The sequence below is a fragment of the Shewanella sp. SW1 genome, assembly GCF_025653545.1.
Classification (GTDB): domain Bacteria; phylum Pseudomonadota; class Gammaproteobacteria; order Enterobacterales; family Shewanellaceae; genus Shewanella; species Shewanella oncorhynchi.
The window spans coordinates 57,672-115,342 of sequence record NZ_JAKKSG010000016.1 but is presented as its reverse complement, the minus strand read 5'-3'; the positions used below and the strand labels follow the sequence as shown (position 1 = coordinate 115,342).

51 protein-coding genes and 2 pseudogenes (2 of these 53 cut by a window edge) are annotated in these 57,671 nt (G+C 46.1%); 24 read left to right on the top strand and 29 right to left on the bottom strand.

Annotated elements, in window-relative coordinates; translation table 11 throughout:
- The 4 genes from L5M71_RS15360 to L5M71_RS15345 all read left to right on the top strand — a co-directional run.
- Positions 1 to 550, top strand: the 3' portion of a protein-coding gene (locus tag L5M71_RS15360; RefSeq protein ID WP_263208561.1) for a glycosyltransferase family protein. 542 nt of this gene lie to the left of the window's left edge; 550 of the gene's 1,092 nt are visible here — the last part of the coding sequence; its start codon lies beyond the left edge, outside the window; it ends in the stop codon at positions 548 to 550.
- A complete protein-coding gene (locus tag L5M71_RS15355; protein WP_263208560.1) occupies positions 541 to 1,626 on the top strand; it encodes a glycosyltransferase in 1,086 nt (361 codons plus the stop codon). Before L5M71_RS15360 ends, L5M71_RS15355 begins: the two co-directional genes overlap by 10 nt.
- A gap of 24 nt (positions 1,627 to 1,650) precedes the next feature.
- Entirely contained in the window at positions 1,651 to 2,736 is a 1,086-nt protein-coding gene (locus L5M71_RS15350; RefSeq protein WP_411569115.1) for a CDP-glycerol glycerophosphotransferase family protein, read from the top strand.
- A 177-nt stretch (positions 2,737 to 2,913) separates the two neighbouring features.
- Complete coding sequence (locus tag L5M71_RS15345; RefSeq protein WP_263176818.1) at positions 2,914 to 3,873, top strand: glycosyltransferase family 2 protein; 960 nt, start codon at positions 2,914 to 2,916, stop codon at positions 3,871 to 3,873.
- Positions 3,874 to 4,299: 426 nt separating this feature from the next.
- Here the strand turns inward: L5M71_RS15345 and L5M71_RS15340 are convergent, their stop codons facing one another.
- Positions 4,300 to 5,373 carry a glycosyltransferase gene (locus L5M71_RS15340; protein WP_263176817.1) on the bottom strand — a complete coding sequence of 358 codons (1,074 nt, stop codon included), beginning with the start codon at positions 5,371 to 5,373 and terminating at the stop codon, positions 4,300 to 4,302.
- 282 nt (positions 5,374 to 5,655) lie between these two features.
- On the opposite strand from L5M71_RS15340, the gene coaD reads away from it, so the two are divergent.
- Together coaD and L5M71_RS15330 are read left to right on the top strand one after the other, a co-directional pair.
- Entirely contained in the window at positions 5,656 to 6,147 is a 492-nt protein-coding gene (gene coaD, locus L5M71_RS15335; protein ID WP_263208556.1) for a pantetheine-phosphate adenylyltransferase, read from the top strand.
- A gap of 90 nt (positions 6,148 to 6,237) precedes the next feature.
- A complete protein-coding gene (locus tag L5M71_RS15330) occupies positions 6,238 to 7,740 on the top strand; it encodes a capsule assembly Wzi family protein (RefSeq protein WP_263208553.1) in 1,503 nt (500 codons plus the stop codon).
- 642 nt (positions 7,741 to 8,382) lie between these two features.
- Here the strand turns inward: L5M71_RS15330 and L5M71_RS15325 are convergent.
- On the bottom strand, positions 8,383 to 9,546 hold the full coding sequence (locus L5M71_RS15325; RefSeq protein WP_263208551.1) for a nucleotide sugar dehydrogenase: 1,164 nt from the start codon (positions 9,544 to 9,546) through the stop codon (positions 8,383 to 8,385).
- A gap of 236 nt (positions 9,547 to 9,782) precedes the next feature.
- On the opposite strand from L5M71_RS15325, the pseudogene L5M71_RS15320 reads away from it, so the two are divergent.
- Both L5M71_RS15320 and L5M71_RS15315 read left to right on the top strand, forming a co-directional pair.
- Positions 9,783 to 10,009, top strand: a pseudogene (locus L5M71_RS15320) (dolichol-phosphate mannosyltransferase); the annotation flags it as partial.
- 231 nt (positions 10,010 to 10,240) lie between these two features.
- A complete protein-coding gene (locus L5M71_RS15315; protein ID WP_263208549.1) occupies positions 10,241 to 10,441 on the top strand; it encodes a hypothetical protein in 201 nt (66 codons plus the stop codon).
- Positions 10,442 to 10,503: 62 nt separating this feature from the next.
- Here the strand turns inward: L5M71_RS15315 and mutM are convergent, their stop codons facing one another.
- The 8 genes from mutM to L5M71_RS15275 all read right to left on the bottom strand — a co-directional run bounded on the left by mutM (position 10,504) and on the right by L5M71_RS15275 (position 17,565).
- A complete protein-coding gene (mutM, locus tag L5M71_RS15310; protein ID WP_011787487.1) occupies positions 10,504 to 11,319 on the bottom strand; it encodes a bifunctional DNA-formamidopyrimidine glycosylase/DNA-(apurinic or apyrimidinic site) lyase in 816 nt (271 codons plus the stop codon).
- A gap of 35 nt (positions 11,320 to 11,354) precedes the next feature.
- Positions 11,355 to 11,810, bottom strand: a complete 456-nt coding sequence (locus tag L5M71_RS15305; RefSeq protein WP_011787488.1) for a hypothetical protein — start codon at positions 11,808 to 11,810, stop codon at positions 11,355 to 11,357.
- Positions 11,811 to 11,900: 90 nt separating this feature from the next.
- The gene (moaA, locus tag L5M71_RS15300) at positions 11,901 to 12,884 is read right to left on the bottom strand and encodes a GTP 3',8-cyclase MoaA (RefSeq protein WP_011787489.1); all 984 of its coding nucleotides are present in this window, start codon (positions 12,882 to 12,884) and stop codon (positions 11,901 to 11,903) included.
- Positions 12,885 to 12,900: 16 nt separating this feature from the next.
- Positions 12,901 to 14,712, bottom strand: a complete 1,812-nt coding sequence (locus L5M71_RS15295; RefSeq protein WP_263208547.1) for a bifunctional molybdopterin-guanine dinucleotide biosynthesis adaptor protein MobB/molybdopterin molybdotransferase MoeA — start codon at positions 14,710 to 14,712, stop codon at positions 12,901 to 12,903.
- 36 nt (positions 14,713 to 14,748) lie between these two features.
- Entirely contained in the window at positions 14,749 to 15,339 is a 591-nt protein-coding gene (gene mobA, locus L5M71_RS15290) for a molybdenum cofactor guanylyltransferase MobA (protein ID WP_113940167.1), read from the bottom strand.
- Positions 15,323 to 16,033, bottom strand: coding sequence for an ATP-binding cassette domain-containing protein (locus tag L5M71_RS15285; RefSeq protein ID WP_113940168.1), 711 nt, complete (start codon positions 16,031 to 16,033; stop codon positions 15,323 to 15,325). Before L5M71_RS15285 ends, mobA begins: the two co-directional genes overlap by 17 nt.
- Before the next feature lie 3 nt (positions 16,034 to 16,036).
- Complete coding sequence (locus L5M71_RS15280) at positions 16,037 to 16,744, bottom strand: ABC transporter permease (RefSeq protein ID WP_105250740.1); 708 nt, start codon at positions 16,742 to 16,744, stop codon at positions 16,037 to 16,039.
- Entirely contained in the window at positions 16,741 to 17,565 is an 825-nt protein-coding gene (locus L5M71_RS15275) for a substrate-binding domain-containing protein (RefSeq protein WP_219254433.1), read from the bottom strand. The genes L5M71_RS15280 and L5M71_RS15275 overlap by 4 nt, the downstream gene beginning before the upstream one ends.
- 284 nt (positions 17,566 to 17,849) lie before the next feature.
- Here L5M71_RS15275 and L5M71_RS15270 point away from each other — a divergent pair, with 284 nt between their 5' ends.
- Both L5M71_RS15270 and L5M71_RS15265 read left to right on the top strand, forming a co-directional pair.
- Positions 17,850 to 19,232, top strand: coding sequence for a sigma-54-dependent transcriptional regulator (locus L5M71_RS15270; RefSeq protein WP_263208544.1), 1,383 nt, complete (start codon positions 17,850 to 17,852; stop codon positions 19,230 to 19,232).
- A 1-nt stretch (position 19,233) separates the two neighbouring features.
- Positions 19,234 to 21,387: a cache domain-containing protein gene (locus L5M71_RS15265; protein ID WP_263208542.1), complete on the top strand. Its 2,154-nt coding sequence runs from the start codon at positions 19,234 to 19,236 to the stop codon at positions 21,385 to 21,387.
- A gap of 338 nt (positions 21,388 to 21,725) precedes the next feature.
- Here L5M71_RS15265 and L5M71_RS15260 read toward each other — a convergent pair.
- Both L5M71_RS15260 and L5M71_RS15255 read right to left on the bottom strand, forming a co-directional pair.
- Positions 21,726 to 22,183, bottom strand: a pseudogene (locus L5M71_RS15260) (GNAT family N-acetyltransferase).
- Positions 22,184 to 22,283: 100 nt separating this feature from the next.
- Positions 22,284 to 22,943, bottom strand: coding sequence for a 7-cyano-7-deazaguanine/7-aminomethyl-7-deazaguanine transporter (locus L5M71_RS15255; protein ID WP_263208540.1), 660 nt, complete (start codon positions 22,941 to 22,943; stop codon positions 22,284 to 22,286).
- A gap of 205 nt (positions 22,944 to 23,148) precedes the next feature.
- Here L5M71_RS15255 and L5M71_RS15250 point away from each other — a divergent pair, with 205 nt between their 5' ends.
- Positions 23,149 to 23,889, top strand: a complete 741-nt coding sequence (locus L5M71_RS15250; protein WP_263208536.1) for a substrate-binding periplasmic protein — start codon at positions 23,149 to 23,151, stop codon at positions 23,887 to 23,889.
- 21 nt (positions 23,890 to 23,910) lie between these two features.
- Here L5M71_RS15250 and L5M71_RS15245 read toward each other — a convergent pair whose 3' ends face one another.
- Positions 23,911 to 25,269 carry an isochorismate synthase MenF gene (locus L5M71_RS15245; RefSeq protein ID WP_263148633.1) on the bottom strand — a complete coding sequence of 453 codons (1,359 nt, stop codon included), beginning with the start codon at positions 25,267 to 25,269 and terminating at the stop codon, positions 23,911 to 23,913.
- A 420-nt stretch (positions 25,270 to 25,689) separates the two neighbouring features.
- Here L5M71_RS15245 and L5M71_RS15240 point away from each other — a divergent pair, with 420 nt between their 5' ends.
- From L5M71_RS15240 to L5M71_RS15205, 8 genes are all read left to right on the top strand, one after another.
- Positions 25,690 to 27,849 carry a TonB-dependent receptor plug domain-containing protein gene (locus tag L5M71_RS15240; RefSeq protein WP_263208534.1) on the top strand — a complete coding sequence of 720 codons (2,160 nt, stop codon included), beginning with the start codon at positions 25,690 to 25,692 and terminating at the stop codon, positions 27,847 to 27,849.
- A 1-nt stretch (position 27,850) separates the two neighbouring features.
- A complete protein-coding gene (locus L5M71_RS15235; protein WP_113940175.1) occupies positions 27,851 to 29,221 on the top strand; it encodes an ATP-binding cassette domain-containing protein in 1,371 nt (456 codons plus the stop codon).
- Positions 29,211 to 29,891 (top strand): energy-coupling factor transporter transmembrane component T, encoded by a 681-nt coding sequence (locus L5M71_RS15230; protein ID WP_263208532.1) that lies wholly within the window; start codon positions 29,211 to 29,213, stop codon positions 29,889 to 29,891. Before L5M71_RS15235 ends, L5M71_RS15230 begins: the two co-directional genes overlap by 11 nt.
- A complete protein-coding gene (locus L5M71_RS15225; protein ID WP_012588933.1) occupies positions 29,884 to 30,426 on the top strand; it encodes a hypothetical protein in 543 nt (180 codons plus the stop codon). Before L5M71_RS15230 ends, L5M71_RS15225 begins: the two co-directional genes overlap by 8 nt.
- Positions 30,427 to 30,455: 29 nt before the next feature.
- Positions 30,456 to 31,193: a DNA-binding protein gene (locus tag L5M71_RS15220; protein WP_113940177.1), complete on the top strand. Its 738-nt coding sequence runs from the start codon at positions 30,456 to 30,458 to the stop codon at positions 31,191 to 31,193.
- 38 nt (positions 31,194 to 31,231) lie between these two features.
- On the top strand, positions 31,232 to 31,462 hold the full coding sequence (locus L5M71_RS15215; protein ID WP_113940178.1) for a hypothetical protein: 231 nt from the start codon (positions 31,232 to 31,234) through the stop codon (positions 31,460 to 31,462).
- A 243-nt stretch (positions 31,463 to 31,705) separates the two neighbouring features.
- Positions 31,706 to 32,896 carry an HD-GYP domain-containing protein gene (locus L5M71_RS15210; RefSeq protein WP_263208530.1) on the top strand — a complete coding sequence of 397 codons (1,191 nt, stop codon included), beginning with the start codon at positions 31,706 to 31,708 and terminating at the stop codon, positions 32,894 to 32,896.
- Between the two features lie 113 nt (positions 32,897 to 33,009).
- Complete coding sequence (locus L5M71_RS15205; protein ID WP_263208527.1) at positions 33,010 to 33,633, top strand: paraquat-inducible protein A; 624 nt, start codon at positions 33,010 to 33,012, stop codon at positions 33,631 to 33,633.
- Between the two features lie 73 nt (positions 33,634 to 33,706).
- Here the strand turns inward: L5M71_RS15205 and L5M71_RS15200 are convergent, their stop codons facing one another.
- From L5M71_RS15200 to L5M71_RS15185, 4 genes are read right to left on the bottom strand one after another with little or no spacing between them, the layout of a single operon-like run.
- Positions 33,707 to 34,012, bottom strand: coding sequence for a DUF3240 family protein (locus L5M71_RS15200; protein ID WP_006079422.1), 306 nt, complete (start codon positions 34,010 to 34,012; stop codon positions 33,707 to 33,709).
- The gene (locus L5M71_RS15195) at positions 34,009 to 37,062 is read right to left on the bottom strand and encodes an efflux RND transporter permease subunit (RefSeq protein WP_263208525.1); all 3,054 of its coding nucleotides are present in this window, start codon (positions 37,060 to 37,062) and stop codon (positions 34,009 to 34,011) included. Before L5M71_RS15195 ends, L5M71_RS15200 begins: the two co-directional genes overlap by 4 nt.
- 1 nt (position 37,063) lies before the next feature.
- Positions 37,064 to 38,092, bottom strand: a complete 1,029-nt coding sequence (locus tag L5M71_RS15190) for a membrane fusion-like protein (protein ID WP_263208523.1) — start codon at positions 38,090 to 38,092, stop codon at positions 37,064 to 37,066.
- Positions 38,089 to 39,312: a metal transporter gene (locus L5M71_RS15185; protein WP_263208521.1), complete on the bottom strand. Its 1,224-nt coding sequence runs from the start codon at positions 39,310 to 39,312 to the stop codon at positions 38,089 to 38,091. Before L5M71_RS15185 ends, L5M71_RS15190 begins: the two co-directional genes overlap by 4 nt.
- Before the next feature lie 145 nt (positions 39,313 to 39,457).
- Between L5M71_RS15185 and L5M71_RS15180 the strand changes: the two genes are divergently transcribed.
- Positions 39,458 to 40,003 (top strand): helix-turn-helix transcriptional regulator, encoded by a 546-nt coding sequence (locus tag L5M71_RS15180; RefSeq protein WP_105250726.1) that lies wholly within the window; start codon positions 39,458 to 39,460, stop codon positions 40,001 to 40,003.
- 113 nt (positions 40,004 to 40,116) lie between these two features.
- Positions 40,117 to 40,263, top strand: a complete 147-nt coding sequence (locus L5M71_RS15175) for a hypothetical protein (protein ID WP_105253023.1) — start codon at positions 40,117 to 40,119, stop codon at positions 40,261 to 40,263.
- 23 nt (positions 40,264 to 40,286) lie between these two features.
- Here the strand turns inward: L5M71_RS15175 and L5M71_RS15170 are convergent, their stop codons facing one another.
- Positions 40,287 to 41,237 (bottom strand): YeiH family protein, encoded by a 951-nt coding sequence (locus tag L5M71_RS15170; protein WP_106648891.1) that lies wholly within the window; start codon positions 41,235 to 41,237, stop codon positions 40,287 to 40,289.
- Positions 41,238 to 41,523: 286 nt separating this feature from the next.
- Complete coding sequence (locus tag L5M71_RS15165) at positions 41,524 to 42,087, bottom strand: malate synthase (protein ID WP_011845404.1); 564 nt, start codon at positions 42,085 to 42,087, stop codon at positions 41,524 to 41,526.
- A 254-nt stretch (positions 42,088 to 42,341) separates the two neighbouring features.
- Between L5M71_RS15165 and L5M71_RS15160 the strand changes: the two genes are divergently transcribed.
- Complete coding sequence (locus L5M71_RS15160; protein ID WP_168826158.1) at positions 42,342 to 43,874, top strand: DUF3612 domain-containing protein; 1,533 nt, start codon at positions 42,342 to 42,344, stop codon at positions 43,872 to 43,874.
- On the opposite strand, the gene L5M71_RS15155 is transcribed toward L5M71_RS15160, so the two are convergent.
- Positions 43,851 to 44,006, bottom strand: a complete 156-nt coding sequence (locus L5M71_RS15155; RefSeq protein WP_263208519.1) for a hypothetical protein — start codon at positions 44,004 to 44,006, stop codon at positions 43,851 to 43,853. The two genes, L5M71_RS15160 and L5M71_RS15155, sit on opposite strands and share 24 nt — an antisense overlap.
- Before the next feature lie 276 nt (positions 44,007 to 44,282).
- Between L5M71_RS15155 and L5M71_RS15150 the strand changes: the two genes are divergently transcribed.
- Both L5M71_RS15150 and L5M71_RS15145 read left to right on the top strand, forming a co-directional pair.
- Positions 44,283 to 44,783: a DUF4365 domain-containing protein gene (locus tag L5M71_RS15150; RefSeq protein WP_263208517.1), complete on the top strand. Its 501-nt coding sequence runs from the start codon at positions 44,283 to 44,285 to the stop codon at positions 44,781 to 44,783.
- A 197-nt stretch (positions 44,784 to 44,980) separates the two neighbouring features.
- Positions 44,981 to 45,772, top strand: coding sequence for a hypothetical protein (locus L5M71_RS15145; RefSeq protein ID WP_263208515.1), 792 nt, complete (start codon positions 44,981 to 44,983; stop codon positions 45,770 to 45,772).
- 455 nt (positions 45,773 to 46,227) lie between these two features.
- On the opposite strand, the gene L5M71_RS15140 is transcribed toward L5M71_RS15145, so the two are convergent.
- The 9 genes from L5M71_RS15140 to proB all read right to left on the bottom strand — a co-directional run.
- Positions 46,228 to 46,554 (bottom strand): DUF3325 domain-containing protein, encoded by a 327-nt coding sequence (locus L5M71_RS15140; RefSeq protein ID WP_212599464.1) that lies wholly within the window; start codon positions 46,552 to 46,554, stop codon positions 46,228 to 46,230.
- Positions 46,551 to 48,140: a PepSY-associated TM helix domain-containing protein gene (locus tag L5M71_RS15135; RefSeq protein WP_263208512.1), complete on the bottom strand. Its 1,590-nt coding sequence runs from the start codon at positions 48,138 to 48,140 to the stop codon at positions 46,551 to 46,553. The genes L5M71_RS15140 and L5M71_RS15135 overlap by 4 nt, the downstream gene beginning before the upstream one ends.
- Entirely contained in the window at positions 48,137 to 48,505 is a 369-nt protein-coding gene (locus L5M71_RS15130) for a hypothetical protein (protein WP_263208509.1), read from the bottom strand. The genes L5M71_RS15135 and L5M71_RS15130 overlap by 4 nt, the downstream gene beginning before the upstream one ends.
- Complete coding sequence (locus L5M71_RS15125) at positions 48,498 to 51,665, bottom strand: efflux RND transporter permease subunit (RefSeq protein WP_263208507.1); 3,168 nt, start codon at positions 51,663 to 51,665, stop codon at positions 48,498 to 48,500. The genes L5M71_RS15130 and L5M71_RS15125 overlap by 8 nt, the downstream gene beginning before the upstream one ends.
- A gap of 4 nt (positions 51,666 to 51,669) precedes the next feature.
- Positions 51,670 to 52,719: an efflux RND transporter periplasmic adaptor subunit gene (locus tag L5M71_RS15120; RefSeq protein WP_263208505.1), complete on the bottom strand. Its 1,050-nt coding sequence runs from the start codon at positions 52,717 to 52,719 to the stop codon at positions 51,670 to 51,672.
- A 27-nt stretch (positions 52,720 to 52,746) separates the two neighbouring features.
- Positions 52,747 to 53,388 (bottom strand): DUF4198 domain-containing protein, encoded by a 642-nt coding sequence (locus L5M71_RS15115; protein ID WP_263208503.1) that lies wholly within the window; start codon positions 53,386 to 53,388, stop codon positions 52,747 to 52,749.
- Between the two features lie 39 nt (positions 53,389 to 53,427).
- Positions 53,428 to 55,614, bottom strand: coding sequence for a TonB-dependent siderophore receptor (locus L5M71_RS15110; protein ID WP_263208501.1), 2,187 nt, complete (start codon positions 55,612 to 55,614; stop codon positions 53,428 to 53,430).
- A gap of 402 nt (positions 55,615 to 56,016) precedes the next feature.
- Entirely contained in the window at positions 56,017 to 57,264 is a 1,248-nt protein-coding gene (locus L5M71_RS15105) for a glutamate-5-semialdehyde dehydrogenase (RefSeq protein WP_263208498.1), read from the bottom strand.
- 48 nt (positions 57,265 to 57,312) lie between these two features.
- Positions 57,313 to 57,671 carry the final stretch of a glutamate 5-kinase gene (proB, locus tag L5M71_RS15100; RefSeq protein WP_105250714.1) on the bottom strand. It continues 742 nt past the right edge of the window, so the window shows 359 of its 1,101 coding nt (coding positions 743–1,101); its start codon lies off the right edge, out of view; it ends in the stop codon at positions 57,313 to 57,315.

Here is a 57,671-nt window from a genome sequence, read left to right as displayed (position 1 = left end):
ATATCAGCTAACGCAAAATGAGTTTGTATTATTCAATGCGGGTTCTGGTGGTCACAGGGTGAATGGTGAACTAGCCGCTGATATTTTTGCTAAGGCTGCTCACGATTGTTTCATTGAATTTGGTATTACTAGTGTGATGGTGTTTGGGCCTAATTATCCGAAATCATTACCTAATCTGACAGGCATTATTTTGATATCGCAATTAGATAATCAAAAGTTTATTAATCTTCTTGCTGCTTCTAAGGCTGTAGTATTGGGCGGCGGAGATACGCTTTTGCAAGCTATTGCACTGCATAAAGCAATACTAGCAGTACCCATTTCAAAAGATCAGTCTAGTAGAATTGCTGCTTGCATATTAAAAAAGTTAGTTATGGCGTGTGCGGCTGAATCGAGAGTAATACAAGATGCGGTTAAAGCGCTGATAAAAAAAGTAGAGAACAATGATGGGTATGAGTTGCAATGTAAGTCTAGTGATTTGAATGGTTTAAATGTAGCAATTCGTGAAATTGACAATGTATATGATCGTTTAGGAGATAAATCATGCGAATAGCCATTGCCATTGATAGTTTAGCGGGTGGCGGAGCCGAAAAGGTCATGATTACCTTAGCCAAGCAATTTATTCGCTTAGGGCATGAGCCGCATTTTTTAGTCATGGAAGATAATCGCTATTATGAAATCCCTGAGGACTTACCCATTCATCAATGTTTTGCCCCTAAGGATAAAGATTTCGACCATTTTGGGCGATTGAATGCTTCGGTTAACAAACTCAGCGCAAAAATCGCGGAAATTGAATCTCAAGTGGGCAAGTTTGATTTGTTTTTATCAAACTTAGATAAAACCAATTTGATGATGACCAAAACCGGTGTTTCACCGCTTTATGTCATAGTCCATTCTTCTGTAGAAGAAGAGTTGAGCCGCCAATTTAAACTGGGACCGTTTGCTTATTTCAAGAAGCTAAAATCCAAAAAATCGCTCAATGGCCAGCATTTGATTACTGTCTCAAATGGCATAGCAAAGGAGATTAAAGATAAAGGTCGTTTGCATCCAGCATCTATGCAAACTATCTATAATCCATTTGAATTTAACGAAATCACATCTCAATCACAGCAAGATAATCCGCAAATCCCTCAGGGAGATTATCTTATTCATGTCGGTCGTTTTGCTAAGCAAAAGCGCCATGATGTGTTGTTTGAAGCCCTCAAGCTCACGCAAAATCAACTTCCTGTCGTGCTCTTGTGCCATAACCACAAAAAAGCGATAAAAGCAGCGAAAAAGTTTGGTATTGAAAAGCGATTAATTATTCCCGGTTTTCAAAGTAATCCTTTTCCATGGATTAAGCAGGCTAAGGCATTAGTGCTCAGCTCTGATTTTGAAGGTTTACCGACAGTCTTGATTGAATCTTTAGCTTGTGGGACTCCTGTTGTGAGCACTGATTGCCCACATGGACCCAGTGAAATTTTAACGGGGAATTTAGTGCCTTATCTCGTGCCGCGTCGTGATCCCAAAGCGTTAGCTAAAATGATAGACAAGGTTGTTAGCTTGCCACCATCCCTCGAGCAGGTTGAGATTTTGGCCAAAGTCGATGCGACCTTAATTGCCGAACAATATTTAGCGTTGGCAAAATAATTTATTCGTTTGTGTTTTAGGAGCATGCTTGTGGAAGAAGCCAAACAAGCCAAAAGACGTTATTTATTTTACATAGCGCAAAACTATTCCTATGCGATGTTAAGGCCACTTCAACAAGTCATTTTGGAAAGAGGTGATGAGGTTAGCTGGTTCTTAGAGGGAAATGAGGTCGATCCTAAGTTTTTAAAAACCGATGAACTGCGCTTGCAGAGCATCGATGCTGTGAAAGCGTGGAAACCAGATGCGGTATTCGTCCCTGGGAACGTTGTCCCTCGTTTTATTCCTGGGGTTAAAGTGGGCGTATTCCATGGATTTAATGCGGGTAAAATGAATCATAAGGGCCGAGAAGATCACTTCGAAATCAGAGATTGTTTTGATTTGTATTGTACCCAAGGCCCTGCGACGACTCTGCCCTTTCTGAAACTAGAGAAAAAGTTTGGTACTTTTACTGTAGTTGAAACGGGATGGCCTGCGCTCGACCCCCTATTTCTTGAGAATAAAGATAATCCCTATATCAAAGCTGATGACCCAAGGCCAGTAGTACTCTTTTGTTCAACATTTTCCCCAAGTTTGACCTGCGCACCTGTGGTATTTGAGCAGATTAAAGCCCTGTCGCAAAAGAGCCAATGGCGCTGGCTCGTGCAATTTCATCCAAAGATGAACCCTAAAATTGTTGAGCAGTACAAGGCTTTAGAAAACGAGAATTTACAGTTTGTTGAAACTGATAATGTGATCCCTTTGCTGCAGGCGGGGGATGTGATGTTGTGTGACACTTCATCGATTCTGTTGATGTTTTTAATGCAGCGAAAACCAGTGGTGACCTTTAAAAATCAGTCACCGAAAGATCATTTAATCGATATCAGTCGGGTTGAGGATATTGAATCTGCATTAACGCGAGCACTGAGTCGTCCTGATGATTTGATGGCGCACATCCATGATTATTGCAATCAAATTCACCCTATGGGCGATGGTCAATCTAGCCAGCGAGTTTTAGCCGCAACAGATGCTTTGATTGATAAAGGCACTGATTGGCTAAAACCTAAACCATTGAACTTGTTGCGCCATTTTAAGATGCGGCGCAAGCTAGGTTATTGGAAGTTCTTGAGCTAAACACTTGGATTCAGTGTTTTCTAACGTTGATATTTTTGAGCTCAAATTCCGATGTTCATCATAAGTACAGAATATTTTCTGTTATTATATGATATTCTAAATGTGGGGGGTATTTTTATAGTATTTGATTGTCTAGTCTGTCGTTGAAACAAAAGTATATTAGGATGTTAAATAAAAATGGCAGTAACAAAAATGCAACCTATAATATCTATTATTATTCCTGTCTATAAGGTTGAGAGGTTTTTGGCAAGGTGTTTGGATAGTGTGTTAGCTCAAACATATAGTGATTTTGAGATTATTTGTGTCAATGATGGTTCGCCAGATAATTGTGGCGTTATTTTAGCTGAGTATGAAAAAAATGATAATAGGATAAAAGTAATAAACCAAGTTAATCAAGGCTTGTCTGTTGCACGTAATACTGGTTTGGATTTTGCTAGAGGTAATTATATATGTTTTGTCGATTCTGATGATGCCATACAGCCGCAAACATTAGAAATAGCTCTCTTTTGGGCTGAAAAAAAACAAGCTGATTTAGTCGTATGGCAAAGTGTTTACTCTGATGGTTTTGAGAAGCCAGATAAATTATTTGATATTGAAAAAATAGATGTGATTATAGTGAATGAGCCATTATATCATAAGAATAAGCGGCCTAATAAAATAGGTTCTGTTGTATGGAATAAACTTTATAAGAAAGAGCTGGTTGAAGATGAGCGTTTTATTCCTGGAGTGCATTATGAAGATATTTCATACAGCTTTTCTATTATGGAAAAACGTCCAAAAACGGTAGTCATTCCAGCTGAATTATATTTGTATACAAAGTTTGAAGAGTCAATAACACAGCAGAGGCCCACTTTAAAACTTATTAAAGACTATCATATAGCAATAAATTCAATCTATAACTCTTATAAAAAAAATATGATTAGCAAAGAATTAAAGCATATAAGACACAATTTACTGCGGCCTCTTTTAAGTAATCAATTTAAAAAGTGTAAGCAAGCAGATCAAGACCAGAGAGTTGTTATGTTACAAGCTTTTGCTGAAGAGTTAAGAGATCTAGATGCTAAAGGTTTATTAACATGGCGTGGGCATCGTATTTATCTGTACATAGCGTATAAAAAGCTAATGAAAACAGTTTAGCTACAATAAAATCAATCTTAATAGCTGTCGTATAGTAGTTCACGGCACTCATGCAGTTTCTACAAGTAGTATTGAGTTTGTATCGTGATCTAAGTATTGCAATATAAGGCTCTGCTACCCGATTGTGGTAACGCTTTACACTGCAAAGTTTTTGGCAAAATGTAGTACTATTAGGATCAGTTATTTAGTTAGCTTCAAGTCTACATTGGTATTGGTTTTTCTAGTCTCATGACTTTAATAACGTGATTTTTAGGCTGAAATGTATAAGTAATGCCCCCCTAAAATTCACAATACCACTACACACAACTACGATTCCTTTAATACCAAAGTTTTTCGCGATTCATAGTCCTATACAAACGTTAAGTTCGTGGCTTTTTGTTCTCTTTTTATATGCATTTCAGGTTCGTTAGGAAGTAATCGTTTGGTTTAATCCTTACCCAATTTAATATACTGTAGAGCAATACTTTGACTATCTACGGCTTTAAGAATAGCAAGGTCTTCAAGCGATGGAGGCGATGCCAGACATTCCAGAGCCTTTTGTGCCAACAATGCAGGTTGGCGAACGGGAACCAAATATTTAGCTAAATGTCCGGTAAGGATTTCATTCGGGCCGTGAGGGCAGTCAGTGCTTACGACGGGGGTGCCACAGGCCAATGACTCAATGACTACCGTTGGCAAGCCTTCAAAATCTGAGCTCAGTAGCATTAATTCTGCGTTGGCAATCCAAGCATAGGGATTATGTTGAAAACCGGGTGTGATAATTCGGTGCTCAACACCGTATTTTTTGGCTAATTTACGCGCTTTATTTGGTCGATTACAGAGAAGCACGAGTTTAGGTGCTGTCGGCATATCCCTCAATGCTTTGAAGAGAATGTCATGGCGCTTTTGACGAGTGACTCTACCCACATGGATCATATAAGGCTCATTTGGAATTTCGGCGATAACTTCTTGAGTCTTAATTTTTATTTCTTCTAAGCGAAAAGGGTTGTAGATGGTTTGCACGCTCTGGGGTTTTAACCAAGAAGTGGCTCTGAGTTCGTCGGCAATACCATTTGAGACTGTGATGATTTTTTTGCCGATCAGGGCCTTGGCTTTTTTCCATCTGCGCCAGAAGTGTACTGGACCGCGTTTTAACTCCATCAATAACTCTTGTTTTAACGCACAATGACAGAAGTAGTAGCAAGGATCGAAATGACAGCCGGAAACAACAACATCGCAGTCAGTTGAATTACTTAGAAAGAGTGAAAACTTGCCCGTTTTTTCGGCGGCGCTCACTTTAGCTTTGAGTTGTTGTATCTGCTCCTGTAGCGAAGGTTTTTGACCCGCTTCAAACAGATAATGAATGGTCACATTTTGCGGAGGTATAAAATCGCCTTCCTTGTGAAACACAAACAAATGCACATCTTGTCCTGCTTCCTGTAACACTTCTGCCTGCGACAAAGCGACTTTCACTGTGCCGTTGGAGAAAAAGTTATGGCAAAAAATCGCGATTTTCTTCATATATGCTCTTCTGCGTGTCTTCAAACGTCGTTTTTAAACCTAACACTGCTCAGTGTATATCGTTAAATAGGGGAGCAACATTGTATGTGGTCGGTTTTAATTTCGTGCAACATTATACCTGTTCGTGCCTTTACATGGGCTTAATCAATAGCGTTCTTGCTTATTTTTAAGCTTTTTATCGGTATTTAAAGCCGTTTTTGCTGCGATTATTCACTCGCTTGGCTAAAACGAGTAGACTGGCGAGCAATGATTTTTGGCATCCATGTGAGTTGAGTCAGCAAAGTGCATACTAGAGCAATTTACCCTGGAACTTTCGATCCTATCACCAATGGACATGCCGACTTGATTGAGCGTGCGGCTAAACTGTTTAAACATGTGGTGATTGGCATTGCGGCTAATCCTTCCAAGCAGCCTAGATTCACCCTTGAAGAGCGAGTTGAATTGGTCAATCGGGTAACTGCTCATTTGGATAATGTCGAGGTGGTGGGGTTTTCGGGGTTGCTAGTGGATTTTGCCAAGGAGCAAAAGGCCAGTGTACTTGTGCGTGGGTTACGCGCGGTATCCGACTTTGAATATGAATTCCAATTAGCAAATATGAATCGCAGATTGAGCCCTGATCTGGAAAGCGTATTTTTAACGCCTGCCGAGGAAAACTCATTTATCTCTTCAACCTTAGTAAAGGAAGTCGCTTTGCATGGTGGCAATGTGAGCCAGTTTGTTCACCCTGAAGTAACGGCTGCATTGGCGGCAAAGCTTAAGTTGGTTAAACCTTAGATTTTACCTGCGAACTAGATAGTTTTTACGTAGGAGTTTTGTGTTAACTTTGAGGCATTGTTGCCTTGTGATGATACTTAAAAGGATGTTATGAAGGCTTTTTTTTCCCCCACGATCCTTGCTACTAGCATTGCCTCTGGCCTGTTTTTTTCTTCAATGCTTGCTGCTGCACCTTGGGTCGATGCCTCTGATATTTATCTTAGAGCTGACATTCAAGCACTTGCTGATGCGGGTGTGATCACTGTGCCTGTGAATACCTACCCCTTAATGTGGGCTGGTATTGGTGCTGATCTAGCGAAGGTTGAGCCAGAAAAACTGAGCCCAAGTTTAGTTCAGTCTTTCGCAAGGGTTAATTTTTACTATAGTAGCGCAATTGGAAATCGTGGAAATACCAGCGTTAAAGTAACCGCCGGTACAGATGCCGCACGGTTTCAGCATTTTGGTTCAGACTACCGTGAGCAAGGTGAATTAAATATTTCCCATGAATACGTTGGAGAACGTTTTGCCTTTAAAGCTTCTGGAAGCGCCAATTATGATGCTACTGAAGACCAATTTCGTTTAGATAACTCTTATGTATCAATGATTATTGATAACTGGATTATTACGGCAGGGACTCTTGAGCAGTGGTGGGGACCAGGGTTTGACTCTTCGTTGCATAAGTCGAATAACGCGAGGCCAATGCCTTCAGTGATGCTAAGTCGTAATAATGCTGCAGCGTTTGAAACGCCGTGGTTCTCTTGGATCGGTCCTTGGACCTTAACCGCCGGCTTTAGTCTATTTGAAGACAATCGTGCTGTTGCCAATGCAGCATTATGGAATTTTAGATCGAGTATTAGGCCAATAAAATCGGTTGAAATGGGCGTTTCTTGGACAACACAGTTCTGTGGTGAAGGACAGGATTGCGGTGTTAAAAGCTTTTTTAAAGCGATAACTGGTGGCACTGAATGTGCGGATGGAAGTGCAACATGCGATCCGGCCTCCAATACTAAAATTGGTAATCAATTAGCTGGGTTTGATATCCGATATGCGGATACTTGGTTTAAGGTGCCTGTCGGGCTTTATCTTGAACGAACCTGTGAAGATTCTAGTGGATCTAATCCATGGGATTTAGCTGATTGCGCGTACTTATTTGGCGCTGATACGCGTTTTGAATTTACAGATCAACAATATAAGTTATTTTTTGAATATACCGATACTGTGGTTGCATGCGGTCTTGATCCTAATGAATTTAATTGTTTTTATGAGCATTCAACTTACTTGAGTGGTTCTCGATATTATAATCGAGCCCTAGGCTCAACTTATGATAGTGACGCTAAAGTATATGTCGCAGGTCTTGTGGGTCAGTTTAGTAACAGCCGTGGTTTTACTTCTTTATTGCGTTACGCCCAGCTGAATAATGATGGTTCAAATGTGGGCAATATTTGGGCGCCGCAACCACCGAAGGAAGATTTGTTGATGTTTGAGTTTTCATACCGCATGCCACTGTGGCAAGGTATGTTAAATGTGGGGGGAACTGTATCGAGATCGGAATTTGATGCTCAAGAAAATGATACCAATGCCACGCTCTTTAGCCGTTTTGAGTATCGCTTCTAATATTCATTATTAAAGCAAAGGCCTGTATTCTTGCAGGCCTTTTTGTTTGGCTTTTTGGGCGAAAAATTATTTGTTATAGAACTGGCGATACCAGTCCACAAATTGCGTGACTTCGTATAGTTAATGGCGCGAAGGAGATTGCTTGAGTCTGCCCATGTTGAATGGATATCCCCCAACGGTATTTGCAGTAAGTACTTCTTAACGTTAATGTCTAAGGCATCTTTTGATCTAACCCATACACAGACGAATATGGGGTATACACTAGATGCTCAATCTTATGCTGACTACATCGTGAGATGCCCGACTAATATACTATCAGTATAGGCTAAACTGTCGAGTGAGTAATTCCTCTTCGCTTAAGTACCAGATGAATAATATGTTGGAATACATGCTGTAAAAAAGCATAGCAATACCTTCTCTATAGGCGAGATCGAGTTTAATAAAATGGAAATTATCTAAATGTTTGTAATGGATTTAAACGAGCATATTTGAGATTGCCTTCCTAATAATCATTGAGATTATCAATGACTATTAGGAGATGGCCGAGCAAAGGTGCTCCCGACTTTGGCTACAATTAAACCTACTGTACTTGTAACTAAGTATTTCATGTAAAACTTGGATTATCAGATTAATTAAAGCTTACTAATCATGGTGAAATAGATCGCGGGTATAAACTTTATCTGCAACGTCATTGAGTTCATCGATCATACGGTTTGATACGATCACATCACACAGAGATTTAAACTCATTTAAGTCTCTAATAACTCGAGATCTGAAAAAAAAATCTTCTTTTAGTACAGGCTCATATACGACAACTTCTATACCTTTTGCTTTAATGCGCTTCATCACGCCTTGCACGGCTGATGCACGGAAATTGTCTGAGTCTGACTTCATTATCAAACGATGAATCCCAACACATTTGGGTTGCTTACGGATAATAGCATCGGCGATAAAGTCTTTTCGTGTGGTGTTAGAATCAACAATGGCACTGATTAAGTTGTTTGGCACATCATTATAATTTGCCAGTAATTGCTTCGTGTCTTTCGGAAGGCAATAGCCGCCATAGCCAAAAGAAGGATTGTTGTAATAATCACCAATACGTGGATCTAGGCTAACGCCTTCAATAATCTGTCGAGTATTTAATCCTCGACTCTCTGCATAGGTATCGAGCTCGTTAAAGTAGGCGACCCGCATGGCGAGAAATGTATTAGCAAATAACTTAATCGCTTCGGCTTCAGTGCTATCTGTCAGCAAAATAGGAATATCTTGCTTGATGGCAGCATCAGCTAAGAGTTCGGCAAAAACTTTGGCTCGGTGTGAGCGTTCTCCTACAATAATCCTCGAGGGATAAAGGTTGTCATATAAGGCTTTCCCCTCACGTAAAAACTCAGGGGAAAACAGTATGTTGTCGTTATTGAACTTTTGCCTTAAAGCCGCTGTATAACCAACTGGGACAGTTGATTTTATTATGATAGTTGTATCTGGATTGGCGGCAAGTACATCACTAATGACGTTTTCTACAGAATGGGTATTAAAATAATTTGTTTGGGGATCATAGTCTGTTGGGGTCGCAATAACCACAAAGTCAGCCGATTGAAAGGCTGTTTTTTCTGTTGTGGCGGTTAAATTAAGCGGCTTATTTTGTAGAAAATCTTCGATTAATTCATCTACAACTGTCGATTTACGTTCATTAACTAGTTTGACGCGTTCAGGAACTAAATCAATTGCAGTAACTTGGTTTTGCTGCGCCAATAGGACGGCATTTGATAGGCCCACATAGCCCATTCCAACAACAACAATATTCATAATATGGCTCGGATGTCATATATATACGCCTAGATAACATAACATAAATTCATCGAAAAAGACTTAATTCTGTGAAAACAACGGTTCAAAAACCAAGTGTTATTTATTCTCTTGTAATTAGCTTACAATTCAAAGTTAGCATTCTATTTAAGTTATAATCTCCGTTTATCCCAATTTTTATTTTGCAATAATTATGTGATACCGTATTTGTGATCATTAAGTTGTGATGCGTCGAATTGATTTCTATTGCAACCCCCGTTAAAGATGAAATATTGACCGATAAAAGAGATATGTCAAACCTTTGAAGAATTAACTGAGTTTGAAATCCTTGTTGTCGATGATAGCTGCCAAGATGATGCCTTTGGTGAACTCATACTCACCGCTGTTGAAAAAACAATATAATGCTAAGGCGATTCGCCATGAGTACAGCACTGGGCAAAGTACTATCATTTCGACGGGTGTTTTTGCATGCCCGTAAACAGTTTTTCTTTGTTAAAATGTGGACTTTTCTGTCTTAGGCAGGGGGGATTAGCATATAGGGTACTCTTTGCTTGATGAAATACGCACTCCAAGCATACAGGGAGGTGATTTGTGAGTGCCGAGTTAAAGCTGTTTAAAGAGCGATTTATTTTGTTCTCGTCTATGATTGTGGCGCGCTTTAGTTCTTTGGCTCTAGTTGAAAAGTATGAACACCATGCAGCAGAAAAATAAACTGGGGTTAACTATAAGTGCTGAGCTAAGTTGTTTCGATATCAAAGGCGACATGAGCATGGCGATTGCCCATCGTGATGAGTGGATTTTGTTATCGGCCACTGAGCTAAAGCCGCACTGCGAAAAGCCTGAACGCGAATATCGTTGCTTTACCGATCATCTGGGGCGTTGGTTAAAATCGTAACCAATATAAAGAATAAAATGCCTGTAATTGCAGGCATTTTTGCGAATGTTAGTTAGTGGCACTTAGCGTGTTTGGCAAATGCCACAAAATACTGTGGTGCGTTGGCCTAAACGGATTTCACTCAGCAAGTTACCGCAGCTTGTGCAGGTTTCACCGCCGCGACCGTAGACATGCAGTTTTTGGGCGAAGTAGCCCGGCTTGCCATCGGCATTGGTGAAGTCTTTCAGCGTGGTTCCACCCTGTTTAATGGCATGGGCTAAGATTTGCTTCACTTCGGCAACTAAAACGGTCAAACGCTCTATATCTATTTTACCTGCTTCGGCCTCTGGATGAATGCCCGCCGCAAACAGGGCTTCATTGGCGTAAATGTTGCCCACTCCCACTACGATATGATTATCCATCAGACAGAGTTTGATCGCTTTTTTCTTGCCCGTTAAAGCTGCTGCTAATTGTTTGACATTAAAAGCATTAGTCAGTGGCTCTGGCCCCAGTTTGGCAAGTAATGGATGCGCTTCTTCTGGGAGTTCACACCATAGCCAAGCACCGAATCGTCTTGGATCGTTAAAACGTAAAATGCGGCCGTTGGCGAGCACTAAGTCGATATGGTCATGCTTTTCCACTGGGGTATCGTGGGGCAAAATCCGTAAACTCCCCGACATGCCTAAATGCACTATGCTAGTGCCCGCATCAGTGTCGATTAACAGATACTTAGCACGGCGTCGCACTTGGCGTATAACTTGACCGATAATCTGTTTGGCGATGTCAGGCACAGGCCAGCGCAAAGAGCCATTGCGGATCACAAGATCTATTACGGTTTGCTCGACAAGGTAGGGGGCAATACCCTGACGGGTGACTTCAACTTCTGGTAATTCCGGCATGGATTCTTTCTTATCTTAAGTAAAATTGGGTGACATTAAGTTGCGGGTTTCGCATCGAGGATCGGTTGCAGTTTAGCTCTTAAACTCGGTGGTACTAAATACCAATTACCTGCGGGAGACTTTAAGGCGCCTTCATTGGGAAAATAGATCCACAGTTGAGCATCGCGGATATCTGCAATCTGGATGACTAATTCTTGTGGATTATCTGTGGTTTCTGGCGCGGCGGTTAAGGGGGATACCCGTATGGTTTGCCACGCCTTTGCCCATTCATCACAGTTGAGGACTTTAGTGTCGCACTCCCATTGTGATGCTTGCTTGTGCAGCCATAACCCGTCGAGTTGCAGCTGTGAAAGCGGTGCATTATCGTCAAACAGTCGCTGAGCATCACTCGGAACATTATTGGTATTGTTATCCATAAAAGTCAGCACGGCGACCATAAAGGCGCAGGCGACTATGATGATGTTATTCCATTGCTTACGAGTTAATGCCATAGAAATGTGTAACGCTAAGTATGGGGTGATGCTTCGAGTTTATCACGGCCAAATTGAGATGCTAGCCCTTAAGCGATGGAGTGGTGATGCTTAACCGCCAGTGGCGTTCATAAAGCGTAGGATTTGTACCTCATTATTGCCAAAGTCGTGTTGCTTAGGCTTGAGATTAATTCCCGCGAGAATAGCGACTTTTAATCTTTCAATATCAGCCGGAAATTCCCGGACTATGCTTTTGAGATCAACGGCATGTTCATTGCCTAAACACAGCAATAATTGGCCTTCGACTGTGACGCGCACGCGATTACATTCGTGGCAGAAGTTGTGGCTGTGGGGCGAGATAAAGCCGATATGGATTGGGCTGTCAGCCATAGTGTAATAACGTGCTGGGCCGCCGGTACGTTTGTTGGAAAGCTGTAGCGGATAGTGACTATTGATGATGGCTTTTACTTCATCGCTGCTGCAATGACGGGCGCGTTTCCGCTCATCCATTTCGCCAAGTGGCATTTCTTCGATAAAGGCGATGTCTAAGTTACGGCCACGGCAGAAATCAACTAAATCAATAACTTCATTATCGTTCTGCTGTTTTAAAATCACCGCATTAATCTTGATACGTTCAAATCCCGCCGCAATAGCCGCATCAATACCATCTATGACTCTGTCTAATTTGCCGTTACGCGTTAGCTGAGTAAACAGTGTGGGGTTTAAGGTATCTAGGCTGATATTGAGGCGCTTTAATCCTGCATCAAACATGGGTTTAGCGAATTTTGTCAGCCTTGAACCATTAGTGGTCATGGATAAATCCGTCAGCCCAGGCAGTTTGCCAAGCAGACCCACTAGCTGGTCGCAATCGGTGCGAACTAAGGGCTCACCGCCGGTCAGGCGAATTTTAGTCACACCAAGCTCGGTAAAGGCTTGGGCAATCCAAGCTAATTCTTCGAGGTGGAGTACGTGGTCCTTTGGCAGAAAACAGGGATCTTCCGTCATGCAATAAACACAGCGAAAGTCGCAGCGGTCGGTGACCGAGAGCCGTAAATATTCGACCTTACGGCCAAAGGAATCCACAATTAGACTCATAAAAACTCACTGGATCCTAAAGCAGATCCGCAAAGGGTTGAATAAATACAGTTTCACCTGCATTCACGGCTTCTGCATCATCCCCTATGATGATGAGGCAATTCCCTTTAACCATTGAACTTAACATCCCAGAACCTTGGTTGCCCGTGCTACTCACGTGCAGACGTCCATCTTTACCAAGCTGATAAATCCCGCGAATAAATTCGGTGCGGCCTTGACGGCTTCGTAGAGTTTCATCACTTATTGCAGGGAATAGCTGCGCTTGCCAGTTCACTTCACCTGCTAATTTTCGTAAAGCGGGCTGTACAAATTGCAGGAAGGACACCATGACTGCGACTGGGTTGCCAGGTAGCCCGAAGAATAAGCTGTCATTCACTTTACCAAAGGCGAGTGGCCGACCCGGACGCATGCTAATCCGCCAGAAATCAATTTTTCCGAGGCGTGCAAGCACGGTTTTGATGTAGTCCGCATCGCCGACAGACACACCACCAGAGCTAATGACGACATCGGCAAGGTTGGCGGCTTTAGCGAGAGTTGCTTCAAGGGCTGCTTCAGAATCTTCGATAATGCCTAAATCGATAACGTCACAACCGAGACGTTTTGCCATCGCTTTGATGGTAAAGCGGTTTGAGTCATAAATGCAGTTAGCTTTGAGTACTTCGCCGGGCTGGCTCACTTCATCGCCGGTAGAGAATACTGCAACAGTTGGGCGGCGATATACACTCAGGTGATTGAGTCCAAGTGAGGCCAGTAAACCTTGTTCGGCGGCGCTTAGGCGAGTGGCTTTTGCGAGTGCGACTTGGCCTTGAGCAATATCTTCTCCAGCGAGGCGAACGTGTTGGCCAGAAAGAATGCGGCCTTCAAAGCTAACAATGCCATCGACTTCCTTGGCAAGCTCTCGGGGCTGCACTGTATCGGCACCCGCGGGCACTGTTGCGCCCGTCATGATACGCACGGTTTCGCCGACTTTAAGCGTGCCCGAATATTGATGACCGGCAAGAACCTCTCCCACCAATTTTAAGGTGGTAGGCATTGGGTCTTGATAGACAAAGGCGTAGCCATCCATCGCCGAATTAGTTTGTTGTGGCACGTCGACGGGAGAAATGCTGTCGCTGGCCAGTACGCGGTTATCTAAGGCATCTAACTCAATGTCTTCAATCTCTGCCACAGGTGATACATGGGATAAAATCTGCGCTAAACCTTGGCTGACGCTGAGGTTTTTGTTGTCGCCTATGGCGCAGGCATCCACGGCCGAAATGGGGTATTGGAGTGGCGCTTCCCAGTTTTGGGCGTACTCCATCACAAAATCGGCAATCTGGCTGATATTGTTGAGATCGAGTCGGCGCAGCTCACTCGGGAGTGCGTCGTTTGGCAACTGAGTATCATCGCAACAGGCGATGGCGAGGATATTCTCATCTTGGGTGTAGATAAAAGGTTTGCCGTGGGCGGCGCGGTGCAATTCAATTTTAGGTAATGCGAGCTTTTTAAAGCCTTCGACGAGGACGATATCGACTTTGTCGGCTTCGATTTGCGTGAGTAAATGGACTAACTCAGGATCGCCATCGCGCGCATCTTCCGTCATCAGCGCCCAGCGTACATGGGAGGCGACCAGCATTTGTCGCGCGCCCGCTTTGCGCATTTCGTAACTGTCTTTGCCGGGAATATCTACGTCGAAATTATGGTGGGCATGTTTGATTACGGCTAAGCGCAGGCCACGTTGATTTAATTCGGGGATCAATTGCTTGAGTAAGGTGGTTTTCCCCGTGCCACTGTAGGCACAAAATCCGAGAACGGGAATAGCGAGCGGATTGACGAAGGGGTTACTCATTTGCACCTCTAATTTGGGTTATTGGAGCCTTTTTAGCTATTGGGTGATTTCTATCGCTAGTCGTTGTTTTTGTTCTGGCGTATTCACATTCACAAAAGCATTGGGCTGGTCGGCGAATGACGCTACGACGAAGTGATGTTTGATATACCAAAAGTCCACTTTACGCTCACCCGCCTCAAGAAACGCTTTCATCGAGTCGCGTAAGCTAGGTTTTAAGAGTAAAACAACGGGTTGTTCATACTCACCGTCACTGGCGACAGCAATCTCGGCTTTTTCTGCTTCAATTGCTGCCAACATACGCGGAACAAGGTCGAGTGGCAGGAGTGGGCAGTCGCAGGGCACTACTAATAAGTAGTCTGCATCTGTTTGGCCCATAGCGGTGATCATACCCGCTAAAGGTCCGAGGAAACCACTATGCTCGTCACTTATCACCTTAAAACCGAACTCAGCATAACGTGTTTGGTTACGATTTGCGTTGATCAGGATCTCCTTAACCTGAGGTTTTATTCTATCTATTGTGTGCTTAATCATGGCTTCGCCGTTTAATTCGACGAGACCTTTATCGTCGCCACCCATGCGACGGGCCATACCACCGGCGAGAATAACGGCATCAATTTGCGATGACATACAAAGGCTCCTGTGCTGGCAAAGATTCAGGCTGTTGATAAGAGGTCATCACGCGCTCACCTTCTATGTGCCACTGTTGTTCGCAGATGGCGGTTAGCGCGCAATTCTGATGGCTACTCAGTAACATTCCTGTGCCTTCGTGTTTGAGTTGTTGGATCATTTTTAATACTAGCTCTTGGGAATCCTTGTCCATATTGGAGGTGGGTTCATCGAGCATTAATAGTTTAGGTTGTAGGATCCAAGCGCGCGCAATCGCGAGGCGCTGTCTTTCGCCGCCAGAGAGATTACTGGCCCTTGCCTGCAGCAGCGACCCTAGCTGCGCCATCTCAATTGCTTGAGTAATCCGCTGTTTCGCCTTGGCTTTTGTTTCTGAGCTGAAATTCAGCCCATAGGTAAGATTATATTCCACTGTGCCGTCGAACAAATAAGGATGTTGGTGCAGATAAACGGCCTTACCTAACAATGGATTGCGTCGCCACCAAGCATTTTTGGCAAAACCGACAGCCTCAATATGGCCTTTGGTTGGTGGCATTAAGCCCGCCAGAATTTTCATCAAGGTTGATTTGCCTGTGCCATTGTCGCCTTGCAGATAAATCACATCTCCTTGGCAGAGCGATAATACGTCGGCTTTGAATAACAGGCGCGCGCCAAAGGACATTTCTACGTCACGGGCGATCAGTTTGACCTTAGTCATTGCTTAATGGCTCCTTGGCATGGCTTTGCCACGTAAACTACCTAAGGCAAAGTTGAGGATCAAGGCCAAGATTAGCAGCACTAGCCCGAGGGCGATAGCTTGGGCGAAGTCACCTTTGCTAGTTTCAAGTGCGATTGCGGTAGGAATATTACGGGTTACGTTTAAAATATTGCCGCCGACCATCATAGAGCAGCCGACTTCGGTCAGAATGCGGCTAAAGGCCGCGACAATCGCCAGCAGTAAGGGCATGCGCAGTTCTCGGCATACTGTCCACACGGCACGGCACCAAGAGGCACCTAAGGTGCGTGAGGTTTCCCAAGCTCTGCGATCAACGCTAGTGAATGCGGCTTGGCTCATTGCAATTAGTACGGGGGCACAGATGAACATTTGCCCAAGAATCATGCCTTCTTGGGTAAATAACCATTTTAGATCGCCCAGAGGACCGTTGCGCGTTAGCAGTAAATATACGAGTAGACCGATAACCACTGTAGGGATTGATTGCAGAGTTTGAACTAAGTTAGTGACTATCCATTTGCCGCGAAATGGCGCAAACGCCAATACAAAGCCGAGCACCATGGAAGGAACAAGCGTGATCAGCAGTGCCGCGAAAGAAACCGAAAACGAGATCGAAATGATGGACCAAACGTCAGGGTCTAAAGAAAACAGCAGGCTTAACGCCTGCTGTAATAGTGCTAGCCAGCCGTCGTTCATTCGCTATAAGTTGCCTTGAACAATTGCTCGCCTTCGACTTTGAAGTTGTTGATCATGCTTTGACCTTCTTTGCTGATCAACCAGTCGCTGAATGCTTTAGCGCCTTTGTGGTTCAGATCTGGGTATTTAGCAGGGTTGATGAGAATAACTTGGTATGGGTTGGCTAAGGTTTTACCACCATCGAAATCAACGGCAAGATCGAGCTTAGTTTTATAAGCCACGAAAGTACCACGGTCAGACAGAGTGTAACCTTGCATTTCGTTTGCCATCAGCAGGGTTTTACCCATGCCTTGACCGACTGAAGTATAACCTTTGAAGTTAGGAGTAACATTTGCCGCTTTCCATACTTCTAACTCTTTGATGTGAGTGCCTGAGTTGTCACCACGAGAGATAAAAGGTACGCCTGATTTTGCCATTTTAACGAAGGCTTCTTCGGCCGTTTTGCTGTCACGGATTTTGGCTGGGTCGTTTTTAGGGCCAAGTACTACGAAATCATTTTCCATAATGCCGCGGGGCTCAACACCAAAACCATCGGCGACGAATTTAGCTTCGGCGCTAGGCGCGTGAGTCATGACTAAATCCACGTCACCTTGCTCACCTAGTTTCAGGGCTTTACCTGTACCAGTGGCGATGACTTGAACCTTGTAGCCTGATGCACTTTCGAACTTAGGTAACAGTTCTTTCAATAGGCCTGAGTTTTCTGTGCTGGTGGTGGTGGCTAACTTGATAATTTCAGTTGAGTGAGCGGGTAAAACAGTGAACATACTGGCTGCAACAACCAGTCCCAGTAATGACTTCATATGAGATTTCATGTTTAGCATGGGTACTCCTTGGCGGAAAATAGGATTCCAACTCAAATGCCTACTGAGTGGAAGGTCTCGTAAATTGTAATACGTTCGGTTGAAAGCAAGTTAGATGCCAAGCTGAGAATGCGGTCATTTTCTTCACAGCTTAACCTAATTTGTGAGCTTGATCGCAAGCTTAACAAATACTCTACAGACAAATTGTCTCAGGACAAACTTCTGATGGTTCATAGTGACCTATTCATCTATTTTCAGTGCTAGAATTGGTCGCAAATGAGTCAAAATGTCCAGAAGCAGACAATATGAGCCAGATAGATAATAACCTCAAGCCTCTTCCATCGGCAGTATCGGTACTGATTGTTGATGATGAACCCGGAATGCGGAGTTTTTTAAATAAGGCACTTTCGAAGAAATTTGCCTTAGTTGAAACGGCGGGCAGTATCGAAGATGCGGAGCAGCTGCGTAGCCGTTGCCATTTCGATTTGCTTATCGTCGACATTCGTCTGCCTGGTCGTTCGGGTATCGAATGGCATGAAGCGTTGGATGAGCAGGGGCGTCGTTCGGACATCATTTTTATGACCGGCTATGCTGACATGGAAGTCGCGATTACCGCGCTACGCGCGGGTGCGTCTGACTTCATCATGAAACCTTTCCATCTCGAACAGATGATGACTGCGGTCGATCGCTGTATCGAACGTCGTCTGCTTAAACGTGAAAATTTGATGCTGCGTCGTGAGGTTTCAATCGGTTATTCATCGACCATTATTGGCAGCAGTGAAGCCATGAAGTCGGTGAAACATATCATTGAACGTGTGGCGCCGACCAATGCCGTCGTCTTAATCCAAGGTGAGTCGGGCACGGGTAAGGAATTAGTCGCACGGCAATTGCATTTGCTTAGTGGACGTCAGGGACCTTTTGTCCCAGTTAACTGTGGCTCTATCGCCCCTGAACTGCTCGAAAGTGAATTGTTTGGCCATACCGCCGGTGCCTTTACGGGTGCGAAAGGCAATCGTGAAGGTTTATTCAGTTTTGCTTCTGGCGGGACGATTTTTCTCGATGAAATTGGCGAAATGCCACTGAAAATGCAAACGGCTTTACTCCGAGTATTAGAGCAAAAAGCGATTCGTCCTGTGGGCAGCGAGAAAGAAGTTAACATCGATGTGCGAGTGATCGCGGCCACTAACCGTACTCTGATTGATGAAGTGGATGCAGGGAATTTCCGTCGAGATTTATATTATCGGCTGAATGTGCTCGATATTTTAATCCCGCCATTACGTGATAGACCCGAAGATGTCGTGGAGTTAACCCATCATTTCACTCGCCAACTTGCCGCTGAATTAGGGGTAAGAGAAGTCGTGTGGAGCCATGAAGATATGGTGAAACTACAGCAACACGAGTGGCCTGGTAACATTCGTGAACTGCGCAACATGATTGAGCGTTGTATTTTGCTGGGTAAACCGCCAGCGGAATATTGGAAGCAACAGCTGAAGAGTGAGTCTTTATCCACATCGGGTTATCCATTGGATTGGCCATTGAAAGACGTAGAAAAACACCATGTGACCAGTGTTGTGAACTTACATTCTGGCAATAAGTCTGCCGCGGCGAGGGATTTAGGCGTTTCGCGTAAGACCTTAGATCGCAAGTATAAAGAGTGGTTTGATTTTAGTGGCGAACAGGAGTCATAGGGTGTCATTCTTCACTCACTTTTTTGGTGTCAGTTGGCAGCAAATGCAGGCCAAGGTGCGCTATCGCATATTAATCCTGACGTTACTGCCCATTCTACTGACACTGGTGAGTTTAGTGTTTATCACTATTTACTGGAACATCAGTTATACAGGTAAGCAGCTGTTTATGAAGGTTAAAGCTGACTTATCTGTTGCCGAAAACACCTTGCAGCAAGTGCAAGTACGCCAAGAAAAACAACTTGAACGTGTGGTGACGTCTTGGACTTTTCAAAATGACTTTAGGCCACTTTTCAGTGGTAAAGAATTAAGTGGCGAAGTCAGCTACCGAGCCAGTATTGATGCTTTTCTTCTTGAACAGAAAAAACAGCTAAATCTCGATTATTTGCGTTTAGTTAGTGTTGCCGAAGCGGCCGCAGACCCCGATTTACGACAAATCCTTCCTAAGTTAGACGGTTTATTACCTTACTCCGGCTTGATGGTGCTGCCGCCCGAGCGTTTAGCACGTATCGATCCCGAATTGGCTATCACTGCGAGCATTCCGATAGTTGCAACCTTGCGGGCGCAGAGCCCCGTTAAAACCGTTGAAGAACGTGGTTTATTGAGCCGTAGCCTATTGCCCGTCCCTGATATGGGAGGCAAAGTGGCTTGGTATCTCGATGGTGGGATCTTGTTTAATCGCGATACTCGAATTGTCGACCACATTCGTGATCTGGTATATGACAAAGGCACCTTGCCCGAGCGTTCTATCGGCACTGTGACCATCTTCTTAGATAACATCCGTATTTCCACCAACGTGCCGCTGCATTTTTATCCTACAGGTAATGAGACGCTGGGCCGCGCGCTTGGCAGTTTAGTGTCGGAGGAGGTGAAAGACAAAGTGTTAACTCAAGGCGAGCAGTGGGTCGATCGCGCTTTCGTATTTAACGATTGGTTTATCTCCGCTTATGCCCCCTTGGAAGATGTTCGCGGCCAACGTGTCGGTATGATCTATACCGGCTTTTCTGAATCGCCATTTATCCATAATTATTTACTCAATATCATAGAGCTAGGCACGATTCTAATGTTAGTGCTGTTGGTCTCTGGCCTGCTGGTTTATCGCGGTGCTTATAGTTTATTGCAGCCCATTGAACGTATTCACCATGTTGTACAAGCAGTGCAGTCGGGGCGCAATATTCGTATCGGCGCCTTAGGATTAGATAGGGATAATGAGTTATCGAACCTAGCCGAGCAATTTGACAGTATGCTTGACTTGCTACAGCGTCGAAATGCCCAAATTCAAGCGGCGGCAGAACAGCTTGAAATGAAGGTTGAAGAACGTACCCGCAGCTTGCAGGACAAAACCTTAGAGTTGCAACGTAACGTGGCGTTACTGAACGAAACGCGTCAACAGCTCGTCACTAACGAGAAGCTCACGGCTCTTGGCGAATTGACCGCTGGTATCGCCCATGAAATCAATAATCCGACGGCTGTAATTCTTGGCAATATGGAATTACTGCGCTACGAGCTTGGCGACAATGCAGAAGTAGTGAAAGAAGAAATTGATCTAGTCATTCAACAGGTTGGGCGGATCAGCACTATCATCCGTAGCCTGTTGCAATACAGCCGACCTGGCGAATTCAACGCACCACTAGAAATGCATCCGATGACTCCTATTATCGAAGAAATGTTGGTGTTGGTGCGACATTCGATTCAAAAACAAGAAGTCGTGCTGATCACTGAGTTAAACGCCAGTTGTCCAGTACAGGTTAATCGTCCGCAGTTGCTGCAAGTCTTGATTAATCTTGTAGTGAATGCGGCGCATGCGATGGACGGTAAAGGACGTATTTGGGTGCGAACCTATGACTGGGTGCAGCAAGATATGCCGATTGGCGTCAAAATAGAAGTGGAAGATGAAGGCTCAGGGATAGCGCCAGAGCAGCTTGGACGGATTTTCGACCCTTTTTATACCACACGTAAGGATGGCACTGGTTTAGGTCTTTCGCTCAGTTACGGCATTATCAAGCGGATTGGTGGCACGATAGAAGTGAGTTCAACTTTGGGTAAAGGGTCTTTATTTACCATAGGTTTGTATCATGAAGCGAAGGAAGATCAGCAAAATAATCCCTACGATGGCTTACACTTTGCGGGCAACTACAGCGATATGTCTGCAGATTAGTCTTATCCCGTTAAATAGACATTGTGTTGTATTTGGCTGATTAGGTTTGAATTAAAATATGTCGAGCGATTGCTAGCTTTGTATTATGTGGCTTTGCATTACTGATTTTTAGGCAAAAAAAAGCCGGATGATGAGTCCGGCCACAAAGAGTGTGTGTGAGCAATGTCGTGCTTGCAAACTCAGGAGCTCCATAACAACGTCGATTACCAGTCATCGTTGTTAAAGATGAGTTTTGGAACGCACGTTAACGATAATCATTCTCAATTGTGTTTGCAAGCTATTTATTGCAAAAAGTGCACATCTTTACAAATATCGTTTTGCCCTCATCCATTAACGGTTTAGATCGACTTGCACAGATGCAGTTTATGATCGACTAAGCTTTTAGGATCGGCTGCCAGTTCAGTAATTAAATATTGATTACTGATCAATAAATTAAGCATCGCAGGAAAACGATTCATCGTTTTCACCTGAATATGATTATAGCCATGGCGGCGTGCCCAAGTTTCTTGATATTCGAGTAGACTCTGCGCTAAGCCTAAACGTCTAAAGTCGGATGCAACGCCACCTAACCAGCTATAAAATATAGCCTCTTCTTGCTCATAACCCAGTTTAAACCCTGCCAATTCACCTTCTACATATGCGACTAAGATCAAACATGTCTTGCCCTGTAAGCGCTGGTCCAACACTTCGTTTGTGAGTGGGTGATCGAGCTCAGGGATTTGTTGGCTAAGTTCGATAAGCTGAGCGGCTAACTCGGGATTCAACTTGACTCTGCTTTAATTTCAATAGAATACATAGCTTACTCTCATAAAAAATCAGCCCCACTCGCGCGTTAACGGGAGCAGGGCTGAGCTATTAACTGGTTAAATTATAACAGGTCTGGCCAGTTGGGTTAATCAGGAAATTGATTCTTGCGGATTGGCTCGCAAAATCTTGTCCTGTAGGACTTTTAGCAAAACACCGTATGCCGGTAGGAAAAGGCCTAAGCTCACGATTAGCTTAAAGCCGTAATCAACGGTAGCGATTTCGGGCCAATTGGCTGCCATAAAGCTATCGGAAGAGGCGTAAAAGGCGATACTGAAAAAGACTAAAGTATCGACCAGATTTCCGACTAAGGTGGAGGCTGCTGGGGCGACCCACCAAGAGCGACTGGCTCGAATACGGGCAAAAACCTTAATATCCATCAACTGACCAATCAAATAAGCCGCGAAGCTGGCAAAGGCAATTCGGAACACAAAGGTATTCCACTCTGCAAGTGAATTAGCACCTTGAAAGCTGCCTTGATGGAACATCACTCCCATCACGTAGGAAATCATCAAAGCGGGGATCATAGCTTTGAGTATGATGCTGCGTGCGGCTTGTTGGCCAAAAATACGGACAGTGAGATCTGTGGCTAAGTACACGAACGGAAAGCTGAATGCCCCCCAAGTTGTGTGGTAGCCAAACAGTTGAAATGGCAATTGTACTAAGTAGTTGCTGACGCAAATAATCAGTATGTGAAATCCTACTAATAGGAATAAAGCGCGGCGAAGCTGCGCTGTGGTTAACATTAACATATGTGGCCTTTTTAGTTGTGTAGGGCGGGGTGAGGGAACCCGCTAATATTCAATTTATTATGTTTACGACTTTATTGCCGGTGACAGCGTGCTGAAATCGGGTCGCCATTATAGTGGTCGAGTTTTAAGATGCAAGTCTGCTGTTTAAATGTGCACATAGAATGAAAACTCTTCTACACTTTGAATACGTCGAAGGAGGATAGCCATGAGACGATTTTTTGCTACTTTTTGTTTATTTTTAGCTATGTTACCTGTATCTGTTTCCGCCGCTCAGCCGATAGTGGTCAATGTCGCAACGTCAACTTGGGAGGGATTTGCCAATCGTGATAAAACGGGTTACTACTTCGAGTTACTTCAGAGGATTTTCCCTGAGCCAGAATGGCAACTCAATGTACAGTTTATGCCTTTTGCCCGCAGTTTATATCTTGTTGAGCACAATCGTACCGATATCACGCTCAGCGTTTACAAGGGTGATATTAAAAAGGGGCTATTAACAGAGAATATGGTTGAAGTGGACTCTATCGATGTGGCTGTTACTGCCGAGGTGGCGGCAGGATGGACTGGTATTGAAAGCCTATCCCACAAGAAGGTTCAGGCCATGCTGGCCTACAGATACAATATGCTGACACCTGTGCCTATGTATTACGAAGAAAGTAGCGATATGCTGACTATGCTCAATAGCTTAAATGCTGGACGTATAGATGCCGTGCTAGATTATAAACCTAATTTGCTTACGTTTGTTCCTAAATTAAAGGCGCCACAAAATTTTGTGATTATTCAAGGCGTACTCAAGGCCGAAACCTATTTTGTTTTCGCTAACACCGAGAAAGGCCAGATGTTGAAACAACATTTTGACCTTGCACATAAGCGCTTAATCGATTCGGGTGAACAGGACAGGCTTTACCTTGAAACGATTGAAAAACGAAGGGCTGATGGCGCTGAATAGTCTTAATTTTTACTAGGCTTATTACATTTCGAATAGAATCGACATTATGGTTGCGAGTTTATTTTCAAGCTCTTGCCACTCAGCTTCGGGCTCAGAACCTGCAATAATTCCCGCCCCCGCAAATAGGTTAATCCGACCGGGTTCGATCAGCGCACTGCGGATCGCTACCGAAAACTCACTCTCATATTTATTGAAATAGCCGCAAGCACCGGCGTACCAACCGCGAATATAACCTTCACGTTGACGAATAAAGTTTAGCGCTGAATACCGCGGCAAGCCGCCAACAGCAGGAGTAGGATGCAGGGCTTGCAAAAGTTGGAAATCATTCACGCCCGGCTTCAATTCGGCTCGAATTGCACGGTGTAAATGTTGAATATGGTTCAGTTTAAAAATAGTCGCTAATTCATCGGCGCCAACATAATTGCTCAGCGGCGTGAGCATATTCACTATGTGGCTACGAACAAGTTGGTTTTCAACGCTATTTTTGTTGTCTTCTAATAAAGCGTTCGCCAGCGCAATATCTTCTTCTTGATTGAGACCGCGTACCGTTGTACCAGCAAGTGCCTCGGTAAATAGCTCCTGCTGACGGCGGCGGAATAAACGCTCTGGTGAGCAAGAGATAAAAGTGCGATCTGGGCTAAATTGAAAGCCAAACTGGAAACTATTGGGATTACGGCCCTGCCAGCAAGCCAGTACCATCCAAGGATCGATAGGTTCGTTGACTTCAAGTTGTGTTAAGCGGGATAACACGACTTTTGGGGTATCTTGATTGAACTTAGGATCCACCACTTGCTCGACTAATGTCTTCCAACGTTCAAAATTGGGCTTGTCACTGCGCCCAAGTGGAACGATCTTTTTAGGTGGCGAGAGTGGCTTAGCTGGCATGACGGCTTCGATAGCGCCGATGGCCTTATCTATCTCGCTATGGTGATCATTATCAGCAAAATTAAGATTCACTAATAGGCTAAATTTGTTACCACTGCGTCTAAATTCAATGCGCGGCAGGATAAAGCGGCTATTACCGAACTCAGGCCAAGACTCTATAGTGCGATCGAAGGCAACACCGCCATAGTAGCGAATATTCTGATTCGTCGATAAGGCTCGCTGCTCTTGGTAGGCCATGGCCAGTTGCTGATCATTGATTCCGGTTTCAAATCTAAAGTCTTTGCACGCCCCTATCGCCGCGACTTCTTCGATTCTGTCGCGCCCATGCCAGTAGATCCTTGGGTAATGAGCCTGGGATGCCAGCCATGAAATTAAAGGCATAGCGACAGTGTTTAGTGACAACTGCACTATCGGTTCCGTCGGTGGAACTTGCTTTAATTGAATGAGTTTGTCGATGAGAGACTTAAGGTCTTCAGACAGGGCATGAACGGGCAAATAGAACTCCAAAGATAACGGATGAAGGCGAAAGCTGAAGGTCACTCTGTCAGCGTCAGTAAATTCGACTCAGGTTAATGTCCTCTTTTACAAGCCATTTACCTGTAGTGATTTTAGTCTGTAAATAAGAATCTTTCGCTCAAATTAAAGGCCACGGTCGAGTGTGTCAAGATGTAAGGCCCTATCGTGTGACTTTCGCCATAGTCTCATTTTACGCTGATAAAAAATGTGACTTGAGTGGGTCTTTTTGTCGGGCAAGTCACCCTCGGTGGACATTTTGTCTCTTAGTCGCTAAATGTACTTTCCCTTTGTCGTAATTAGTCGATCTAGGTTGGTTTTTAAACGTTTTTCGGTTGAGACAGAATAATCGCGGTCCACAATAGCTGGCACATCTTAAATTTTCTACGTGACAACAATAATATGATTACCACGAATACCCTCTTTAGAGTGTCATCTTTAGCCTTAGCTATTGGTCTTAGTTTTACTGTTCAAGCCGATGAAATCGCCCGTGATCCGCGACTCAATATCAATGAAGTGATCGTCGTGCATGGTGACGGCGGAGAAGCCAGTGAAATGGCGACGACCCATTGGAGCATTAGTGAAGAAGAGATCCGTGCAACCGGAGCGCAAAGTCTAGATCAAGTCTTAAAGAATGTGCCGGGTGTGTACATTCGTGTTGGTGGTGACGGAACACCAAGGGTTGATATTCGTGGTTTTAAAACTCGCCATGTGACTTTGTTGGTCAATGGTGTGCCTATGAGCAGCGCCGACGATGGTCAGTTCGACCCGAGTATCATTCCCACAAGCCAAATCGCCTCGGTAGAAGTGTCTGTCGGCCCGACATCTGTGCTTTACGGTCCAAGTGGTGCGGGCGGCGTGATCAACATTATTACTAAACAGGGCAGTACGGCGCCAGCACTGGCGGGGCGCCTCGAAGCCGGCAAAGACAATACATTTAATGGCGATATCAGCGCCGCAGGTTCGGGTGACGATTGGCAAGGTTTGGTCAGTGTCAGTCGGCAGCAAACCGATGGTTTCCCTATGTCCAATGACTTTGAGCCGACACAATACCAAGATGGTGAGCTGCGCGTTAACTCGGATAAAGAAGTCACTAACGTTTATGCCCAAGGCAGTTACTGGTTATCCGACAAGACCCAATTGATTGCCAATATGGCGCTGCGCAGTGGCGAATGGGGAAAACCTGCCCGTGACGGTACTGGGAGCGGCAAGTTGAAATTCGAACGTACCGATGACTATGACGCCCATACTTTCCAACTGGGGTTAGCGCATCAATTTGATGACACTTTCACCCTACGTGGCTTTGGCTATCACAATCAAAGCGATACCTTAGAAGCCTCCTATGCCGATGAAACCTATCAGGCTGTTACGCTGTCGCAAGATGGGCGCTCGGTTGTGCAAGGCGTCAATCTGCAGTTAATCACAGACTTGCATACCGCGGGTTTATTCACGACCTCAGTCATTGCCGAGAAACAAAGCTGGAAGTCAGTCGTCGATACTTATACGGCTAATACAGGCAGCAATAATGGTGGCACTACCGGTTCTGGCGGCGGAACAGGCACAGGTGGTGGAACTGGCACAGGCGGTGGAACAGGCACAGGCGGTGGAACAGGTTCAGGCGGCGGAACAGGTTCAGGCGGCGGAACAGGCACAGGTGGTGGAACAGGTACAGGTGGTGGAACAGGTACAGGTGGTGGAACAGGTACAGGTGGCGCCGAGAACTTAAATGATTCCGCTTGGCTATATACGGCCGCGGCTGAGTATCAGTATCAATCTGAGCTGCAGTACGGCTTTACCTTAGGTGGCGCTTATCATTCACTCGACACTGCAGATAGTACCGATGGCAACTATTCGGCCATGGCCTCCAGTTATTGGCAGGCGGCGCAGGATTCTCGTTTAAGTTTAAGTGTGGCACGTAAAGTGCGCTTCCCCTCTATGGTGAACTTGTATTCACAGCTATCTGGTAATCGTGATTTAGAAGCCGAAGAGTCTAAGCATGTGGAGCTGGGTTTAGAGCAGAATCTGCCGGCGAGTACCGATTTCTCCCTTTATGGTTATTACACGGATGCGAAAAATTACATCGCCAAAGATGTCGATGGTTTCTACCAAAATATGGGGCGTTATAAGTTCAAAGGGGTCGATTTCCAAATCAATAACCATGCGATCGAGCACTTAGATCTGAGCTTCTCCTATAGTTTTCTCGATTCAGAAGAGATAGACGGCGACGATACCTTAGATGCCTTGCAATATCGTCCACGTCACCAGTTACGTTGGCAGATGAGTTACGAGTTTCCCTTCGAGACTCAAGTTCACCTCAACGTGGAGCGTATTTTAGACCAAGTCTATGCGACGCAGGTGAAGGTTGGCGGTCAGACCCAATATCAACAGCAGTCGTTAGACAACTACACCTTAGTGGACGTAAATCTGGTACAGCCATTAATTCGTGACAAGTTAGATGTTTACCTACGTGCGACTAACTTGCTGGATGAAAACTACTACCAGAGTGAAGCTCTGCCACAGGCGGGACGACAGATCTTCATCGGTGTGAACTGGCAGATCTAAGATGAAACTCCTAGCGCTCGAAGGCGTTAGCTTCAACTATGGTAGCCAGTTACCGACTGTATTGCAGGAGGTAAACTTGGCCATTGGCACTGGCCAATGCCATTGCGTGAGCGGTCCTACGGGCTCTGGGAAATCGAGTCTGCTAAACCTACTGGCGGGCGTGTTAAATCGCCCGCATGAAGGCGACATCTGGCGTTACCCACAACTGGTTACGGGTCTGGTGATGCAGGACCCGCAAACTCAGCTACTTCGGCAAACCGTTGGCGCCGAAGTGGCTTTCGCGCTAGAAAACCTCGGCATTCCCGCTGAGCAAATGCTGCCTAAAGTGCAATTGGCTCTGCGACGCGTGGGCTTGTATCTGCGTCTCGATACCCAAGTCAGCACGCTTTCCCTTGGTCAAAAATATCGTTTAATGATAGCCGCTCAACTGGTGTGCGAGCCGCATTTACTGCTGCTCGATGAGCCTTGGGCACAACTCGATGATCACGGTGTGAGTGAGCTGCTGGTCGTGCTCCGCAATCTTATCCAAGATGGCATGGCGCTAGTGTTGGTTGAACATAACGCCTCGGCCTTCGCTGAGATTATTCAGCATTACTGGCAGTTAGAGGCCGGCAAGCTATCCGAAGGCGTCTATACCGTGACCGATGCGCCGCAAACTGAGGCGCCTGCGTGGCGTAATCAGCCTAAGTTTGAGCACTTAGGTAAAGTCTTGGTCAGCGCCGAAGCCTTTGATTTTGGGTTCGATGCTTGTCCCACATTATTTGCGTGTCCGCAGGGATTTCAACTGCAGGCGGGTGAGATAGTGACCTTAGTGGGAGATAACGGCTCTGGTAAAACGAGTCTATTGAAAACTATAGCGGGCGTGCACAGTTTAAGGCAGCGTCTTCCCCTTAAAGTGCTAGGGCGAAGGCCTAAATTGGGGATTTATGGCGCTGAGCTGGGTCTGCTGATGCAAAGACCGAGTCGACAATTATTCGAGACCAGCGTGCTGGCCGAAATGCAGTTTAGCCTTAGGCGTTTTGAACTCCCCAAAGAACGCGCGGCGCAGATGTTGGATGAATTGGATTTATTTAGCTTAGCTCAGCTGTCGCCCCACAAATTATCCTACGGTCAACAGCACTTGATTGCCTTAGCGTCACTTGCCTGTTTACGCCCTAAGGTGCTGCTTTTGGACGATCCATTGGCGGGGATGGATAAGCATTACTACGGCAAAGTGTGGTACTTGCTGAAGCGGTTAAGCTCGCAAGGTTGCGCTATTTTGCTTAGCAGTCACAGAAGCATTGAACACAGCGCTGTATCACGGCAATTGAGTTTGCGTAATGGTCTATTGGTGGAGGAATTGATTGAAACAGGAGAGCGTTATGTGGGCTAGTTGTCGGCGCCTACGCGCGCTGCGGCATTGGAGTTATGAGCGGCGGGAAACGGCACTCTGTGCGTTGTCGCTGCTATTGGTGTGCGTGCTCTCAGCCTGTGCTTTTGTATTGCCCGCTGCTTTACTCTTGCCATTAGCTGGACTTAATGGACTGCTTGTTATCCACGGTTTGCTGCGACGCGGCAGTATTTGGGGCGTGCTAAAGCTAGGTTTAGTGCAATTGAGCATCACTTTGAGTCTGTATTTAATCCTCTATGGCGTTGAATATTTAGCCCAAGGCGCCGTGGTGGTTGCGCGTATTATTTTGGCGACCATTCCCGGTTGGTGGTTGTGTATTACGGCTGCTCCCGAGCGGATTGGTGAAGTGTTAAGTGCGTTTTTACCGACCAAGTGGGCCTTTGTGGTCGCGGCATCCTTAAGTTTATTGCCCTATATGGCAGATGAAATTCGCGAGATATATCAGATCCAGTGTCTGCGCGGGGCTCGCATTACACCTAAGGCGCTGCGTAACCCTAAAAATTGGTCCGAGTTGGTGTATTGCGTGTTGTTTCCCGTCTTAATCCAATTACTTAAATTATCTCGCCAGATGGCCGTTGCAGCGCAGAGCCGTCACTTTGGTTTAGCGCAACGGCCAACACATTGGCATTCACTGAGAGACAAAAATGACTAAAAAAATCCCGCTGAGTCTACAAGACTCCTTATTTGTCGGCTTTTGCGCCACCTTGCTGGTGGCATTAACGGGCATGTTAAGGCTGAAACTGGGCTTGTCTGGTCACAGCATGTTCCTGATGAGCTTCTTTTATCTGATCTGTTATGGCGTGTTAGGTCGTTTCGGCAGTATGACGGCATGCGGTGCTATCGCGGGCATAGTGGCTATGGCTTTAGGCGTAGGTAAAGGCGGGCCTATGATTTTACTGAAGTTTGCCTTGCCTGCCATAGCAATGGATCTCGTTGCCTTACTCTTGCCGCTCAGTATGAACTTGCATTGGCGCTGCGTGATCTTGGGCATTGCTGGCTGTATCGCTTGGGCAGGTAAAGTAGCACTCACCAATGTGCTTGCGGGCATGGCGCTGGATGTCGTGTTGATTCAATGGGGCTTGAGTGTATTAAAAGGCGGCTTCTTCGCCACTCTGGGCGCCTTGCTTGTACCGCCTGTGCTGACGCGATTAAAAGCTCATGACCTGTTACACCGTGATAAATTTTAAAAACCTTTTTAGAGCTTTAGGAAATGCAGATGAAAAATTGGCTGATTTGTATCGACGATACCGATGATATAGGCACTAAGGGTACGGGCGAAATTGCCGAGGAAATTGCCCATCTGCTCGCCAATATGTCGGGCGGCCATGCTTCCTTTGTGACGCGGCATCAATTGTTTGTGCACCCCGATATTCCTTATACCTCACATAATAGTGCCATGTGTTTTGCGCTGCGCTCGCCACTGACGCAGGCCGAGATCCATCAACATGCCGTTGCGCATTTGGTCGCGGAATCGGCTCCTGCGGCAGATCCTGGCATCGCCATACTCGATGTCGACTCTGACTATGATGCCGCGGCTTTAATGGATTTTGGCCGCAGAGCTAAGGTTGAAGTGATTACGAAAGCGGCGACCTATGATTTGGCTGAACAACTTAATATTCAGCTGACCGAACATGGCGGCACAGGCCAAGGTGTTATTGGAGCGTTAGCGGGATTAGGGCTACGTTTGATGGGCAGCGACGGTCGGGTAAAAGGCCAGATTAAACTTGGCCAATTTGAGGATGTTTCACTCGAACTCAGCGTTGCCGACATCCTAGAACAAACCGGACTTGATGCTGTGATGAGTACGGACAAGTATCGACTTGCGCTTGATGAGCGAGTGCAACTGAAGGGCAAAGTGAAAGCTGTATACCTTGATCACCAGTTTGTATTGCTCGTTCACCAAGAGGCAGAACAATGGCGCAATGCGGGCAAGCAAGCCCTGCAAGCCTACTAGAGCAAGTTTAGTGAAAGAGTTTAAAAAGAGAGTGCTAAATGGATCTCAACTTGGTCGAACATGCATTTGAATTAAAGGATGACCGCTGGATTTTTAAGGCGGGACTGGCTCAATATCCACAGGCGAGGCAAGTGGCCAAGCTGTGCACGCATTTTATCCCAGATGATGAAGACGAGCAGATCGACGATGAGCCCCGCTCCTGCTACAACTGCCAATATCGCCGCTGGATGGTCGCCGGTTTCGAATGCTTAGCCTTAGGCATTTATTGAAAAAGTGAGAGTGTGAAATGTGCCTTGCCTAAGCCTTAGGCCCTTATTCCATCGCATCCTGTTTAGGGCATTTTGTTTACCAAGAAAGTCTATGGTGATTTTCTAATCCTCGTCTTAGAATGCCCTTCACGTCTGTTCTATAATAATCAAAAATAACAACAGAACATTTGAGCGTAGGTCGCTTTTATGTCGTATGGTTAAGTTGATATTTTATTCGGGCACATCATCCTTGGGGTTGTAGATATGAGTGAGTCGGCAGAAACAGTTGAGCTTATCAAATTACCAGTGTCGCAATTGACATTAGGTATGTTTGTCAGTGCCATAGACAAAAATGATCAGGGTCAACTTGCTATTGCAAATGCAGGACAAATTAAACACAAGGATGCGATTTTAAAGTTAGCTAAAAGTGGTATTAAATTTGTTTGGGTAGACGCTGATCGTTCGGCTGAACATTGTGGGTTAAAGAAAAAAATCACTAACGATAATCAAACTGACAATAAAAAAGCGCTCATTAGCCGAGATAAGCAACAAGCTCAAGCTAAAGTCATGCTGACCGAAGCGAAAGACCTCATTCGTAAAGTCTTATCTGAGACCTTCGAAGGTAAAGCCATCGAAGTTGCCCCCTTCGAAGCGTTGGCCGATACCATGATAGAGTCAGTGATGTTGGATGCTGATGCGCTTAAATGTATGTCTGCACTCCGTTCAAAAGATGCCTATCTACTTGAACATTCAGTGAATGTCGCCTTTCTACTGGTTACCTTTGGTAAATACTTAAAGCTAGATAGCGTCATGTTACGGGAAATGGCGGTCGGCGGGATTTTGCACGATATTGGCAAGATTAAAGTCGACAATAAAGTGCTGCACAAGCCGGGCAAACTGACGCCGGAAGAATTTGAACATATGAAGCTGCATCAAGTGTATGCGCTTGAAATTATGAACGAAACTACTGGTCTGTCGCAGATCAGTAAAGATATCTGCTTAATGCACCATGAAAAATTAGATGGCAGAGGTTATCCAAGGGGTTTGAAGGGTGATGAAATCCCCCGCCATGGCCGTATGAGTTGTATAGTCGATATCTTCGATGCTTTGACAGCGACGCGATGTTATAAAGAGGCTATGAGCCCTGCCGCGGCCTTTAAAATTTTACTCAGTCTGACGCCATTCCATTTGGATCAAGAATTGGTCTATGAGTTTATTCGTTGTATTGGTGTTTACCCTGTGGGTTCCTTAGTTGAATTGTCGGATGGTCGTGTTGGTATTGTTTGGGCCTCGAAAGATAGGGATGCGCTACATCCAATCGTAAAGTGTTTTTATTCTTTAAAAGTAAAACGTTACACTGATGTCGCTATGGTGGATTTATTAAAATCTGAACTTTATATTGAACGCGGTGTGTCACCGAGTACATTAGATATCGATCCGACTCCTTTCTATTAATCTTCAAATCCTACCTTAAATGCCGGTCATCTGAGTCGATGGCTGGTGTGAATGATTGCAGAGCCTGCGCTAAAAACCGTAAACTGAAAGTATTTCTCTGGTCGAGCAATGCTATGAAATCACTATTTCCTATTTTTATCATTATCTTATCCTTGGCTTTGTTAATTCCAGGGGTGACTCAACCTATTTTGAGTATCAGCGGCAGTATCGATAAGGCCAAGCTGGCGGAACAAGGCATAGAGCAAGTTGCCCAAAGCTTTGATGAGGACTCTGGGCGTGACAGTGCCAGCGGTATGTTAAGCATGGTCAGTGGTTTGCTTGGGTTTAATAGTCTTAAAGGTGAAGTCCAAGTGTTGCAGAAGACTCGTAGTATTTGGGGGACGGTAACCGAACTTTATCACTCTGGTAATGGACTCGTCGCGGGATTAGTCATGTTATTCAGTGTGATAGTGCCAGCCTTGAAGTTGAGCTTAATGTTGGCACAGCAATGTGTTAGCTCGATTGGCCTGAAACTGAGGATTAATGCCGTCGTCAACGCACTCGCCAAGTGGTCGATGGCCGATGTGTTTGTGGTGGCGCTGATCATCACCTTTATGGCGGGGAACGCCTCAGGTGGCATGGGGGAAATGCTAAAAACACAGGCGCAATTTGAAAATGGATTTTACTTCTTTACCGCGTACTGCATTTTATCGATATTGAGTGGTTTTTTAGTGCGTCGTCCTACGCCAATTCTTTAGCTATTTTAAAGGCATACTGACTTTAATAACAAAGTCAGTATGCCTTGCTCAGTGAGATCAACATCAATCTAGATTAAGACAGAGTGCCATTTTGATAGATGGGCATAATCCAATAGCGGCAGGGATTATGTTTGCAGACCAATGCCAGTGCAGCGAGTAGCGCCGCTTGTTGTGCAGCGGGGTGCATGATTTCGAATTTACAAAACTCCCGATAACCTTCCACTTGTTCCTTGATATTAAAATGGCTGTGTTCACGGCTAAAACCACAAATATTCCCTAGGCTAAAACCCGACAGAAACTCCAGCTCTATCAAGGTATCGACTATATCGTCCTTAATATCATTTTGGGCGATCAGTACTAACAGTTGTTCTGTGCTCATTTACGTTTCTCCAGCCAAAAATATAGAATTGGCAGTAAATACAGTGTGGTAATGGTTGAAGTGAGCAGACCGCCAATCACCACAATCGCTAAAGGTTTTTGAATTTCAGCCCCAGGGCCCGAGGCAAACACTAGCGGCATAAGACCAAACATGGCCGTTGTCGCCGTCATCAAAATGGGGCGTAAACGCCGCGCCGCACCTTGCTCCACCCGTTCGCACAGATTACTGAACATGTGCTTGGTTTGTTCGTAATAGCTGACCATCATTACGCCATTGAGTACAGCGACACCGAGCAGGGCGATAAAGCCAACCGAGGCGGGCACGGACAAATATTCCCCCGATAAATACAGGCTAACTATGCCGCCCATCATAGCGAAGGGAACGTTGGCGAGGATTAAGCCCGCTTTGGCCAGTGAGCCAAATGTGGTGAATAAAATCAAAGTGATCAGTGCGATAGCAATGGGTATCACTAGTAGTAAATTGCTGGTGGCCCGCTGTTGGTTTTCAAACTCGCCACCAAAACTCACGCTATAACCGCTCGGGAGTTTGATTTCCTGCGCAATTTTAGCGTTGAGCTCTTCTACAAAACTCACTATATCGCGACCTTGCACGTTGGTGGTTATCACTGAAAAGCGATTCCCTTGCTCACGCTCGATAAGGATGGGGCCTTGCTTATAGCTTAAGGTGGCGACATCACTCAGGCGTTTTAAGGAGTGATCTGGCATCACCAGTAACTGATTTTTAAGCTCATTAATGCTGCTTAAGTGGCTCTGATTGTTAGCAATCAGCACGGGTGTGCGCTTTTTACCCTGTAGCACTTCGGTCACGATTACGCCTTCGAGCTGGCTTTTCAGGTAGCGGGCAAACTCCATGGTGCTCATGCCAAAGCCTCGGGCGAGCTCGTTATCTAAGGTGAGGTTGATAAAAGGACTGCCTTCGATCATCGCCATTTTCACATCGACGCTGCCGCTGGTGGCATTAACCAGCTGTTGGATTTGGCTCGTGAGCTGACCTAAGGTGTCGATATCGTTACCAAAGACCTTGATCGCTACGTCGCCAATGCTGCCGGTGAGCATTTCCGACACGCGCATTTGTATCGGTTGAGTAAAGTTAAAATTAACGCCGGGATAGTCTAATAATACAGTGCGGATCGCATCGATAAGTGCTTCTTTATTTGCAAAGCGCCATTCGCTGCGGGGCAAAAGTTCTAAGAACACATCGGTTTCATTGAGTCCCATGGGATCTAAGCCGATTTCATCCGCGCCAGTACGCGCCACCATTTGTTTGATTTCAGGAACTTTAGCCAGCAAGGTTTGCTGAATTTGCTTGTCGATGGCAATCGAAGCTTCGAGTGAAATCGACGGGGATTTCTCCAGCTGCAGGATAATGTCGCCTTCATCTAAGGTCGGCATAAAGGTTTTTCCCACTAACCCGAACAGCCCTAGGCTGACGATAAGCAAGCTAAAGGCGATCACCATAAAGCGTTTTTGATGGCTAAACGTGCTCTTGAGGCTGACCAGATAAAACTGTTTAAGCTTTTCAATCGCCTTAGGTTCCTTGGCGGCTTTTTCGTTGACGAGATAAGAAGCGATAACCGGAATAACAGTTAACGACAACACCAGCGCCGACAGCATGGCAAATACGATAGTGACCGCAACTGGGGTGAAGAGTTTGCCTTCAAGCCCGCTCAAGGTCAGCAAGGGTGAGAACACTATCATGACGATCACAGTGCCCGACACCACGGGAATGGCAACGTCCTTAGTCGCGCGAAAAATCAAATGCAGCCGCGGTAATCTCTGCTTAGTGGCGATGAGATTCACCATGTTTTCGACTACGACCACAGATGAATCCACTAACATGCCGATGGCAATAACCAGTCCGCCTAGGCTCATTAAGTTCGCAGAAAGATTGAAGTAATCCATCATCAAAAACGTCATCAACGCGGCAAGAGGCAGCGAGAGTGACACGACCAATGCGGCGCGCACGTTACCTAAAAATAGCGCCAGCAAGATGATCACCAACACTACGGCTTCGAACAGGGCATTGGAGATGGTCTCAATCGCGGTATTGATCAGATTAGCGCGGTCATAAAAGGTGTTTATCTGGCTCCCTTCTGGCAAGGTTAGGCTAATTTGATCGAGTTTTTCTTTAATGTTTTTGACTACTTGTGCTGTATTGGCGTCTTTTAGGGCGATGATCAAAGCTTCTGCGGTTTCGTTACCGTCCTTAGTGACTGCGCCATAGCGGGCTAAGTGGCCAATTTGAATATCGGCTAAATCCTGCAGTCGATACACTCTGGCATCATCGGCTTTGATCACTAATTGTTTGAGCTCGTCGATATCATCGATGCGACCTTCGGCGCGTACTATTATGGTATCTGTACCAATGGTGAGCTTGCCCGCACCTTCGTTGTGATTATTCTCCACTATCGCCTGTTGTAGCGCCGCAAAACTTACGCCCGCGGCCGCCATAGCCGCAGGTTTGGGGGTCACACTAAAGCTTTTGGCATAGCCACCGAGGATATTCACATCGGCGACACCTGCAACGGTTCGTAGTAGCGGACGGATTTCCCATTCGAGCAACTGCCGTCTTTCCATCAGCGAAAGATTGGGATTTTCGAGTGAAAACATAAAGATTTCGCTGAGCGGCGTACTCATAGGCGCCACACCGCCCGTCACACCTTCAGGGAAACTGTCCCACACGGCGGCGATGCGTTCGCTCACCTGCTGGCGCGCCCAATAGATATCTGTGCCTTCGTCAAAATCGAGGGTGATATCGCTGATGGCGTATTTAGTGGTCGAGCGCAGAATCGATTGATGGGGAATACCTAACAGTTCGGTTTCAATCGGCACGGTAATTTGCGCTTCGATTTCCTCCGGCGTCATGCCGGGCGCCTTGAGGATAATCTTCACTTGGGTGGGCGAAATATCGGGAAAGGCATCCAAGGGAATGGAAAACCAGGCTCGCGCTCCCGCTAACATGATGATCAGCGCCACAATCAGCACAAATAAGCGCTGCGTAAGCGAAAAGCGGATGACTGAGGTCAACATCTTATTCGCCTCCTAAGCCAAGCATTATGCCTTTGACTGCAGCAACTGACTGGGATAACACTTGGATTTGGCTGAGTTCTTGATCGCTTTCAACGATATATTGCTCTGGGGTTGAGCCAAGAATATTGATTGTAATCGAGGTGAGCGTGTCGGCGGTTTTAGTGAAGACTTGGCTGTCTTGCTCCCAACTGAATACGCTATTTTTAGGCAATAAATACACCGCCTTTTGATACTCGGGTATCACAGTGATCTGTTGTCCTAATAGTAAGTTACATTCCTGCGGTACGGGTGATGACCAAGCGGTCACAAAGGCACCTTCGGCGATGGCCGACACGGACTCAATGGCGATATGGCACTGATTGATATTCACCGCCGAGAGCGAGTGCGACTGACTCATTGGCACACTGACCTTGACGCGAATGCTGTCGCTGGGCACCAGTGAGAATAGCTGTGAACCCGCTATATAAGGCCCATTCACTTGGTTGAGTTTAACGATCCCCGCCACTGGCGTGCCTACCACTAGGGAGTCTGTGGCGGCATCTGTGCTTTTGACTATCTCCATAAAATGCTGCATGTGCTCGTATTCGAGGTGAGTGCTGAAGTAGTCTTGGCTGATCTCTTGCCATTTTTCTGCGCTGATACTGCCATTGTTTAATAAGGGTTTATTGCGCTCATAACGGCTCTTTGCCAGTTGATACAAGCTGCTGGCGGCTTCGACTTGTGCGAGGTAGTGGAACACTTCTGGCCCAGTCAGTTTAACTATTGCTTGGCCTTTAGTGACGAGCTGGCCTTGGCCGACGAGAAAGCTGATCTGCTGGATATTCTCCGGTGTGCTGATCCAGTAATCGTTACCGGGGAGGATTTCAACCTGCGCGGGCAACGGGCTGCCCTCATAACTGGCGACTTTCTGTGGTTGCACGTAGCTCAGGTCTAAATTACCGAGGGAGCTTATCGTTAAGGATTCAGCCTGCACTAACGTGGCAACACTGGCGGATAAACAGAAAAGGCATGCGCCGTACTTGGCCATCATAATGAAATTCCTAAGGCTTGCAGTTGTTGGGAGTGCAGTTGTTGCTGCGCGACTTGGTTCAGCGCCAAGCGGGATTCGGTATCGAGGGCATCCATATAGCGGCGCAGCCAGACTTCGTAGCTAACTTGATTTTGGTCTTTGACCTTGGCCAGCTCTTCAGTGATGGTGCGGCTAAGGTGTAAGGCTTGGGTTAGCAATGTTTGTTGGTCGAGTAAGTTTTGTTGCTGTTGCTCTAGCTTTTTAAGCTGAGTTTTTAGCTCGATATAGGTACGGTCGAGGTTGAGCGTGTGCTCGGTACTGGCTTGTTGCCATTGGGATAATTCGGTTTGTGATAGGGCTGAACCTAAAGTCAGTGGTACAGAAACGGCGATGCCAAGCTGTTGATCATCGACTTGATTATCGGCGGTATTTTTGGCCGTGAGTGAGACTGCCCAAGGATCGTTATTCCCTGCTTGCTGACTCTGGATGATCAACAGCTGTTGCTGCTTCTGCAGGCTCAATAGTTGCCATAATGGATGCTGCGCGAGCATGTCATTGGGTTGGTTGTTGGCAGAAAGTGGCCGCGCGGTTTCGGCTATGTTCTGCGGTATTTGCTCTTGTCCGGTGAGTTGTTGATAGAGGGTAAGCGCCTCAGCCTGTTGCTGGTTAAGGTCGACCCGCTCCAGTGCAATATCCACCAGTTCGCGCTCTAACAAGAGAATGTGGGCAATCGGCAGTTCGCCCGCATCTGTGAGTTGCTTTTGCTGATTATGGAGTTTGTCGAGTAATTGGCTCTTGCGATCTAAGTGGGCCAGTTTCACTGCGGCAAGACGATGTTCCCACAGGCTTTGTCGCAATAATCCCGATAAATACAGGCCTTGCAGCGCGACTTGTTGCGCCTGAATGCTTTGGGTGAGTTGCTTAATTTGCTTATCGCTGCTGTGCATAGCAGGGGATTTTATTGGCAAATTGAGTGAGAGTTCCTGCTCGTAGCTGTTACCATTATCTAGGCTACCTAAGTGACTCAAGCTAATGCTCGGCAGGCCATTGAGCCAAGATGAACTGCTTAAGCTTATTTGTGATTGCGGTAACTGACCACCCGATTGAGATAGAGAATGTAATCTTGCTTGGCTGGTGGTGAGTGCTTGAGATAGCTCGGAATGCGTGGCGTGGCACAGGAAACTGCTGCTGACTAAGGTCGCCAACAGACATAACTTGATACAAGACGTACTGACAGACATAGGACGATTCTATGGTAATAAAGTGTGCTGTCAGTGTAGGGATTGGTGGGCGAAAGTCGTGGGGGACATGTATCATAAAACCGTCTATGGTACATATGTCCCATAAATTAATGGGTTGATTTTGCTTTTATTTAGGAGTTTTTCGATGAAGGATCTTGTCATTATTGGTCTGTTGGCCTTGATCATATGCTTTAAGCTTTTTGACATCACTTCCGACATTCAATTGGGCATTCCCCAATGGCATATTGCCCAGGAAGCCATGTTATTAGTGCTCACTGTGATTGGTGCCATGTACTTAAGTTATGACCTTATTCGTCGCTCCCGCGAAGTGAAAGCGTTGGCTAAACGGTTGGAGCATGCGGATAAAAAAATCGACAATATGTCGACGCAAATGCGCTCTGCCAGACAAGAATACAGCCAAGCGGTGTCGCAGCAATTCGAGACTTGGGGCTTTACTAAGAGTGAGCAGCAAGTGGCATTTTTATTACTTAAGGGCTTAAGCTTTAAAGAAATTGCCGAAGTGCGCCAGACTAAAGAAAAAACCGTCAGACAACAGGCATCGACCATTTACGGTAAAGCGGCAGTCGATGGACGCCATACTTTTTGCGCTTGGTTTATGGAAGATTTTATTCAAGAACATAATCAAGATCTTGCTGCGAATGAAGCGGCATCAAGCCCTAAGGCAGCTTAATCAACGCAGGATTGGCTTAGCTGTTATAGCTATTTGTTATTGAAAATCGATATTTGCTGAGTTTTTAGTTCTAAACAATAATGAGCATCCCCTAAGTTTGCAGGAAGATGCAATTGAAAAACTGGCTGATTATCGTGTTTTGCCTGATTGCCTTGGTCGCTTCGACGCAAACCACAGGACTCGTGCGTTCACTTATCGAATTCTCCGCCTTTGTTGGCGTCCTCTACTGGGCTTGGCGAATGAAGCCGACGGCAGAGTAGATTGGCTTTGAGTTAAATCTTAGCTATTGAAAATAAAGAATATACACTAAAGACGTGATACCAATTGCTGCCCACAGCATCACCCCAAGCAACAAAGGTTTGGGGCCACTCGCCCGCATTTTCTGCACTGTAATTCCTGCACCAATCAAAAACAAACACAGGACTAATGCCCGTTTCGACACCATAAATAAGGTGTCATAAACAGCGTGGAATTGTGGCAACCAATGGGCCACGGCAATGGCTAAACAATAAAAACCGATAAAATACGGCAGGTTAAGCTTGCGCTTATCGCCACCAAACAACATAGCGCTGACCAATGCGATCGGGATAATCCACAGGGCGCGGGCGAGTTTTATAGTGGTTGCGGTTTTTAAGGCTTCATCGCCGTAGGCCGAAGCCGCGCCGACTACCGACGAAGTATCGTGGATGGCGATGGCGCTCCACACGCCAAAATCGTATTGGCTCATATTGAGCAAGTGGCCGAGTGCGGGGAATAAAAATAGCGCGACTGAATTGAGCACAAATACGCAGGCTAATGCAGTGGCGGTTTGATCGTTACGCGCATTGATGGCCGGAGCGACTGCGGCAATGGCACTGCCACCGCAAATAGCGGTACCAGAGGCGATTAAGTGGCCCGTGACATGATCAAATTTCAGGGCGCGGGTGAGCACAAACCCTAAGCTGAGGGTGAAAAAGATTGAGCCAACAATCAGGCCGAAGTTGTGGGTGCTCGCCTCGATCGCCGCGTTTAAGTTAATCCCAAACCCTAAGCCAATGATCGAATAAGACAGGAGTTTTTTGGTGAGTGCGGCGATATTCCATTGCACTGGCACCCAACCAAGGCTGGCTAAGGTAAAACCGAGCACTAGCGCCATGGGCGATGAGATAAAAGGCGCGAGGCATAACAAACCCGCACAGATGAAAACGATGCGATGAGTCTTATTATCTTGCTGTGATGTCGATGAAGAATTCATAACGCCTTAGGCTCGAGCGATTCGGTTTATCGTTCCAACCACAGATCTTCACATTAAGCGACGGATACAAAATGGCGATCAATTGGATTGATCATGGAGACAGATGCAAGAGGGCATTATAGCTGTGTGTATGAGCCTCAATAAAATCAATTAAACTTATCTAGTCAGTCAGTTTTATTGACTATCAGAGGATTGTGCAAAGCAGGAGGGTAAATTGAAGAAGATGAACTGAGCTCAGTTCATCTTCTTAGCTAGATAATAAATGGCGAGGTTACAAAACGTGAAATTATAAATTTACGATACTTTTCAAGTTGTAATCGCTGCCATCCTTTGCGGTAAACAACTTATCTTGGGTGTCGTTGGCGCTGGACATACCCGCATGTAATAGGCTGAGCCAATGGCGCGATGCGGCAGAACGTGACTCTGGTGTTCCGACTACCATGTTTAATGACGTTCCGATTTGGATATCTTCCAGATTGGCAACGTCTCTCGCACCTATCATGCCACTGCGGTCGAAACTGAGTTCAACGTGGCAACCTAGGTCCTGTAACACTATGGCGCAAGGCGCATCTTTAGTGCCGTTAAAGGCCACAAACTGTTTTGGCTGACGTAAACCACTGTGGCTGCCGTCGGCAAAAAAGGCCAACAGGTGTTGGTAGTAAACCACATAGCTGCTCACATCTTGGTGTGAACCAGAGTTAAGTGGAAAGAGGCGGTCGAGGAATTGTTTCGCATTAGCGATCTTCTCGTGCTCGGCGACATTCACTTGGGCCACGGCTAGCACTTCTTCTGCGATGAGGCTGTTTAGATTCGGTTGGATCTGGTTGCTCTTGATAATTGACATATTCATCGCTTGTTCCTCTCACTCTTTCAATTTAAAAAATTCAGGGTTTTGATTTAACTTTTGGCTTATCAAAGTTTGTCTTCAATTTGGTTTGTCCGCTTTGAGTGCTTAGCCACTTTAAGTGTGAGTGGTTAAGCATTTCTTGTACTGGAATGGCTTAGCTTGTTCGCATTAGCCTTTCCTTGATTGCTTGATTTGTAGTCTAGTCTTTTTTTGACTACAATTTCACAATAAAAATTTTACACTGTGAATTTTACAAAATGCGCAATGACCAGAGCTTGATGAGAAAATCACATTTCCTAGGCACAAAAATACGTAACCTACGGAAACGTAATAATTTAACGATGGAAGATTTGTCGGCACGATGCATTCGAGTCGACGCGGGAAGTGCGCCTTCTGTGTCATATTTGTCGATGATCGAACGTGGCAAGCGTGTGCCGAGTGCCGGAATGCTGGCAGTCATCGCCGCGGTTTTTCAAAAAGACGCCGAATGGTTCTTAGACGATGTGCCCGAAGAAAACGCCATTACGCCAGACAAGGGCCGACGTGGTGGCATAAGTGGTATGGCACTCGAACCCAGCTTTTTGTTTTCCAATGATATTTTACAAATAGCGATACCTGAGATGCTGTCGCAGACAGGGATCTCAGGTCGGCAGTTTGCCCATTTATTGATCCGCGCCCATCAAGAACACCATCAAAATCATTTCCCCGATCTTGAACGTGCCGCCGAAGAAGTCGGCCTCAAACGTATGCCCCTATCTCTGGACGATATGCTGGATATCGCTAAGGGAATGGGATTAAAAATCAAGTGGATAGATAGTACGCCGCAGGAAGTTATCGATGAAATGGGCGTGAGTTCGCGCCAGTTGGTCACCTCATTTATTGAGCCGCCGAGCACGATTTATGTAAATAAAATCCTCAAAAATCGCCCCAACAGACTCAAATATGATTTAGCTGTGCACATAGGTCATTGCGTGTTGCACAACAAGGACGGCCTCAAGAGTGTGATGATCTCAGGCCGCAAATTAGAAGTGGATGAAGAGGCGGGTATGCAGTCCAATACCTTGAACGCGCAGGATATCTTGCATGCGTGGCGCGATTTTGAATCGAGCTTCTTCGCCGGTGCGCTGCTGTGCCCTAAAGTGCCTTATCGCCAATTACTCGACCGCCATGGCTATGAGATTGAAGTACACAAGCAACTGCAAGTGTCAGCCTCAGTCGCCATGCGGCGTATGACTGTCGTCTCTCCTTATCCCCATTGGCATTATTTCGACGCTTACGCACCAGGCAAACTCAAAGCCGTTTACCGTGGTAACGGTATTCCACTACCTTGGGGCAATATGCGGTTAGTGGAAGACCCTTGTCAGCATTGGGCCGTCTTTAGAATGATCAGCGAGCCGACGGTCGGCACTTCGGCACAGATTTCGATTTTAAACGTCGGTAACGAACCCCGCATTTACTGCTGCGAGTCAATTAAGGTCGAAGATTCGGCAGGCAATCCCCATGTCCTCTGTGCCGGTATTGATTTGAATCCGGCGATTGAAGCCCAAGGCAAAGATGCTCTCTCAATCGCCCACGATTTGAAAGATGCCTGTGTCGCCAGTGGCGGTTCAGTCACTATTCCAAAACACATTAAAAGCGATCTGGTGAGCGTTGCAAAAATCCTCAATATCAACTGGATAGAACGCGGGATCAAAAACGACGCCCGCCTTATTTGCTCCCGCGGCGCCGTATGCCCACGTCAACCCAGTTGCTATCAAGCAGGTAAATCACAGTGTGATGGTACTGAATAAAGTATCGCAGATGGGATTGATGTTAAGCACTCTCACTCCAGTGACTCGCCATAAACTCATCCCTGAGGGCTCGACGGCGGCATCCATGCCGCCAACGGTCACTTCCATGAGAGTGCTTAATTTAGCCAGCATCCCTTCCTATACATAGCAGCCTGTAATGATAATGTTGAGCATAATAAAGACGTTTAAAGTAATAGTTGTTTAAAAAATAACTACTTAACTGACTCAAATTCTTATAGCATAAAATGATAAATTGTAGGGATGTGGCCACAGTTATACTTAAAGATCAGTCAACACTTTCTTTGTATTTTGTGCACAGCGTAATCTATAAACTCTAGAGCTAACATGTTGCTTTAGCATGTTATTTATTTTTCAGATTGTTTCTTAACAAAATTTTTAGTTGGCATAATGGATATAAATCAAAGGAAAGAATTGTTAAGTAGAGCGTATGTTAGTGCGATTGCTGCTCAAATTGGTTTTAGATCAGCAATTCCTGATGTTGATGATGATAGTGTTGATTTAATTCTAAAAGGAAGAGGTTTTGCCTCTACTATTCGTAATCCTCAGCTAGAGATTCAATTAAAGTGCACAGCCTGTAATGACGGTTGCGAAGAATATTTTTCTTACAAACTTCCAATAAAAAACTATAACGATCTACGCGGGGATAATCTCTTGTGTCCTAGGCTTTTATTTGTTCTAGTTGTGCCGAATGAGACAGATGCATGGCTTTCATATGAACTTGATCACATGAAAATGAAACATTGTTGCTATTGGATTTCGCTGAGAGATTTGAAAGAAACTACCAATGGAACATCAGTTACAATTAAGATCCCAAGAGAAAATATCTTAACAGCTACTAGTATGCTTTTGTTGATGGAGTCGGCAAGTCATGGAGGTATTGCTGCATGAATATTTCTCAGTTAAAAAATATTACCCATAATATACCGCCTAAAAATTTAGAATGTTACTTACGGTCAAATGGATGGGTGCCAGATGGCGATGTTTTCGGTTAAGCTACAATTTGGCATCGAAGAGAAGAAGGTTTTTTTGACTTTGAGGTCATACAACCAACATCGATTAATATTAAGGGCTATCAACAGCGCATATTGGACGCGGTAAATTCGCTCTCAGAGTTTGAAAATAGATCTCCTTTAAAAATTATAAGAGCAATAGATAATTTTTTTTCTGATAGTGTGAAAATACGGGTTGTACATGCCGATGTAGAAGAAGGCACTATTCCTATCGATGATGGAGTTTTACTTATTGAAAAATCAAGAGACTTACTTGCAGCAACAACACTCTCTACATTTAGAAAAAAAGCACATTTTACTGGTCAACGTAACACTGATGTTCAAAATTTTATAAAGCAACTGCGCTTAGGCCAAACAGAAGTTGGTAGTTTTGTCGTTAATTTAATAGCTCCTATTGTAGAGTCTTTTGATGCCCAATTAGATCAAGATAAAATATCAATTACTAGAGCTGTCACTAATAATTTGTCTCGTAGCTTGTTAGCTTTAGAGAATGGGATAAAATCTTATCAAAATACAGAAAGCGTATTTGAATTCGAATCAATTGTGGAAAGTGGTGTAAGTGCTAATTTATGTGATGCACTAGTTGGCTTAAGTGGTACTGCCAAAACTAGGTCATTCACAATAAGTATATATCTGGCTGGAGCTGAAGCCGATATCCAAAATATGCCAAAGCAATTTAACTTCTGTTCGGAACAGGTGCCTACACTAGAGCTCGCATCAGCATTTTATAAAGGGAATTATGTTATTAAAGCCTATGAAGCATTTGGCTTAGTTAGCAGAATGACACATTTACCTGATGATGATTTCGGCGAGATTACTGTTAGATCTCTTGTTCGAGGTGTCGAAAAAATGTGGTTATGCAATTAGCTTTAAATGACTATTGGGACGCTGTGCATGCACATGAAAGAAAAGAGTTTGTGAGTTGTAAAGGCGCACTGCATGTAACCGCAAAGTCAGCAAAGATGCTTGATTCGCATAATTTTAAAGTAGTAGGTAGTCATTCTAACTCGGAGGATGAATGTAGGCTCTAATGTATTGTGATGTTTTTTAGTTAAGTGGAATAACGGATTATCATAGATATGAAGGGCTAACGAGATTATGCACTCGCGTGTAAGTGACCGTTGGCGGCATGGATGCCGCCGTCGAGCCTATAGGGATATATTCACGGCGAGTCACTGGAATGAGAGTGCTTAATCATTAGTTATGTCGTCACTCATGTGTTTATCGCTTTAAGAAGAACTCATCTCACAATCCCTACTCTATGATTTTTTATCAATCAGCCTCGCTCATGGTTGACGTAATTTTGTTTTTAAAATCATTGGTTAATACAACAATCCGAGCAAACACACTACGGTGCTGGCGGGCAATATGGGCTGTAACCAGCGTGGTTTGTAACTGAGTAAAATCACTAGAATTATCGAACTTAAACACACCCAGCCGAGCAGTAATACGCTGGCGTACGCTGGGCCGTAATGACGACTGGCAAGCCAATAACACAGGACGAGCGTTGCAGTACCAGCGGTGCGAAATCCGCGTGCTTGTACATCGGTTAACGGGCGGTTACGCACGGCGCGGTGGTGGCTAAAATAAGATAAGGCCAACAGTCCCATGGCGATAAAACAGGTTAACAATTCGCCTGTGGCTGTCATGATTCAACTCCTAATTCTGCCGTCGCTTTGGTTACCCGTGTAGCCAGCACTTTTTTAGGGCTACGCAAGCGTTTGGCTGCCATGTAAAACAGCGCTGCAAGTGCGAGCATCATGAGATCAAATCCTGCGAGAACATAGGCTTGGCGCTGTAGATTGCTTATCAGCTGATACTGCGAAGTCATGGCATTGAGCAGGGGTAGCAGGCCATAAAGCAAGGATGTGAGTAAAAAAAGTCGTTGCCATGTTTGTTTATTTCGTTTGAAACAAGCGAGCAGTGCGACTAACGCCCAACTGATAAAGAAACAATGGATTTCCCAGTTTTCTCTATCTGCAAAGGTGACGGGTAAGAGTCGATTGGCATAAAAATAACAGGCTAGCGCAATGGGCAGGCCACCAAAGGTGGCGAGATTCAACATGTTCACTAGCGTGAGCCCGCTATGATTCTTATCTTTTTTAAGCTGCTTTTGTGCCAGTTTATCGGCCCACATAATCGCGCCGCTGGCGATCATCACGCAGCCTGTTAATCCCGCCAGTAAATACAGTAAACGTAGGCCTTGGCCTGCAAAGCGACCACTGTGCAGGGCTATCATGGCACTTTGGGTTTGATTCGCTCCCGAAGTCACAGCCGACTGCGCCAACACTGCACCTGTCACAGTAGACAAGTGATACCAAGGCGCTTGCTGATTTAAGCTGTGCTCAGGGGCGATTTTGACTGTTACGCTGGCATTGCTGTCGTTGAGATTATCAAACTGTAAGCCTTCAAGTGGCGACTCACCGACGACATTGTAAATCGCACTGAGCAAACTCTGACTATCGAGCATAGTGGCTGGCGTGCCAGTGGCGGCGGGAGTTTGGTAAATGGGTTTCCATTGCGAATAAAAGGCTTGAGTTTCATCACCATATTGTGTGTTAAGTCCCCATGGCATATACATAAACATCAAAGTCACTAGGCCGGTATAAGTGATCATTAGATGAAAGGGCAATGCGAGAACTGAGCTGGCGACATGGGCATCTAACCAAGAGCGCGGGCCTTTTCCGGGGCGAAAACTAAAAAAATCCTTAAAAATACGTTTGTGGATCACTATCCCGCTGATGATGGCGACCAGCATGAACATAGTGCAAAAACCGACGATCCAACGCGCCGTGAGTACACTCATGTAGTACAAGTCGAAATGCAGTCGATAGAGGAAATCGCCCCCTCGGCTTTCCCGTGCTTTAGGTAAGGCTTCACCTGTCGCAGGGTTAATAAAGCCTTGATGATAATCACCAAATCGCTGGCCTTCAGCGGCGGGATCGCTCCATGCATAGGTCAGTAATGGCACCCGTTGTGTGGGTAAGTAAATCCACCATGACTCAGCGTCAGGCGCTTGTTGTGCCAAGGACGTGAGGCCCTTGAGTATCAATTGTTGATTATCCGCATTGGCATCATATTGGCTGCCGTGGTTTTCGGGTTGCATCCACAGGTTGATTTCAGCACGGTAATAGGCCGCTGTTCCGGCGAAAAAAACCAGAAACAACACCCAGCAGGTGAGCAATCCAACCCAAGTGTGTAGCCAAGTCATTGAACGAAAAAAGGAGTCTTTCATAATCCACTCCCTTGAGCACTTGTAGCATCAAACGCTTTAGCGGCGAGGTAAGCTAAATACAGCAGACCGCTAAGCGCGAATAAATCCAGCCAGTATCGCCATGTTGATTTAACGCTGAACACCCAAATCACGGCGCAGGTGTACACAGTAAATGACAGCATCATGGCGGTTAACACCCGATCAACCTGAGATAACGGCAGGATTTGCGCGAGCAAAATAGTCGCGACTGCACTTAACAAATAGCCACCAAAGGTTGCTGCGAGACAGCGATTACCTATGTGCAGGCTATCGCTCCAGATGGCTGACGTTTTCCAGCGCATCAGTCTTTGTGTTAACGGCGGAGTCGTGTTGGTTTTTTCAGTCATGATGGTGTGCCACTTCTGCTGAATTTGTCTTGTGGGTGCGGGATAGCACAGAGATTAACAGGGCGGGTAAAAAGGTTAAGCTGAGTAGCGTTGCCACGATAAGGCCAGCCAACACCACTATGCCAACGCCGCGGTAGAGTTCGCTGCCAGCACCGGGGAATAACACCAACGGCAATAAGCCAAACAAGGTCGTCGCGGTAGACATTAGAATCGGTCGTAACCGACTGGCGACGGCAGATTTTACGGCATCAACGACACCAAACTGACCCGATTGCAGGTTTTTACGGCTCTGTTCCACGATCAAAATCGGGTTGTTAACGACTGTGCCTAATAGGATTAGAAATCCAAGCATAGTAATCATATCAAAGGGTTGGTGCCAACCTTGGCCGCCAAGATACGCAAATAAGCTGCCAATAGAATTAAGCGCTTGTAAGCCGACTAAACCGCCAGCGAGTCCGAGCGGGATAGTGATCAGCACAAATAACGGATAACCCCAGTGATTAAAAATCGCAACTAATAATAAGTAGATGATCAACACGGCGACCAGAAAATTGCTGGAGAGTGCCGCTTTCGTCGCTTCGAGCTGATCAGCTGCGCCCGAAATATCCAAACTGACATCTTTGCCGACCGCACCCTGTTGATAGAGGATGGGGACTAATTCTTCCCGCACCTTAGCCACCGCGGTTTCTAACGCAATGGAACGCGGCGGAATAATGTAAAGGGTCACGGTTCTGCGGCCATCGACGCGGCGTAAACTGTCGCTATCCATTTGCTCGCTAATGTCGGCCAAGGCTTGCAGTGGCAGTACATTGCCCTTAGGCGTCACTATTGGTGCGAGTGCCAATTGCGACAGACTCTGTTGATTGCCTGCCAGACTAAATAGAAAGATATCCACCTTGTTATCATTGAGGAAAAACTCGTCGACATAGGCGCCATCGCTCAGTGCCGAAACCGCATAGCCAAACTCGCTGCCGCTAAAATCTTGTTCTACAAGACGTTGCCAGCGAGGGGAAATCTGCCAAAGTGGTTGGTCTAGCGACAAGGTCGATGGGTCAGAATACAGCTGAGGTTCGGCAAATACTTTTTCCGCCGCTTGATACGCCGCTTCTGCAGCACGATAGAGGCTGGCTTGATTCGGGCCAGAAATATCCAAGGCGACAGCGCGGGTGCCACCATCGTTGCTGGAAATAATGGAACCCCGCGATGAATAGGCGCGCATGCCAGGATATTGCTCAAACAAGGCGGTGAGTGAGCTCATCATGGCATCCATATCTTGGCTGCGAACGGGTTCGCTCATCACCCAAATACTGCCGACACCTACACTGAGGGTATAGTATTTTAGCGGCGGGATTTTTTGCTTACCACGTTCAAAGGATGCCGCCTCGGCATTGACTCTCGCGGATAGCTGAGTCGTTAATTCTTCAGCAATTTTAGCCATTTCCGATAGGTTGTAACCCGGCGGTGCGACCATAGAAGTAAAGGTTTTTGGTTCTTCGCCTTCGGGTAAATATTCGGCCGGAGGCATAAGCCAAGCCGCAAGCCCAATCGTCGAGACGAGTGACAGCACAATCACAAAGGTGCGGCGTCTTGCCGACAGTACAAGTTGGCTGACTAAGCTCAATATGCGTGATGCTTTGGGGGGCTCACTTTGGTTTGTCTGCGCCGAGTGCATCTTACCGAAACCAAAACGGGCAATAGCGGCGGGTACGATGAACACCGCGACCAGCATAGAAGCGATAATGGATGAAGCGATGGCAATCGCGATATCCGAGTACAGTTGCCCCGCTTCTTGTTTGATAAATAGAATGGGTACAAACACTAGCACTGTGGTGAGCGTCGAGGCTAATACTGCGGGCCAGACATCGTAGATACCACTTATGGCTGCTTCGAGACGCTCTAATCCGCGTCTGCGCGCTTGTTCAATACTTTCGAGCACCACAATGCTGTTATCGACCGTCATGCCGATGGCAAAGGCAACACCCGCCAGTGAAATGACATTAATGGTGCGATTAAACACCAGCAGCCCGACGAAGGCGGCTAAGGTACACAGCGGAATACCGATAACACCAATCAGGGTGGCTCGATTCGAGCGTAAAAAGAGATACATGACCAAGGTTGCCAGTAAGGCACCTAGACCTAAATTGACCCACACATTTGCAACCGAATCTTGCACATAGCGCACATCATCACTGAATAACTCTAACTGCATGGCGTGCTGGGCGAGTTGATTTTGATTGATCTGCGCTATCACGGGCATCATGGCATCTTTGATGGCGATAACGTTAGAACCGACATCCCGTTTGACCGCTAAGCTGAGGGTGCGTTCTTGTTCGGCAAAGGATAGTTCTCGGAGCTCAGCGTGGTCGAGTTTTATCTCGGCAACGTCTTGCAGCAGAATATTCGTATTACCTTGGCGTTTTAAAATCAGTTGCTTAAGTTGATTTAAATCCTCAAAACGGCCAATTACCCGCAGTAAATAACGTTTTTTACCACTGTCGATATCGCCCGCAGAAGTGTCTTTGTTGCGATCTCGAATGGCTTGGCGCACGTCCATAATGCTGATGCCGCGTTGGGCGAGTTTGGCGGGATCGAGCCGTATTTGAATTTGCCGTTCAGCGCCGCCTTGAATAGTGACGGAGGAAACGCCTTTGACGCGCTCCATTTGTGGGCGAATGAAATCGTTAGCAAAATCGCGCATCATGTCTATATCTAGATTCAGCGGGTTCCCCGCGACAGGCACGAGGCGGAAATACATGAAAGCGTTGTCTGAATATGAACTGCTGTAAAGCCGTGGTTGATCGACGTTTTCAGGGTAGGACGATACTTGGCTGAGCGCATTGCTAACACGAATAAGCGCGTCGCTGATCTCAGTGCTCTGGGGGAATTCGAGTTCTATCCATGCCGAACCCGTATCAGCCCAAGATGTCATGCGTTGTAAGTTGGGCAGGGTGCGCAGGTAGCGTTCCTGTTCAAGCAGAATTTCTTTCTCGACGTCTTGCGGCGTTGCCCCCGGCCAACCTGTGGCCACGCTGATGGTGCGCACATCTAAGTCGGGGATCATTTGGATTGGGATACGCAGTGCGGCAGCCGTGCCCAATACGCAAAATATCAAGACGATGACCGACAGTAAGGTGCCATGTTTAATTCCAAACTTCAGCATCCCACTAACCTCCTACTGCAGAGTTGAGTACAGAGACTGGCTGTTGGTCTTGTAGGCTCTCGTTACCGCGGATCACCACGGGCGCGTCTTTGGGTAATGGACTAAGGATTTCAATCCCGATGGCGCTCGTATGGCCCACTTGAACGGTATGCCGTTGGGCTATGTTGTTTTGCACGGTAAAGACACTGAACTGGCCGTCGGGGTGACGGACTAGCGCATCTTGCGGCACGACAACACTGTGTTGTGCCCGCTGTAAGTGGAAGGTCGCAGTGGCCGATGTGCCGGGCATCAAAAGTCCACTCGCATCAGGAATGGTTAAGCGCACCAAGAAGCTGCGAGCATTGTGGTCGCTCACGGGGACGAGTGCATTCACATGGCCGATAAACTGCTGTTCAGGCAGCATATCTGCGGCAATATCGACTTGAGTTGCAGTGGCTATGTTTTGAAACATTTCCTGTGGGACTTGAATATCGAGCCAGAGCTGTTCTTGGGATACTAAGGTGAAGATTTCAGTGCCGACATTGACCCATTCACCGGTTTCAGTTTGTTTGCTTGAAATCACTCCCGCAAAAGGCGCGATCAGTTGGTGGCGGGCGACCACCTCTTTTTGGTGTGCTAATGCTGCCGTTAAACTCTGCAGATTAGCTTCGGCTTCGGTTAACGCCGCTTGACGAATCGCGCGCTCAGTTTCGGGGAATAATTGCAGAGAACTGAGCGTTTGCGCCTCGGTGAGGAGCCGCTGTTTTTCTAGCAGCATGGTCTTAGCGGCCATTAAATCGGCCTGACGCTGTGCTAATTGGTGTACGGCTAAGGTGTCATCGAGTGCGAGTAGAGGCTGGCCAGCGCGGACTTGCGAGCCCGCATCGACCAACACTTTGGCGACTAGGCCATCGGTGCGAGCCGATAAGCGGGCCACCCGTGCGGATTTAATGGAGCCACTGAGTGGCAAAAGTTCATTGGTATTGCCTGTTTGGGGCAAGGCAACTGTTACTGGTACTGCGTTTGCGTGGACTGCAAAACACAGTAGGTATAAACCTATCATTAAATACCGCACGTTAACTCCATCTCACTATTAAGATCATTACTGAGTGATAAAACTCGTGGTGGTGATGTGTAAAACACTATCAACTTCGTTGCCAGCCAGTGTTTGTTTGCCTTCTGTGGTGTGGTTACTGACGAGCAAGTAGCGGCCTGCATCTGGGGTATCGAGGGCGAACTTACCTTGGGCATCGGTAGTGAAAGACTTGCTCCAAAAACCGGGGCGATAAACTTGTACTGGATGATTCACCAGTGGTGCGCCTTTATAGCTAAGCACAAACTCGGGAGCGCCTGATTTTACTGGCGTAAATTCAAAATCTTGCAGCGCTTTGGTGTGTTCTTGTCCCGTGCGGGCATAGAGTATTGCGGCTTGTAGTCCTGTCTCAGTTTTCCATGGCTGCCACGCGGTATCGGCATAGAAGCTGACATCACTCTTGCCATCTTGGGTTTTAACCAACAAATGATCGGCTTTCGCTGTGGCGGTCAGCGGCGCTTTGGCATTGGCGTCGAAAATTCGTGCTGCGCTTAACGACGCTAACTCTTCGGCTGTGGCGTACTCTGAACCCGGTTCACCAAATTGCACTTTGACCGAACCATCGCTGCTGCGCTCAAGCCATACTTCATGTGCTTGAGCCGAAAAGGTGATACCGCCGAGTAAAGTGAGTAGTACAAGTGCTTGTTTCATTTGATCATCCTTAATGTTATTTCTGGTTAGGGCTATGTTTTAGAGCGTCCAACGTAGTGACAGTGTGGCATTACGTGGCTCGCCAAAGTCGGCGTAACCCCAGAGTGAACGGTTGTAGTTCTTGTCGAAAATATTGTTAATGTTCAATTGCATAGAAATAGATGGTGTGATTTGGTAGCCAAACATTAAGTCAACGAGTGAGTAGGCGGATTGTGTTTGGCGGTAAGCCACATTCGGCGCGCCATCGACACCCCAAATAGTGCCTTGATAGAAGGTGCTGCTCTGCCAGCGCCAGCTCGCACCTGCAGTAATGCCCGGCAGAATATCTTCAAAGTTATATTTTGTGGTGAGTTTGAAGATATCTTCGGGCAGATAAGTTTGACGACGTAGGCCATCTTTATCTTCTGCATTGTTGTGGGTATAACCACCGCTGATATCCCATAAGTCGGTAAGACGTCCGGCAATTTCTAACTCATAGCCCTTGGTGGTAATCCCATCCACACTTTCGTAGATAGAGTCACCGGAAGGTAGCTGACCTTTCCCTGCATATTCGGGTTCGTTGTCTTTATTGGTTTCGTAGATGGCGGCTGACATGTTTAGCGTGTCATCGAACAGCGCGACCTTGACGCCGCCTTCGACGTTGGTGCCTTCTGCAGGTTCGAGCAGTTGGCCATCCTCACCAAAATAGGTGCCAGGTTTGAAGATTTCAGTACGGCTAGCGTAGACAGCGATCTGCTCGGTCACATCGTAGACTAGGCCGTAGTAGGGGATGAAAATACCGGTTTTTTCCATGGTCGCATCTGTGCTGTTACCCACGAGATCATGCTTTTCATAGGACCAGTTACTTACGCGTCCACCGACCATTAATTTCAGTGAATCCAATACATTGACACGGACAGTGCCGTAAACACCCGATTGGCTTTGCTCATTGGTTTGGCCATTGGTGGGTGAATTAGGAATATTAGGCTTGGGGTAATTGCCCTGATCCGCGACGTTATAGCGACGTTGGCGTCCAGATTCAGTGTTGATGTTATCGAACTCGTTGTCACCGTAGTTAAAACCGATCACAGCGCTATGTTCACGGCCGAGTAAGTCGAAGTTACCCGTTGCATACAGGTTGAAACTGTTGGTATCTGATTCTCTATCATGCTGGGCGGCATAGGTATCACCCCAAGGGCCGACAAACTCGCCGGTTGATTTCACTATGTTGTCGCCAGGGTAAAAGGCCAATGCATCTATGGTGGCGTTAGCAATACGATAGGCACTGACGAGTGACCAGTCGTTATCGAATCTATGTTTAAATTCGGCCATGAGACTCTTTTGGGTCACGTCCCAATGGGTCCAGTCCTGTGAGCTAGAGTAGTTGCGGCCAAAATCGACAGCTGTGCCATCGGTATAAAATGCGGGATTAGAGTTCCAGTTATACACACCGTCGGTTTGTGATTTTTGATAGTCCGCAAATAGCGACAAGCTAGTATCTGTGCCGAGACTCGTTTCAACTACGCCATAGAGCACTGTGGTATCGCGCTGATAGCGATCGATAAAAGAGTCGCCTTTCTTCACCGCACTCACGAATCGACCTTTCACATTGCCCGAATCCGTTAGCCAGCCAGAAACATCGGCCTCAAGTCTATAGGTATTCCATGAGCCATAACTTGCACTTGCCGTGGCACGGGTGTCATCCGTTGGACGTTTACGAATAAAATTAACCGTGGCAGAAGGTTCACCTAAACCACTTAAAATCCCTGCCGCACCTTTTAATACTTCAACCCGTTCGGCAATCACAGGGTCTAAACCTTGATCAATTGAGCCGCTGTAAACATGGGATGAAGAGGTTGTGATTAAGCCGTCAATTTGAACACCGCTGTCTAGTGCATAACCGCGCACGAATATCTGACTATTTTCAGAGGCATCGCCCACCATAGTCACGCCAGGAGTGTGATTTAACACTGACTCCATAGTGACCAAACCTTTGTCGCTAATCATCTCTTCGGTAATCAAAGTGACGCTTTGTGGGGTTTCTTTGAGTGACATAGACAAACCCGTGGCGCTATTCATTGCCGCGCGGGTGTATGTTCCTACCACGTTCAATCTTTCTATCTGTTCTGTATCTTTTTTCTCATCTTGCTTAGGGTCAGTATTGGCTTGAACCGTCAGAGTAAGTGTGCTGAGAAGTACAGGGATCAATGGCGAGCGCCAAGACGTTAAAACAGATAGGGGAGGCATGGTATTTCAATCCTTTCAGGCGATTTCAGATTAAATAATGATTGGTGATCCTGAGTGCAAATAAAGCACATAGTTGCAAATGAGAATCGATCGCATGATAGGTTTGTTGAAAATAAATGCAATATGCCCAATGTGTAAATTGTTGAAGCGGGGTTGTAACTTATTGGCGAATAGTTTGTCAGCGAGCTGTGATAAGCGGTCGCGGTGAGTGCTGCACTTTTAGCGCATGCCTTACTATAACTCGGTTTCGAGGCATCGACTTTGAACAAAAGCTATTGTGGCTCGAGTCAATTTAGCCAACAAAAAGGCCACAGTCGTTACCGACTGTGGCCTTTAATCTTTACAATCGAATCGAAATCCAACGGACTTGTTAAGCCTAAAAGTGTGATTTACACCTTAGGTTTACGCCCGCACTTGGCCTGTGCCTGAGACTAAATACTTCTCAGCGGTCAAGGATTCGAGTCCCATTGGGCCATAGGCATGAAGCTTAGATGTCGCGATGCCGATTTCTGCTCCAAGGCCGAGTTCGCTGCCGTCGGAGAAGCGCGAAGAGGCATTGACCATTACCACAGAAGCATCGACCGCACGTTGGAAGTGTGCGGCAGTGACTTCGTTTTCGGTGCAAATCACTTCGGTGTGCTGGCTACCAAAACGGGCAATATGTTGGATAGCATGGTCAAAGTGATCGACTTGGCGAATGGCAATTTCGAGATCTAAATACTCTTGGCCGAAATCGTCTTCTTCCATGTAAGTACAGTTTTCAAAATAACCACCGGCTTGAGTACAAGCATTGATTTTAACCTTATGCTCGGCCAGCGCTTTGGCTACTTTAGGCAGGAATTGCGAGGCAATTTCTTGGTGTACTAATAGGGCTTCGAGGGCATTACATACGCCAGTGCGCTGGGTTTTACCATTGAGCAGTAAGTCCATAGCAATATCCAGATCGGCATCTTTATCGACGTATAAATGACACACGCCTTTAAAATGTTGGATCACTGGGATTTTACTGTTGTCAGTCACAAAGTTTATCAAGCCTTCGCCGCCGCGGGGAATGATCACATCGATATAATCTCGTTGCTGCAGCAGTTCTAGCATGAGGGCGCGATCTGGGTCTGGCACCACTGTGATTAACGCCTCGGGCAAGCCGTATTGTTTCAATACGCTTTGCAAAATAGTGGCGATAATTTTACTGCTGTGCAGCGCCTCTTTACCACCGCGCAGGATCACGGCATTGCCGGATTTAAAGCACAGGGCACCCGCATCGGCGGTGACATTGGGGCGCGCTTCATAAATCATACAAACCACGCCCAATGGAACGCGCATCTTACTGATGGATAAACCAGTAGGTCGTTGACCAATATAGCGTTCGTTGCCAATGGGATCGGGTAAGGCGGCGATGGTTTCAATGCCTACCGCCATAGCTTCTATACGCTCTGGCGTTAGCGTTAATCGGTCGAGCATGGCTGGGCCGACGTTATCGGCTGTTGCTCTGTGTAGGTCAATTAAGTTAGCGCTTTGGATTTCATAGGACTTTTCGCGTAATGAGCGTGCCATATCGAGGAGTACAGTATTTTTAAGCTGTTCGTCAACTTGGGCGAGGATCAGAGCCGCTTTGGCAGCTTCTTGAGATAAGTTTTTGATTAAATTCATATTTACTCCGCTTAGATGTTTACTCGCTTAGTTTTATTCGGCTGATGCTTATTCGAGAATGGCGATGTTTTTCTCGGAAATAATCGGTCCAGTCTTTTGCTGAAATTCACTGGCAAACTCGCGATCGTCTTGGTCCGTAATAAAGCTAAGCAAACAACTGCTGTAATTGGATTTGGCCTTGGCCAATTTAGTGCCATCGTCTTTGCGTACTAAAATGGTGTCACCGACAGAAAAGTCCCCATTGATGGCAACGACATCGTCACTGGTCAATTGCTCGCTATGGATATCAAGGGCGATATTAAAGTCATTTTCAACAATGACTTCGCCTTGAGCCTGCGAGGTATGTGTCATCCAGTGCAAGTGATCCTGCATTGGCTTCTCATCGGGGGTAAATAAGGTTCCTGGGT

Bases quoted from the DNA above. Each gene is read 5' to 3' on its own strand.
- L5M71_RS15180 (WP_105250726.1), top strand. From the start codon at position 39,458: ATGAAGGATCTTGTCATTATTGGTCTGTTGGCCTTGATCATATGCTTT.
- L5M71_RS15150 (WP_263208517.1), top strand. From the start codon at position 44,283: ATGGATATAAATCAAAGGAAAGAATTGTTAAGTAGAGCGTATGTTAGT.
- L5M71_RS15325 (WP_263208551.1), bottom strand. From the start codon at position 9,546: ATGAATATTGTTGTTGTTGGAATGGGCTATGTGGGCCTATCAAATGCC.
- L5M71_RS15220 (WP_113940177.1), top strand. From the start codon at position 30,456: ATGAAAAATTGGCTGATTTGTATCGACGATACCGATGATATAGGCACT.
- L5M71_RS15305 (WP_011787488.1), bottom strand. From the start codon at position 11,810: ATGGCATTAACTCGTAAGCAATGGAATAACATCATCATAGTCGCCTGC.
- L5M71_RS15350 (WP_411569115.1), top strand. From the start codon at position 1,651: ATGCTTGTGGAAGAAGCCAAACAAGCCAAAAGACGTTATTTATTTTAC.
- L5M71_RS15130 (WP_263208509.1), bottom strand. From the start codon at position 48,505: ATGACTGAAAAAACCAACACGACTCCGCCGTTAACACAAAGACTGATG.
- L5M71_RS15205 (WP_263208527.1), top strand. From the start codon at position 33,010: ATGAAATCACTATTTCCTATTTTTATCATTATCTTATCCTTGGCTTTG.
- L5M71_RS15270 (WP_263208544.1), top strand. From the start codon at position 17,850: ATGAGCCAGATAGATAATAACCTCAAGCCTCTTCCATCGGCAGTATCG.
- L5M71_RS15225 (WP_012588933.1), top strand. From the start codon at position 29,884: ATGACTAAAAAAATCCCGCTGAGTCTACAAGACTCCTTATTTGTCGGC.
- L5M71_RS15250 (WP_263208536.1), top strand. From the start codon at position 23,149: ATGAGACGATTTTTTGCTACTTTTTGTTTATTTTTAGCTATGTTACCT.
- L5M71_RS15215 (WP_113940178.1), top strand. From the start codon at position 31,232: ATGGATCTCAACTTGGTCGAACATGCATTTGAATTAAAGGATGACCGC.
- L5M71_RS15185 (WP_263208521.1), bottom strand. From the start codon at position 39,312: ATGTCTGTCAGTACGTCTTGTATCAAGTTATGTCTGTTGGCGACCTTA.
- L5M71_RS15125 (WP_263208507.1), bottom strand. From the start codon at position 51,665: ATGCTGAAGTTTGGAATTAAACATGGCACCTTACTGTCGGTCATCGTC.
- L5M71_RS15110 (WP_263208501.1), bottom strand. From the start codon at position 55,614: ATGCCTCCCCTATCTGTTTTAACGTCTTGGCGCTCGCCATTGATCCCT.
- L5M71_RS15105 (WP_263208498.1), bottom strand. From the start codon at position 57,264: ATGAATTTAATCAAAAACTTATCTCAAGAAGCTGCCAAAGCGGCTCTG.
- L5M71_RS15155 (WP_263208519.1), bottom strand. From the start codon at position 44,006: ATGCTGGCTAAATTAAGCACTCTCATGGAAGTGACCGTTGGCGGCATG.
- mobA (WP_113940167.1), bottom strand. From the start codon at position 15,339: ATGTCATCGCAAATTGATGCCGTTATTCTCGCCGGTGGTATGGCCCGT.
- L5M71_RS15195 (WP_263208525.1), bottom strand. From the start codon at position 37,062: ATGTTGACCTCAGTCATCCGCTTTTCGCTTACGCAGCGCTTATTTGTG.
- L5M71_RS15345 (WP_263176818.1), top strand. From the start codon at position 2,914: ATGGCAGTAACAAAAATGCAACCTATAATATCTATTATTATTCCTGTC.
- L5M71_RS15340 (WP_263176817.1), bottom strand. From the start codon at position 5,373: ATGAAGAAAATCGCGATTTTTTGCCATAACTTTTTCTCCAACGGCACA.
- L5M71_RS15315 (WP_263208549.1), top strand. From the start codon at position 10,241: ATGCAGCAGAAAAATAAACTGGGGTTAACTATAAGTGCTGAGCTAAGT.
- L5M71_RS15240 (WP_263208534.1), top strand. From the start codon at position 25,690: ATGATTACCACGAATACCCTCTTTAGAGTGTCATCTTTAGCCTTAGCT.
- L5M71_RS15235 (WP_113940175.1), top strand. From the start codon at position 27,851: ATGAAACTCCTAGCGCTCGAAGGCGTTAGCTTCAACTATGGTAGCCAG.
- L5M71_RS15115 (WP_263208503.1), bottom strand. From the start codon at position 53,388: ATGAAACAAGCACTTGTACTACTCACTTTACTCGGCGGTATCACCTTT.
- L5M71_RS15160 (WP_168826158.1), top strand. From the start codon at position 42,342: ATGCGCAATGACCAGAGCTTGATGAGAAAATCACATTTCCTAGGCACA.
- L5M71_RS15285 (WP_113940168.1), bottom strand. From the start codon at position 16,033: ATGACTAAGGTCAAACTGATCGCCCGTGACGTAGAAATGTCCTTTGGC.
- L5M71_RS15275 (WP_219254433.1), bottom strand. From the start codon at position 17,565: ATGCTAAACATGAAATCTCATATGAAGTCATTACTGGGACTGGTTGTT.
- L5M71_RS15330 (WP_263208553.1), top strand. From the start codon at position 6,238: ATGAAGGCTTTTTTTTCCCCCACGATCCTTGCTACTAGCATTGCCTCT.
- L5M71_RS15190 (WP_263208523.1), bottom strand. From the start codon at position 38,092: ATGATGGCCAAGTACGGCGCATGCCTTTTCTGTTTATCCGCCAGTGTT.
- L5M71_RS15135 (WP_263208512.1), bottom strand. From the start codon at position 48,140: ATGAAAGACTCCTTTTTTCGTTCAATGACTTGGCTACACACTTGGGTT.
- mutM (WP_011787487.1), bottom strand. From the start codon at position 11,319: ATGCCGGAATTACCAGAAGTTGAAGTCACCCGTCAGGGTATTGCCCCC.
- L5M71_RS15210 (WP_263208530.1), top strand. From the start codon at position 31,706: ATGAGTGAGTCGGCAGAAACAGTTGAGCTTATCAAATTACCAGTGTCG.
- L5M71_RS15295 (WP_263208547.1), bottom strand. From the start codon at position 14,712: ATGAGTAACCCCTTCGTCAATCCGCTCGCTATTCCCGTTCTCGGATTT.
- L5M71_RS15165 (WP_011845404.1), bottom strand. From the start codon at position 42,087: ATGAATATGTCAATTATCAAGAGCAACCAGATCCAACCGAATCTAAAC.
- L5M71_RS15355 (WP_263208560.1), top strand. From the start codon at position 541: ATGCGAATAGCCATTGCCATTGATAGTTTAGCGGGTGGCGGAGCCGAA.
- L5M71_RS15140 (WP_212599464.1), bottom strand. From the start codon at position 46,554: ATGACAGCCACAGGCGAATTGTTAACCTGTTTTATCGCCATGGGACTG.
- L5M71_RS15280 (WP_105250740.1), bottom strand. From the start codon at position 16,744: ATGAACGACGGCTGGCTAGCACTATTACAGCAGGCGTTAAGCCTGCTG.
- L5M71_RS15200 (WP_006079422.1), bottom strand. From the start codon at position 34,012: ATGAGCACAGAACAACTGTTAGTACTGATCGCCCAAAATGATATTAAG.
- moaA (WP_011787489.1), bottom strand. From the start codon at position 12,884: ATGAGTCTAATTGTGGATTCCTTTGGCCGTAAGGTCGAATATTTACGG.
- L5M71_RS15255 (WP_263208540.1), bottom strand. From the start codon at position 22,943: ATGTTAATGTTAACCACAGCGCAGCTTCGCCGCGCTTTATTCCTATTA.
- L5M71_RS15230 (WP_263208532.1), top strand. From the start codon at position 29,211: ATGTGGGCTAGTTGTCGGCGCCTACGCGCGCTGCGGCATTGGAGTTAT.
- L5M71_RS15170 (WP_106648891.1), bottom strand. From the start codon at position 41,237: ATGAATTCTTCATCGACATCACAGCAAGATAATAAGACTCATCGCATC.